The sequence below is a fragment of the Corynebacterium sp. MSK047 genome, from assembly GCF_030232285.1.
Classification (GTDB): Bacteria; Actinomycetota; Actinomycetes; order Mycobacteriales; family Mycobacteriaceae; genus Corynebacterium; species Corynebacterium jeikeium_D.
Genome location: NZ_JASPJI010000019.1, coordinates 1 through 57,671, shown reverse-complemented (window position 1 = coordinate 57,671; position 57,671 = coordinate 1). Strand labels below are relative to the sequence as shown.

52 protein-coding genes are annotated in these 57,671 nt (G+C 59.5%); 28 read left to right on the top strand and 24 right to left on the bottom strand.

Annotation, left to right across the window (positions count from 1 at the left end; all coding sequences use genetic code 11):
• Positions 1-48: 48 nt before the first annotated feature.
• Positions 49-1,056 carry an NAD(P)-binding domain-containing protein gene (locus QP981_RS08810; RefSeq protein ID WP_070642081.1) on the top strand — a complete coding sequence of 336 codons (1,008 nt, stop codon included), beginning with the start codon at positions 49-51 and terminating at the stop codon, positions 1,054-1,056.
• Positions 1,057-1,134: 78 nt separating this feature from the next.
• Here the strand turns inward: QP981_RS08810 and QP981_RS08805 are convergent, their stop codons facing one another.
• The 3 genes from QP981_RS08805 to QP981_RS08795 form a co-directional block, all read right to left on the bottom strand.
• The gene (locus QP981_RS08805) at positions 1,135-3,027 is read right to left on the bottom strand and encodes a heavy metal translocating P-type ATPase (RefSeq protein WP_284857869.1); all 1,893 of its coding nucleotides are present in this window, start codon (positions 3,025-3,027) and stop codon (positions 1,135-1,137) included.
• Positions 3,024-3,383, bottom strand: coding sequence for a Cd(II)/Pb(II)-sensing metalloregulatory transcriptional regulator CmtR (gene cmtR, locus QP981_RS08800; protein WP_284857868.1), 360 nt, complete (start codon positions 3,381-3,383; stop codon positions 3,024-3,026). The genes QP981_RS08805 and cmtR overlap by 4 nt, the downstream gene beginning before the upstream one ends.
• A 274-nt stretch (positions 3,384-3,657) precedes the next feature.
• A complete protein-coding gene (locus QP981_RS08795; RefSeq protein WP_284857867.1) occupies positions 3,658-4,332 on the bottom strand; it encodes a DUF998 domain-containing protein in 675 nt (224 codons plus the stop codon).
• Positions 4,333-4,358: 26 nt separating this feature from the next.
• Between QP981_RS08795 and QP981_RS08790 the strand changes: the two genes are divergently transcribed.
• Positions 4,359-4,679, top strand: a complete 321-nt coding sequence (locus QP981_RS08790) for a hypothetical protein (RefSeq protein ID WP_210384763.1) — start codon at positions 4,359-4,361, stop codon at positions 4,677-4,679.
• A gap of 126 nt (positions 4,680-4,805) precedes the next feature.
• On the opposite strand, the gene QP981_RS08785 is transcribed toward QP981_RS08790, so the two are convergent.
• The 3 genes from QP981_RS08785 to QP981_RS08775 all read right to left on the bottom strand — a co-directional run bounded on the left by QP981_RS08785 (position 4,806) and on the right by QP981_RS08775 (position 7,663).
• Positions 4,806-6,530, bottom strand: coding sequence for a SulP family inorganic anion transporter (locus QP981_RS08785; RefSeq protein WP_284857866.1), 1,725 nt, complete (start codon positions 6,528-6,530; stop codon positions 4,806-4,808).
• A gap of 288 nt (positions 6,531-6,818) precedes the next feature.
• Complete coding sequence (locus QP981_RS08780) at positions 6,819-7,127, bottom strand: hypothetical protein (RefSeq protein WP_070602909.1); 309 nt, start codon at positions 7,125-7,127, stop codon at positions 6,819-6,821.
• Positions 7,128-7,387: 260 nt separating this feature from the next.
• Entirely contained in the window at positions 7,388-7,663 is a 276-nt protein-coding gene (locus QP981_RS08775; RefSeq protein ID WP_049170663.1) for an amphi-Trp domain-containing protein, read from the bottom strand.
• 371 nt (positions 7,664-8,034) lie between these two features.
• Between QP981_RS08775 and QP981_RS08770 the strand changes: the two genes are divergently transcribed.
• Complete coding sequence (locus tag QP981_RS08770) at positions 8,035-8,529, top strand: 2'-5' RNA ligase family protein (protein WP_049170665.1); 495 nt, start codon at positions 8,035-8,037, stop codon at positions 8,527-8,529.
• A 47-nt stretch (positions 8,530-8,576) separates the two neighbouring features.
• Here the strand turns inward: QP981_RS08770 and QP981_RS08765 are convergent, their stop codons facing one another.
• The 5 genes from QP981_RS08765 to QP981_RS08745 all read right to left on the bottom strand — a co-directional run bounded on the left by QP981_RS08765 (position 8,577) and on the right by QP981_RS08745 (position 13,942).
• A complete protein-coding gene (locus QP981_RS08765) occupies positions 8,577-9,461 on the bottom strand; it encodes a hypothetical protein (protein WP_284857865.1) in 885 nt (294 codons plus the stop codon).
• A gap of 146 nt (positions 9,462-9,607) precedes the next feature.
• Complete coding sequence (locus QP981_RS08760) at positions 9,608-10,831, bottom strand: MFS transporter (RefSeq protein WP_502869565.1); 1,224 nt, start codon at positions 10,829-10,831, stop codon at positions 9,608-9,610.
• 69 nt (positions 10,832-10,900) lie between these two features.
• Positions 10,901-11,425, bottom strand: a complete 525-nt coding sequence (locus tag QP981_RS08755) for a CBS domain-containing protein (RefSeq protein WP_005510587.1) — start codon at positions 11,423-11,425, stop codon at positions 10,901-10,903.
• Between the two features lie 295 nt (positions 11,426-11,720).
• The gene (locus QP981_RS08750) at positions 11,721-12,593 is read right to left on the bottom strand and encodes a patatin-like phospholipase family protein (protein WP_284857863.1); all 873 of its coding nucleotides are present in this window, start codon (positions 12,591-12,593) and stop codon (positions 11,721-11,723) included.
• Between the two features lie 98 nt (positions 12,594-12,691).
• Positions 12,692-13,942, bottom strand: coding sequence for a glutaminase (locus QP981_RS08745; protein WP_070602919.1), 1,251 nt, complete (start codon positions 13,940-13,942; stop codon positions 12,692-12,694).
• 152 nt (positions 13,943-14,094) lie between these two features.
• On the opposite strand from QP981_RS08745, the gene QP981_RS08740 reads away from it, so the two are divergent.
• Together QP981_RS08740 and QP981_RS08735 are read left to right on the top strand one after the other, a co-directional pair.
• Positions 14,095-15,528 (top strand): GuaB1 family IMP dehydrogenase-related protein, encoded by a 1,434-nt coding sequence (locus QP981_RS08740; protein ID WP_070602922.1) that lies wholly within the window; start codon positions 14,095-14,097, stop codon positions 15,526-15,528.
• Positions 15,529-15,839: 311 nt separating this feature from the next.
• Entirely contained in the window at positions 15,840-16,145 is a 306-nt protein-coding gene (locus QP981_RS08735; RefSeq protein WP_323632413.1) for a YchJ family protein, read from the top strand.
• Here the strand turns inward: QP981_RS08735 and QP981_RS08730 are convergent.
• Positions 16,142-17,095, bottom strand: coding sequence for a DUF808 domain-containing protein (locus QP981_RS08730; RefSeq protein ID WP_005510714.1), 954 nt, complete (start codon positions 17,093-17,095; stop codon positions 16,142-16,144). The genes QP981_RS08735 and QP981_RS08730 overlap by 4 nt on opposite strands.
• A gap of 171 nt (positions 17,096-17,266) precedes the next feature.
• Between QP981_RS08730 and QP981_RS08725 the strand changes: the two genes are divergently transcribed.
• Positions 17,267-17,974, top strand: a complete 708-nt coding sequence (locus QP981_RS08725; protein WP_016423140.1) for an isochorismatase family protein — start codon at positions 17,267-17,269, stop codon at positions 17,972-17,974.
• A 62-nt stretch (positions 17,975-18,036) separates the two neighbouring features.
• Here the strand turns inward: QP981_RS08725 and QP981_RS08720 are convergent, their stop codons facing one another.
• A complete protein-coding gene (locus tag QP981_RS08720; protein WP_284857862.1) occupies positions 18,037-18,591 on the bottom strand; it encodes a gamma carbonic anhydrase family protein in 555 nt (184 codons plus the stop codon).
• A 106-nt stretch (positions 18,592-18,697) separates the two neighbouring features.
• Between QP981_RS08720 and QP981_RS08715 the strand changes: the two genes are divergently transcribed.
• The 4 genes from QP981_RS08715 to QP981_RS08700 all read left to right on the top strand — a co-directional run bounded on the left by QP981_RS08715 (position 18,698) and on the right by QP981_RS08700 (position 22,329).
• Positions 18,698-19,021: a putative quinol monooxygenase gene (locus QP981_RS08715; RefSeq protein ID WP_038629105.1), complete on the top strand. Its 324-nt coding sequence runs from the start codon at positions 18,698-18,700 to the stop codon at positions 19,019-19,021.
• Complete coding sequence (locus QP981_RS08710) at positions 19,021-19,638, top strand: hypothetical protein (protein ID WP_048732750.1); 618 nt, start codon at positions 19,021-19,023, stop codon at positions 19,636-19,638. The genes QP981_RS08715 and QP981_RS08710 overlap by 1 nt, the downstream gene beginning before the upstream one ends.
• A 185-nt stretch (positions 19,639-19,823) precedes the next feature.
• Positions 19,824-20,690: a 3-hydroxybutyryl-CoA dehydrogenase gene (locus tag QP981_RS08705; protein WP_070602923.1), complete on the top strand. Its 867-nt coding sequence runs from the start codon at positions 19,824-19,826 to the stop codon at positions 20,688-20,690.
• Positions 20,691-20,970: 280 nt separating this feature from the next.
• Positions 20,971-22,329 (top strand): acid phosphatase, encoded by a 1,359-nt coding sequence (locus tag QP981_RS08700; RefSeq protein WP_049170684.1) that lies wholly within the window; start codon positions 20,971-20,973, stop codon positions 22,327-22,329.
• Between the two features lie 8 nt (positions 22,330-22,337).
• Here QP981_RS08700 and QP981_RS08695 read toward each other — a convergent pair whose 3' ends face one another.
• The 3 genes from QP981_RS08695 to QP981_RS08685 form a co-directional block, all read right to left on the bottom strand.
• Positions 22,338-23,489 (bottom strand): MalY/PatB family protein, encoded by a 1,152-nt coding sequence (locus QP981_RS08695; protein WP_070438723.1) that lies wholly within the window; start codon positions 23,487-23,489, stop codon positions 22,338-22,340.
• A 97-nt stretch (positions 23,490-23,586) separates the two neighbouring features.
• Positions 23,587-25,170 carry a glycerol-3-phosphate dehydrogenase/oxidase gene (locus QP981_RS08690; RefSeq protein ID WP_284857861.1) on the bottom strand — a complete coding sequence of 528 codons (1,584 nt, stop codon included), beginning with the start codon at positions 25,168-25,170 and terminating at the stop codon, positions 23,587-23,589.
• A gap of 622 nt (positions 25,171-25,792) precedes the next feature.
• A complete protein-coding gene (locus tag QP981_RS08685) occupies positions 25,793-27,487 on the bottom strand; it encodes an FAD-binding oxidoreductase (protein WP_284857860.1) in 1,695 nt (564 codons plus the stop codon).
• Positions 27,488-27,711: 224 nt separating this feature from the next.
• On the opposite strand from QP981_RS08685, the gene QP981_RS08680 reads away from it, so the two are divergent.
• A complete protein-coding gene (locus tag QP981_RS08680; RefSeq protein ID WP_284857859.1) occupies positions 27,712-28,671 on the top strand; it encodes a diacylglycerol kinase in 960 nt (319 codons plus the stop codon).
• A 55-nt stretch (positions 28,672-28,726) separates the two neighbouring features.
• Here the strand turns inward: QP981_RS08680 and QP981_RS08675 are convergent, their stop codons facing one another.
• The 6 genes from QP981_RS08675 to QP981_RS08650 form a co-directional block, all read right to left on the bottom strand.
• A complete protein-coding gene (locus tag QP981_RS08675; protein ID WP_284857858.1) occupies positions 28,727-30,643 on the bottom strand; it encodes an ABC transporter ATP-binding protein in 1,917 nt (638 codons plus the stop codon).
• 59 nt (positions 30,644-30,702) lie between these two features.
• Positions 30,703-32,055 carry a maltokinase N-terminal cap-like domain-containing protein gene (locus tag QP981_RS08670; protein ID WP_284857857.1) on the bottom strand — a complete coding sequence of 451 codons (1,353 nt, stop codon included), beginning with the start codon at positions 32,053-32,055 and terminating at the stop codon, positions 30,703-30,705.
• Positions 32,056-32,087: 32 nt separating this feature from the next.
• On the bottom strand, positions 32,088-33,899 hold the full coding sequence (treS, locus tag QP981_RS08665) for a maltose alpha-D-glucosyltransferase (RefSeq protein WP_284857856.1): 1,812 nt from the start codon (positions 33,897-33,899) through the stop codon (positions 32,088-32,090).
• Between the two features lie 108 nt (positions 33,900-34,007).
• On the bottom strand, positions 34,008-35,327 hold the full coding sequence (locus QP981_RS08660) for a PH domain-containing protein (RefSeq protein ID WP_069359244.1): 1,320 nt from the start codon (positions 35,325-35,327) through the stop codon (positions 34,008-34,010).
• A gap of 60 nt (positions 35,328-35,387) precedes the next feature.
• Positions 35,388-35,876, bottom strand: a complete 489-nt coding sequence (locus QP981_RS08655) for a PH domain-containing protein (protein WP_049192868.1) — start codon at positions 35,874-35,876, stop codon at positions 35,388-35,390.
• A gap of 231 nt (positions 35,877-36,107) precedes the next feature.
• The gene (locus QP981_RS08650; RefSeq protein ID WP_049192869.1) at positions 36,108-37,382 is read right to left on the bottom strand and encodes a carboxylesterase family protein; all 1,275 of its coding nucleotides are present in this window, start codon (positions 37,380-37,382) and stop codon (positions 36,108-36,110) included.
• 108 nt (positions 37,383-37,490) lie between these two features.
• On the opposite strand from QP981_RS08650, the gene QP981_RS08645 reads away from it, so the two are divergent.
• Together QP981_RS08645 and QP981_RS08640 are read left to right on the top strand one after the other, a co-directional pair.
• Positions 37,491-39,545, top strand: coding sequence for a M3 family metallopeptidase (locus QP981_RS08645; protein WP_284857855.1), 2,055 nt, complete (start codon positions 37,491-37,493; stop codon positions 39,543-39,545).
• Positions 39,546-39,620: 75 nt separating this feature from the next.
• Complete coding sequence (locus tag QP981_RS08640) at positions 39,621-39,836, top strand: hypothetical protein (RefSeq protein ID WP_070866660.1); 216 nt, start codon at positions 39,621-39,623, stop codon at positions 39,834-39,836.
• Positions 39,837-40,197: 361 nt separating this feature from the next.
• Here QP981_RS08640 and malQ read toward each other — a convergent pair whose 3' ends face one another.
• The gene (gene malQ, locus QP981_RS08635; protein ID WP_284857854.1) at positions 40,198-42,417 is read right to left on the bottom strand and encodes a 4-alpha-glucanotransferase; all 2,220 of its coding nucleotides are present in this window, start codon (positions 42,415-42,417) and stop codon (positions 40,198-40,200) included.
• Positions 42,418-42,571: 154 nt separating this feature from the next.
• On the opposite strand from malQ, the gene QP981_RS08630 reads away from it, so the two are divergent.
• The 12 genes from QP981_RS08630 to QP981_RS08575 all read left to right on the top strand — a co-directional run bounded on the left by QP981_RS08630 (position 42,572) and on the right by QP981_RS08575 (position 54,826).
• Entirely contained in the window at positions 42,572-44,404 is a 1,833-nt protein-coding gene (locus tag QP981_RS08630) for an AMP-dependent synthetase/ligase (protein ID WP_016423122.1), read from the top strand.
• A gap of 205 nt (positions 44,405-44,609) precedes the next feature.
• Positions 44,610-45,296, top strand: coding sequence for a hypothetical protein (locus QP981_RS08625; protein WP_016423121.1), 687 nt, complete (start codon positions 44,610-44,612; stop codon positions 45,294-45,296).
• Positions 45,293-46,456, top strand: a complete 1,164-nt coding sequence (gene hemW / locus QP981_RS08620) for a radical SAM family heme chaperone HemW (RefSeq protein WP_284857853.1) — start codon at positions 45,293-45,295, stop codon at positions 46,454-46,456. The genes QP981_RS08625 and hemW overlap by 4 nt, the downstream gene beginning before the upstream one ends.
• 9 nt (positions 46,457-46,465) lie before the next feature.
• Entirely contained in the window at positions 46,466-47,503 is a 1,038-nt protein-coding gene (gene hrcA / locus QP981_RS08615; RefSeq protein ID WP_016423119.1) for a heat-inducible transcriptional repressor HrcA, read from the top strand.
• Between the two features lie 2 nt (positions 47,504-47,505).
• Positions 47,506-48,636, top strand: a complete 1,131-nt coding sequence (dnaJ, locus tag QP981_RS08610; protein WP_284857852.1) for a molecular chaperone DnaJ — start codon at positions 47,506-47,508, stop codon at positions 48,634-48,636.
• A gap of 43 nt (positions 48,637-48,679) precedes the next feature.
• A complete protein-coding gene (locus QP981_RS08605; RefSeq protein WP_284857851.1) occupies positions 48,680-49,459 on the top strand; it encodes a 16S rRNA (uracil(1498)-N(3))-methyltransferase in 780 nt (259 codons plus the stop codon).
• Positions 49,460-49,471: 12 nt separating this feature from the next.
• On the top strand, positions 49,472-50,500 hold the full coding sequence (locus tag QP981_RS08600) for a PhoH family protein (protein WP_005511086.1): 1,029 nt from the start codon (positions 49,472-49,474) through the stop codon (positions 50,498-50,500).
• Between the two features lie 16 nt (positions 50,501-50,516).
• Entirely contained in the window at positions 50,517-51,050 is a 534-nt protein-coding gene (ybeY, locus tag QP981_RS08595; RefSeq protein WP_005511056.1) for an rRNA maturation RNase YbeY, read from the top strand.
• A complete protein-coding gene (locus QP981_RS08590) occupies positions 51,047-52,375 on the top strand; it encodes a hemolysin family protein (protein ID WP_016423115.1) in 1,329 nt (442 codons plus the stop codon). The genes ybeY and QP981_RS08590 overlap by 4 nt, the downstream gene beginning before the upstream one ends.
• A 4-nt stretch (positions 52,376-52,379) precedes the next feature.
• Positions 52,380-53,321 carry a GTPase Era gene (gene era, locus QP981_RS08585; protein WP_042389423.1) on the top strand — a complete coding sequence of 314 codons (942 nt, stop codon included), beginning with the start codon at positions 52,380-52,382 and terminating at the stop codon, positions 53,319-53,321.
• Positions 53,322-53,325: 4 nt separating this feature from the next.
• Positions 53,326-54,075 carry a DNA repair protein RecO gene (recO, locus tag QP981_RS08580; protein WP_284857850.1) on the top strand — a complete coding sequence of 250 codons (750 nt, stop codon included), beginning with the start codon at positions 53,326-53,328 and terminating at the stop codon, positions 54,073-54,075.
• A gap of 28 nt (positions 54,076-54,103) precedes the next feature.
• Positions 54,104-54,826: an isoprenyl transferase gene (locus QP981_RS08575; RefSeq protein WP_502869563.1), complete on the top strand. Its 723-nt coding sequence runs from the start codon at positions 54,104-54,106 to the stop codon at positions 54,824-54,826.
• A 38-nt stretch (positions 54,827-54,864) separates the two neighbouring features.
• Here QP981_RS08575 and QP981_RS08570 read toward each other — a convergent pair whose 3' ends face one another.
• Positions 54,865-55,359: a Fur family transcriptional regulator gene (locus QP981_RS08570; RefSeq protein WP_284857849.1), complete on the bottom strand. Its 495-nt coding sequence runs from the start codon at positions 55,357-55,359 to the stop codon at positions 54,865-54,867.
• Between the two features lie 190 nt (positions 55,360-55,549).
• Between QP981_RS08570 and QP981_RS08565 the strand changes: the two genes are divergently transcribed.
• From QP981_RS08565 to QP981_RS08555, 3 genes are all read left to right on the top strand, one after another.
• A complete protein-coding gene (locus QP981_RS08565) occupies positions 55,550-56,935 on the top strand; it encodes a glycine--tRNA ligase (protein ID WP_049170727.1) in 1,386 nt (461 codons plus the stop codon).
• Positions 56,935-57,504, top strand: a complete 570-nt coding sequence (locus tag QP981_RS08560) for a hypothetical protein (RefSeq protein ID WP_049189625.1) — start codon at positions 56,935-56,937, stop codon at positions 57,502-57,504. Before QP981_RS08565 ends, QP981_RS08560 begins: the two co-directional genes overlap by 1 nt.
• On the top strand, positions 57,492-57,671 hold a 180-nt coding region (locus tag QP981_RS08555), incomplete at its 3' end, for a hypothetical protein (RefSeq protein WP_284870006.1). The genes QP981_RS08560 and QP981_RS08555, both read left to right, overlap by 13 nt.

The following is a 57,671-nucleotide window of genomic DNA, read 5'->3' as shown; positions in this document are numbered from 1 at the left end:
ATGAGGATAAACTCGCGGGCGGCATGCGCGTGAAGCTGACCAGTCTCGATGGGGAGTTTATGGAGGGATGATCGATTGGCTGAGCATCACACTGCCATCGTTGTTGGTGGTGGCCAGTCCGGTTTAGCCACGGCCTACTACCTGCGGCGCTTCAAGGTGGACTTTCTGGTCCTGGACAACCAGGAGGAACCTGGTGGAGCGTGGTTGCACGCGTGGCCTTCACTGACGCTTTTCTCCGCCGCGGGGTTCTCCAATCTGCCCGGCTGGCCGATGCCGCAGTACCCGGGGTACCCGCCGGCACGCCATGTCATCGACTACCTCGAACACTACGAACGGCGCTACGACCTTCCGGTTCGGCGCCCAGTGCACGTTCGCAGAGTGTCCCATGAGGGAGGGATGTTCTACCTAGATTCGACCGTCGGTCAATTCACAGCGGAACACGTTGTCGCGGCCACAGGCACGTGGTCCGCGCCCTTCGTGCCCCACTATCCCGGCACCTTCCGCGGCCGCCAGTGGCACTCGTCGACCTACCCCGGTCCCGAACCATTCCGCGGCGCGAAGGTCGCGGTGGTCGGTGGGGCGAACTCGGGTGCCCAGATCGCTGCCGACCTCATCGGGACGTCGGAGGTCACATGGTTCACGCTTGAGGAGCCTCGCTGGATGCCTGATGATGTCGATGGCCGTGATCTTTTTCTCCGCAGTCGCCGTCGGATTCTCGGCGGCGATTCCGGCCCGAATCTCGGGGACATTGTCGCGCTTCCTCATTTAAGTGAGCTCCGCGATTCCGGCCAGCTCACCGCTACCCCCATCTTCGATAGCTTGAGCGAGCTCGACCACGACCATCTGATCTGGTGCACTGGTTTCCGTCCGGCCCTCGGCCCATTCCGCGACCTCATGCGCGGCCGCGAAACCGCGGTGAAGAATCTGCATCTCGTCGGTTACGGCAACTGGACCGGCGACGGCTCAGCGACGCTGATGGGCGTGGGGCCCTTTTCCAAACACACTGCCCAGGTAGTCGCGGGCCGTGTCGATGAAGCTCGGCAGCAAAAGTTTTGAGATGACGCTTGGTCCCTGAGCAGCTCGATCCTTCCAAGATCCGCGTTGGAGAGCCAGCGCGCTGGGCGAAGGTGTGACTCAGCGCTTCGCTTGCGCTGCCCGCAGGCCGTTCAAAATCACGAGGACTTCGGCGACCTCGTGAACCAACACGACGGCAGCGAGGCCCAGCACGCCGCTGATCGCCAGCGGCATCAGCACGATGATGATGGCCAGAGACAGCACGATGTTCTGGTTAATAATCCTGCTGCCTCGGCGGGCGTGCTGCAGCGCCTGCGGGATTAGTCGGAGGTCGTGGCCGGTGAAGGCGACGTCAGCGGACTCGATCGCGGCGTCAGAACCGGTCGCTCCCATCGCGATGCCCACCGTCGCGCCCGCCAATGCCGGAGCGTCGTTGATGCCGTCGCCGATCATCGCCGTCGGCGTCTTGGAGGAGAATTCGGCGACGATGCTTGCCTTGTCCTCCGGGCGAAGCTCAGCGCGCACGTCGTCGATTCCGGCGATTGCAGCCAGCGCCCGGGCGGTGCGAGTGTTGTCGCCGGTGAGCATGCTCACTTCCACGCCGTTGGCGTGCAGGGTCTGCACGGCTTCGGGCACTTCGGGCCGTAGCTCGTCGCGGACCCCGATCGCCCCGGCAAGGGCGTCATCGACGGTGACCAAGACGCAGGTCTGGCCCTCGGACTCCATGCGCTCAACATCGGCCTTCAGTGGCCCGGCGTCGATCCACCGGGGGCTGCCCACCAGCACCCGTCGACCTTCGACGGTGCCGCTGATGCCATGCCCGGCTTCCTCGCTGATGTCCAGGGCAGCGGGCGCTTCGGGCCTCGCCGCCGCGATCGCCCCAGCGAGGGGGTGCGTCGATTGCTGCTCAACTGCCGCCGCGAAGGCAAGCACCTGCGCCCGATCGAATTCCACTGCCGGGACCACGCTGGTAACCTCGGGCTGGTTGCGGGTGAGGGTTCCGGTCTTGTCCACCGCCAGGTGACGGATGCCGCCGAGCCGTTCGAACGCTGCGCCGGACTTGATGATCACGCCAAACTGGCTGGCCGCGCCGATCGCGGCCACGACCGTCAGTGGCACGGAGATTGCCAGCGCGCACGGCGACGCTGCGACCAGGACCACCAGTGCACGGGTGATCCACGTCTCGGGGTCGCCCAGCAGCGAGCCGATCACACCGACCAGCACCGCCAAGATCATCACTCCGGGCACGAGGGGTCGGGCAATCCGGTCGGCGATCCGGGCGCGGTCGCCCTTTTCCGCCTGCGCCTGCTCGACCAGGTCCACGAGTGTGGTCAGTGAGTTGTCCGTTCCAGCTGCGGTCGTCTCTACTTCCAGCACACCGGCGGAGTTGATCGCTCCCGCGGGCACCTCGTCGCCGGGCGCGACCTCCTCCGGAATGGATTCTCCGGTGATCGCTGAGGTGTCAAGGTTGGAGCGCCCAGACCGAATGATGCCGTCCGTGGCGATCCGCTCCCCGGGGCGCACGAGCATCAGCTCGCCAGCCACGAGGTCCTTCGCTGCGATATCGACCGCCGTGCCGTCGCGTAGCACCGTCGCGGTCTGCGGTACCAACTTCAACAGTGCCCGCAGTCCGCCCTGGGCCCGGTCCATCGCCTTGTCTTCCAGTGCCTCGGCGATCGAGTACAGGAACGCTAGCGCCGCGGCCTCTCCGACGTAACCGAGGATTACCGCGCCGACCGCGCTGATCGTCATCAGCAAACCAATGCCGAGCTTGCGCTTCGTGACAAGGTTTCGGATCGCGCCGGGCGCGAAGGTATACGCCCCTAGCAGCAGGCCGACCCAGAACAGTACTGTCGCGGGTGTCTCTACCCCGGTCCAGTCCAGCGCCAGGCCTATGCCGAGGGTTACGCCGGAGAAGATTGGCAGTAGCAACTCGGGGTCCTTCCACCATGGCCGATCGAGTTCTTCGATCTCTTTGGCGGGTTCGTGTTCGCATCCACACGCCGAGCTCATGCGTCCGCTCCCTTCTCGCCGCAGCCGGGCACCGAGCATTCAGGGTCGATGCACGGGGCGTTTTCGTCGACAGCCAACGTCGCGTTCACCAGCGCGTTGAGCGCTGCCGCGAGGTGCGGATCGGCGATTTCGTAGCGTGTCTTGCGGCCCTCTGGCTCGGCGACGATGATGCCGCAGTCGCGCAGGCAGGTCAGGTGGTTCGAGACGTTCGAGCGGGTCAGGTCCAGGTCGCGCGCAAGCGCGGCTGGGTAGCTCGGGCCGTCGAGTAGTGTCATCAGGATTCTGGAGCGCGTCGGATCCGCCATGGCCCGGCCGAGCCGGTTCATGACGTCGAGGCGTGAAGCAATGGTCAGCATGTACTGAACAATACATCGTGTGCTGAACTATTCAAAATGCGCTGAACTGACAGTTACGCGAAGGTCCTGCGACCTGCAAGAATTAGTCGATGGATAGCAGATGACTGATCCTTTGTGGTTCGGCTGCCGCCCAACGCGGGAGCGACGTGGGCGGCGAGGTTCTCGAGAAAGTAACTTTGCAACTACATACCGTGGAGTTCAAGTTCAACGTGTAGCCGAAAGCTCATGTCCGGTTCTCAGCGCAGGGCTCACGCATCGAGACAGCAGTACTGTCTCATGGCCGTCGCAGAGAGGCCCGCTCCCGCACCTGAGCGGACGGCTTGTGAGCCCTCACGAGCGCAACGCCGGTCAGCGCGGGCCAGAGCGTCAGCGAGTCGAAGGAGAGCCGCTCGGCACCGCCGAGCCCGATCCAAGGCATCTCGTACCCATCCAGTGCTGCGACGAACATGATGAAGCTTGCGACGGAGAGGATCACGACCGCGGCCGTGACCTTCCGGAAACTGCCCGGCCCGGCGGCGACGGCGATGAGCGTCATGGCGATCCACTGCGCGGCGGCTTGAAGCAGGGCGAAGCCGTCGTGGGCTGCGGGCGACACGTCCCAAGGGAGAAGGCCGACGCCGATGACCGAGGCTCCGGCAATCGCCATCAGGATGGTTCCGCCTTTGCCGGCGAGCCGAGCCCAGTATCCATGCAGGGCAACCGCGCCGAGCAGGACTAGAGCCCCGGAAGCGACCATGCCGATGTTGAAGACCGCGTGTTCCGGCGAGCACACCTGACGTATCTGCTGACCGAGTTCGGAGTACTCCCCGCAGGTGGTCACACCGAGATCGCTGATGGTGTTGCGAGAGAGCGAGTAGCGATTTGGCCAGCCCAGCGCCACGAACAACTGAATCGGGAGCACCAGTGCGCTGAGCACCCAGGCCATCGCGCCGACGCGGTGCCGCTTCATACGGGCCTCCTTTAGCATACGATCGTATGATAAATGCTAGCGGCGATTGTCGACGTGTTCAACGTGCGCAGGCAGCCGACGCCGAGCTCGTGGTGGATGCGGCAGTGCGCGTCCTCGTGCGGGATGGCTTGGATGGGTTGTCGGTGCGCAAGGTGGCGTCGGAGTCCGGTGATCACTATCGACGACTTCTACCTCCTAATGGCCACCGCGCCCACGGACCCGAAGGCCGAGGTGTGTCGTCGCTGGTTGGAGCTTGTGCTGTCCGGCATCTCGACGAGTGCGTGACTATGGCAGAGTGGTTGACCCCCTCGACTCGGCGTGGTCAGAGGCTCGTGCGGCCTCGGTGATGGCGTTACGCGCCGGAACTCGGTGGAGTTCAAATTTAATGTTTAGCGTCATTGGCGCTTCACATTATGGCGGTAGCGTGAGTCGTCATCTTAGAACTTGGCTTCACGACCACAGGTTCGACAGCGCTACTCGTCGTGCTGATTGCGTTGCGAAGCTGCGTGTTCGCCACCAGCCTCTTCGTGCTGAATGCGTGAGGCATGCAGTCGGGCGTGGGCGATGGCGTCAGGGGTGTTGTCGAAGACGTGATTCCCGTGCGCAAGCTGGTCGAATACGCCGAGTTCGCGCAACACAGGAATATGTTCGGGTTTCGTGGCTGCGAGTAAGACCGTGGTGCCACGGCGTTCGAGGTGCCCGATTGTGTCGGCGAGCATCTGGGCGCCAGTGGCGTCGATCGTCGTGACGTAGCGCATGCGGAGTACGACAACCTTGACCGACGAGGCATCAGCGAGCTCGAGGAGGAAATCGTGCGCTGCGCCAAAGAAGAGGGGGCCTTCCATACGGAAGGCGGCGATGTGCTCGTCGAGGAGCTCGCGTTCCTTGTCGCGGTGGTCTCCCTCGTCTAGTGGGGCGGCTTCCAACACCGCAGTGCGGGCGGTCTCGCGCAGTGCGAAGAAGCCCGCCATTACAAGGCCGATGAGTACGGCGACGACAAGGTCGAACACGACGGTGGCGGCAGCTGTGATGGGCAGGGTCGCCCCGTCGCCCTTGGTGGCGCGTATCACCGAGCGGAGGTTCCGCGGGTGGATCATCTGAATCGCAGTGGCGATGAGCACGCCGGCGAGCGCGGCGAGAGGAATCTCGCCCACCCACCGGGCCGCGACGAGCACGGCCACGAGCAGGAGCAGCGAATGGAACACCGCTGCCAGGCGTGTGCCTGCGCCTGCACGCACGTTGACGGCAGTTCGGGCAATCGCGGCGGTTGCGGGAATCCCGCCGAACAGGGGCGCGACGACGTTGGCCACGCCCTGCCCGAAGAGTTCGCGGTCGGGATCGTGCCGGTCGCCGACAGTCATTGCGTCGGCAACCGTCGCAGACAGCAACGATTCCAGCGCACCGAGAGCTGCGACGGCGACCGCTGCAAACAGCAAGGAATCCAGGTGCTCCCACGGAATCTCTGGCCAGCGCGGAGCAGGCAATGTCGACGGGATGTAGCCGATTGTCTTCAGGCCGCTGTCTGCCAGCATGTTGATGGCTGTCGCTGCAGCTACCAACACTAGCGCCGCGGGGAAGCCACTACGGACGCGCGCAGCAAGCACGATTCCAGCCGCTACTGCAAGGGTCATCACGGGCGCCTGCCATGCCGGAGCATCTAACCAAGCATTGATTGAGACCCACGCCAACCCGAGGACTTTCTCGCCCTCCACGTCAACACCAAGTGCTGCAGGCAGCTGTTGTAAGCCGATGATTAACGCAATACCGGCGGTGAAACCTTCGACGACAGGTAGTGGCATGTACTTCATCGCGCGGCCAGCGCCGGTGAACGCCAGTACGAGCAGCATGAGCCCTGCCAGCACGCCGACGACGAGAACCCCATCGGCACCATGGTTGGCCACGATGGGGATTAACACGACGGTCATTGCGCCGGTCGGGCCGCTTACTTGGACGTTACTACCGCCGAAGATCGCGGCCAGGATACCCGCAACGATGGCCGTCGTAATTCCGGCCGCCGCGCCGACACCGGACGCAACGCCGAAGCCGAGCGCGAGGGGGAGTGCGACGAGGGCCACCATGAGGCCTGCCGAGAGGTCGCGCCCAATCGTCGCGCGGGACCAGTCCGAGCGGCGCGGTGCGAAACGCAGGGCACGAGATTGGAAGCCCACCGTAGAGGCGGCGGAGGAGGGGCGGGTCATGCTACTTTCTTGCTCCTTCAGGGCTCAATGACACTCAAAGGATACACAAGGTGTCATCCTCCGACGGCCGCATTCTCGGTTCTGGCCGAGGCCTCATGTCGACGGAATAAAACTTCCTGACCTGGCGGGAGTTCGCTGGAGCGTTGTCGCGGTGCTTGGAGTGACGCGTGTGAGCCGGTGTCCGAAGAGCAGACAGCCCGGGAGAATCGGTACCAGTGCCATACAGTGCGCGACACCACTGCTCATAGGACGGGCCCGACGGCGGGCTGGGGGGGGGGCGAGGGCCGGCTACCGGATCCGGGCTTTCGCGGCGACGAGCAGCAGGGCGGCGTGGTCGACTTCGCCGTTTTTGATCTCGCGATTGAGCTTGTGTAGCACCACGGGGCAGCGCAGGCAGCGGATGCCGGATTTGCAGCACTTCTTCTTCGGCGTCATTGCGGCCAGTTTGAAGGGGTCCTTGCCAGCGAGCTTTTTCGCGGCCTTGGCCTCGGCCTTCGAGTATTCGGGCAGGCGTAGCGAGGTCGTTGCCGCAGCCTTTTTCTTGGTTTTGGCGGCGTGCTTCTTCTTGCCCTTGTCGCCTTTCTTGCCCTTGGCCATGCGCGTTCCCTTCATCGCGGGTTTTCCTGAATTAGGTTAGCGTCACCTCATGCGATGTGGGTAGGCGTGGGTGTATGGCGGGTGTATTCGGCGTGGTGCACGACGACCGACCAGGTTGTAGAGATTCTGCGTTACGTGCTTAAGGCGTAAAGCCTGCAGGATTAGAAGCCAAGACAAAAGGCGACTCCGGAAGACACTTCCGAAGTCGCCTTTTGCTCAGTCAATACTGCGCGGAACAAAACCGGGCAGCAACAAGCCTGCTAGGAGATTGCGAAGCCAGATGCTGGTCCAGGTTTTTCAACGGGCTCGCCAGCCTCGTCGACCATCCAGTCGATTTCCAGCTCCAGCTCGCGCTCGATGCCAGCACGCTTTCGGGAATCGACGACTTCCATCGTGGTATTAAACGATGTCGGCATGGTCATCGTCACCGTGGACTCACCAGTGCCGAGAGTCATTTCCCCGGCGCGGATGCGAGCTGCCAGCGTCTCCAGCAAATCCGCGAGCTCATCGCGGCTGAAGCTTGCCTTGCTCTTCACCAGCTTTTGATTCTTCGGGGGTGTAATTTTTTTAGGTTTCGGTGCCATGTCTTTACTTACCTTTCCAGCCGTGTAGGTATTTGTGCAGTGTGGAGAATCGGCCGTCACTCCACACTGTCTTTGAAGATGGTCTAGAAAGCTTTCAGGAAGCCTGTCTATCCCCATTATCCCAATAAAAAGTGGTTTTTACCGGGCTAAATAACAAGAGGCTAGAAATTTCTATAGGTAGGTTATAAATTGTGGAAAATCCCTACGCTATGCTCTGGGGTGCAAGGTCCTAAGTGCCTTAGGTTAGGAGCTCTAGTAACGGCGCCCTTGGGTAGCGCCTCAAACGTGTCGACCGACAGCAATAGGGGAGGAGTAAACGTCACATGGTGTCACCCGACAACATCCTGATGTACCTTCTGCCTGAGCAAGAGGCGCAGGTTAAAGAGATATTTGTGCAACTGGCAGAGCGTGGATTCCCGCAGCAGAATCAAAAGCCCCACATCACTGTCACCTTCGCACCGACCATGAGCCCGGAGGTAATCCAACGAGCAGCCGAAATTCTCCCACCGCTGATGCCTGCGGAATTCCGCAGGGTAGGAACGGTAGTGTTCGGCACAAAGAGTAAACAGACTGTCGCATGGTTATTAGAAACAAGCGATGAGCTGGAAGAAGCCGCTCGTGAGATCAGTCGTCTTAACCCTGAAGGTCGCGGCTCCCGCTGGATTCCGCACCTGACTATGGGGCTGCGAATCCCGCGGGATATGGTTCCCGGTTACGTCCGGGCTCTTGATGAACTAACAAGCCCGCACTTCAAAACTCTTAGTGCACCACGCGCTGCGTTCTGGAGCCCCAAAGTGCAGGAATTAACGGAGTTTTAGCGCGCCGCACGCCGCAACTTTTCAAAAGCAGCGCAGCCAAGCGGCCACTAAGCGGCGTCCATAATCTTCTTTGCCTGGGCATCGAAGACCTCCAAGGCGCGCTTCTTTGCCGCTTCCTTGGACTCTGGGGTCGCCTGTGCAAGTTCCATCGGTTGTGTCGCATTTTCCGCGCCGGTTGATGGAACGTCTGGAATCGGGGCAGCGGACACCATCACCATCACGCCATTGACAACGCCGACAATGTCGTAGCTGGTGGCATCAGTATTAGTGCCACCGGAGCTAATGTCCACAACTGTCGCGTGTGCAGTGATCTCATCTGGCTTGACGGAAAGATCCGGCTCCCACTTTTCCCGGTGCATTTTCATGGTGGTTGTCATATCCATGTCATTGAGCATCTCCTGCGCCTCAGGAGGAAGTTCCTGGCCTTCCATGGATTCGTTTACGAGGTCGGAAGCATCCATCGAAGCGGTCACCTCAGAGCACTTGTTAAGAACATCTGTGTACTCCTGGTAGGTCTGAGGGTTCTTCAATACTGAGACAGCGATGGTGACCTTTTCCGCGTCCAAATTAGCGAAAGAACTGACAGCTCGCTCCAATTCTTCCGTTGGCTTGATGAAAGTGGCACATTCGGCCGGCTCTATATCTAAAGAATCCTCCGAAAACATCTCCATTGCGTCCTTGTACCCATTAATCCTGTTGTTGGAGAAGTCCGCCCCTTGAACTTCATTTGTGAGCAGGAGCTGATCTTCGGCTGCAGCAGGAGCTGACCCATCTGCTTTCGTCATCTTGCTGGTCGACTCTTTGCCTGCCTCACCACCGGCATTGCTGCTTTCTTCCCCCGAGCCACATGCGGTGAGCAGGGCGGCGCTTGTACAACCTGCGACAACGGTTGCCGCAACTTTCTTCCACATTCCAGAGCTGCGCTGCTTCATGATTCCTCATTTCATCGAGCTGAATTTCAACAACCTATGCAACCCGCCCAGGAGCCTTGGGCCGGAGCCAAGCTTTTGTGAAAGAAAGAATACAAGAGCTCGTCTCAGCACGCTTCCCAAAAACAAGAATTTCAGTCGCGTCTGCTTTACGACGCTCCGTCGGGCCTCACCGCAGACTGCGCAACCTTTGCCACGGGATACATGGATACCAATGCAATAATCGCACCGAAGACGAAAACGGGCACAAACCCGAATTTCGGCGCTGCGAAAGAAATAACAAAAGGAGCGAAGAAACCAACATAGGTCAGCGAATAGTAGATAGCGGTGGCAGCACCCAACTCGGCTGGCGGTGCGATAATTTGCACTTCGCGGAGGCCGGAAACCATCATTACGCCGTACGCGGCACCGAGGGTCAGAGCGGCTGGGAAAACGCTCCACACGTTCTGGGTGAGTGCGACGATGAGGCTGAGCAGCATTCCGACCGTCGTTAAGCCAAGACCGAAAATAGCTGGCGGGATAAAGCTGCTGGAACTGATTCGAGTGACCAGTGGTTGTACCAGAACGCCGGTGCCCATCGTGATGCAGGCGATGAGTCCGGCAAAGGCAATGGGGTAGCTGGATTCGGCGATTGTCGGAAGGACGACGAACGATGTGCACGCGGCACCGAAGACCCACGGTGCCCAAGCGGCGACTGCCCACAGGAATCTCGGGCTTAGGGTGGCAGAGGAGAAGAACCGTTGCGGGGTGTCGCTGTGCGCTGAGGTTGGCAGTCCGCCGGAAGCGTTCCATGTCAGTGGTGTGATGCCAAGCAGCAGTGCGAGATGAACAAGGTAGGGGATGACGTCGGGACGGGGAGCAAACTCCGCGACCAACCCGGAAGCCAGGGGACCGAGGGAGAACCCGGCGGAGAGCGCAACGGTTGCGCGCCGGGCGGAAATTTGAGGTGCGACGGGCGCAATCTCTTTGATCCACGAGGCGCCGGCGGCCATTACCATGCCCATCGAAATGCCGACGATAAGGCGTCCTATCAGCAGTGATGGGAAGTGGAACCAGACGCCGGTGAGTAGGACGACGGAGCCGGCGGCAGAGGTTATGAGTGCGGGCCGGATGATGGCGCGACGGCCGAGTCGGTCGGAAAGTGGGCCGCAGATGAGTAGCGCGGGGATGAGTCCTGCGACGTAGATGGCGAAGAGAAAGGTGACCTGGGACTGGTTGAGAGCATCGGTTATTCGATACGCGGGCAAGAGTGGTGCGAAGAGGTTGGCTCCAAACGCAACCGCGAACATGCCCAGGGCTACCCGAATCCAGTCTCGTATCACGGTTGCCTCCTGAGGGCTCTCATCTGTGGGGATAGAACAGTGTGGTAACAACAATAGGCCAGCTAACAAACGCTAGCTGGCCTATTGAGTCGCTCGGGTCGTCTACCCAAGTTAGTCACCCTAGTTATTGGCGGCGCCGAAGAACGCGGTAATCGGCGAGAAGAATCCCTTGGACTTCTTTGACTTCTTAGCTGCCTTTGTCCTGCCAAGAATGCGCTCAGAGATGCGGTCGGTGAGGACACCTACCAGCTTGCCGCTGCGGACGACGGGCAGCTCGCTGAGCGGCCCGTCAATAAGCTGGCGAGCCCTGATTGCAGCTGGATCCTCGGGCTTGACAAAGACCTTCACCGGGGCGCCGACGGTGTTCATGTAGGCATCGCGGTCGGCGTACTCACGGAGTTCCTTCAGCGTAATATCGCTGGTCAGGTAGCCTTCATCGTCGACGAGGAAGACACAGGTATCGTCATCGAGACCAGCAAATTCGGCTGCGTAGGTGCTCAGTGCCTCACCGACCGTGATGTCCTCCGGCAGTGCAACGTAAGAATCCGTCATGTGCATGCTTACGGTGTCAGGCAGGAGGCTGTACGGGCTGATTGAAGACTTCGGCTTGAAGAAGTTGGCGATGGTGTTCTGTGTCTGTGTCATTGTGGATCCTTTTCCAGGTATCCCAGCTCCTTTGCTAGGAGGGAATTTCTGTTGATTGAAAAATTATGGCTCCCCGCCTAAGAGTGTTGGCAATGTAATGCCGTAACTAAAGGTGGCCACTTGAGATGGACCCTTGCTTCGAGAGTCTTTCGAAACTCTCGATAAAGTGCAGGGCAGCGGCCTATGTGGATATAGGAGCCTTACCTAACGAGGTTGTTCGCTACGCAAAGGTTAACACAAGGTTACGTACACAGTAAAGAGGAATGAACGAAAAGCTTCCTAAAGGTGGCGGAAGCTATAAGCCCATGAACTCTCGAATTGCTGGCCATTCGGCATCAGTTTGCGCCCGGCCGAGCTCGTAGTTGTGCAGCAGCTTCGACCGCCTCCGCTCCGCCTTTGTGATGCTCATGTTATTGGCGTAGAAAACATATGCTTGGCCTTTTCGTTCAAGCTCAGCAGCCCAATCGAGAGAAGCGTTGTAGCGCTCGTGTCTAGTGATAAGCAGCTCAGCCACCACCGGGTTACTGCGGAAAATCTGGCGCAGTAGCTGTGGGCGCTTAGGGGCGGTGCGACGGAATCCTTTCGGGCGAGTCAGGACGATGAGGAACTTCTTGAAACCATCTGCTTCGGCGGCATTAATGGGAATGCCACCTGATGATCCCAGTGCACCGTCGACGAACGGAACGCCATCAATATAGGGCATACGCATGACACCCGGAATCGTCGAACTGGCGCGAGTGTACTTCATCAGCGTAGGTAGATCTGGGATATCGTCTGGCCCCCAGTTGATGGTCTCGCCCGTATCCGCTCGGACAGCAGAAATCCGGTAGGGAGTTGGATTGTTCTTAAAAGTCTCGTAATCCAGGGGCATGGCGCCGTCGGGAAGTCCCGCGTCTTCGTAGATGTACTCGGCATCGAAATAGCCCCGCCCGCGCAACATTGGGCGCCAGCCACTGCTGTTCGGCTGTGCGATGAAGTCAGTGAAGCTATTTATAGAGCGCTGGATATCCCGGGAAAGGTAATTGACGACGTGAGAGGCGCCGGCGCTTACGCCACCGACCCAGCCGACATCGATGCCCTCGCGAAGTAACCGTTCGACGAAAGGTGCCGTGTAACTATTGCGAGTCCCTCCACCCTCGAAGACTAATGCTACATCGCTGACCTGCATTTACATCCCTCCGGTTGTTCTCGCGCTGCTGCTTTTCGGGCGTTACGATCGTTCAAGACTACCCGAACGTCACCATATTGGATTTCGGTTAGCGTAGTTTACGGCGCATCCTGGAGGATGACCGGCAGCAGCCCCTCGCCCATATCTGGGTTCGGCAGTACGCCCTCCGGGTCGTAGAACAAGATCTCCTTGCCCTCGTGGCTCAGACGTCGCATCGCTTCCAGAATCAACGTGCGTCCCACCGGGTTGACAACGCCAACGCGGCTGACGTCGAAGACAACTTCGCTTTCCGACGGTGTGGAAGTCGCCAACCTGTTGAGAATGATCTCGGCCGCAGTGAAGTTGACTGGGCCCTGAATCTCGATGATCGAGCGGCCATTGCTGACGCGTGTACCGCGCAGCGCACGCGAACCAATCGCATCGGCATCCATGAGATGAAGACCCAAATCTTCGGAGAGCTTCCGGAAGATGGCAATGCTGCGGACGCTGTTGCCGTGGTCGTTCAATCGCGGCGAAAAGGCTGCGAGACCCGCCTGTCCAGGCAGCGCTCCCAGCAAGCCGCCGGCGACACCGCTCTTGGCGGGAATCCCGACCTCGGTAAACCATTCACCGGCCTCGTCATACATGCCGGCAATAGCCATCACGGACAAGACTCTGCGAACAACCGAGCGGCCGAGCACAGTCTGATTGGTGACCGGGTTAACGCCACCGTTGGCCAACACTGCGGTCATCATGGCGACATCGCGAGTGTTGACCAGCACGGAGCACTGTGCGGTGTAGCCGCGGACAGCATCGTGGGGCGTGGTTTCGATGAAACCGTAAGCTGCCAGCATATGTGCGATGGACATGTTTCGATGGGCAGTGTCCATTTCGCTTTCATAGGCATCGTAGTCAACGCGGAGCTTACGGCCAGCCAAAGTCGAGAGAAGCTCCACCATGTGCTTGGTGCGAGTCTTCCAGTTGGCACCTGGCTGGCATATGAACTGGTTGATGGCCAGTGCGCCGACATTAATCATCGGATTCTTTGGTCGGTGCGTGCCCTGCTCCAGCGACAGCTCGTTGAATGCCTCACCGGAAGGTTCGGTGCCCACAATGCTGTCGATTTTGTCTGTGCCGTGCTCGGTGATGGCTGCGGCATAAGCGAAGGGCTTGGACATCGATTGAATGGTGAATTCAGCATCGGTGTCGCCAGCGGTATAGGTGCGCCCTGACACGGTGGTCATAGCAAGGGCCAGGCGGTCGGGATTAGCTTGGGCAAGGGTGGGAATATAGTCCGCTACCTCGCCAGACTCATCGGGGCGGACGGATTCGACGATTTCGGACAGATAATCTTTGATCGGCGTTTTCATCAGATTTTGCTAAGCATCTTTCCTGGGCTGAAAAATCCCGGTTGAGTCAATGGAGTCCCGTTCGAACCTACACCAGGCGAGGTCAGCCACTGATGCTCACCTCTGCGCACTCTCACCGTGCGTGCGGGAAAAATCGGCATATCCTGGGGTGTGTGAAATTCCTCAACAATCAGTCCGCGCCCTACGAGTTGACCTACAGCGATGTCTTCATGGTGCCGTCAAAGTCATCCGTCGGCTCTCGCATGGGTGTCGATTTGGCCACCAATGATGGCACCGGCACAACCATTCCGATTGTCGTCTCCAATATGACGGCCATCTCCGGTCGCCGGATGGCCGAAACCACCGCTCGCCGAGGCGGAATTGCCATCCTGCCGCAGGACGTCCCAGCTGACATTGCTGCTGAGACCATCCGCAAGGTCAAGTCCGCTGGGCTGGTTTTTGACACTCCGATCGTCGTCAAGCCTCACCACACCGCGGGGTATGCGCGCCATCTTCTGCCGAAGCGCGCGCACGGTGCGGCAGTGGTGGTGGAAGACAACAAACCGGTTGGTCTGATTACCGGCCGTGACCTGGCGGGCGTTGACAACTTTGCGCAGGTGGGGACGCTCATGTCCACTTCGCTATTTACGCTTCCGGCCGATATTGAGCCCCGTGACGCTTTCGACCAGCTCACCGCATCCGGGCGCAAACTCGCTCCAGTGGTGGACGCCGATGGCGCGCTGGTGGGCATTCTCACCCGCAAGGGCGCGCTGCGTGCGACGCTTTACAAGCCAGCTGTCGACGCGGAGGGCAAGCTCCGCGTCGGTGCGGCGCTCGGCATCAACGGTGATGTTGAAGGGCGCGCGAAGACACTGCTCGACGCAGGTGCCGACGTGCTCGTTGTCGATACCGCCCACGGTCATCAGGAATCGATGCTCCATGCTTTACGACGAGTCCGCGCGCTCAACCCACCTGTGCCAATTGCCGCTGGCAATGTCGTGACCGCCGATGGTGTTCGCGACCTAGCGGAGGCGGGAGCCGACATTATTAAGGTCGGCGTCGGTCCGGGTGCGATGTGCACAACCCGAATGCAGACCGGTGTTGGGCGTCCACAGTTCTCCGCCGTGCTCGAATGTGCTGCAGCTGCCCGTGAATGCGGCGTGCATGTCTGGGCTGACGGTGGGGTGAAGGATCCTCGCGATGTTGCGCTCGCGCTGGCTGCGGGGGCGTCCAACGTGATGATTGGCTCGTGGTTTGCCGGTACTTTCGAATCCCCAGGGGATGTCCAGAAGGACGTCGACGGGCGCATGTTCAAGGAGTCCTTCGGTATGGCTTCACACCGCGCAGTGGAGAGCCGAAATGCGCAGGTAGAGGCCTTTGAGAAGGCTCGGCGCGAGATGTTCGAAGAGGGCATCTCGACTGCGAAAATCTACCTGGAGCCAGGCCGCGAAGGTGTGGAGGACCAGATCGATCGCATTATCTCGGGTGTACGTTCTTCGTTCACATACGCGGGTTCGGCCACCATCGAGCAGTTCGCTGAGCGGGCAGTGGTGGGAATTCAATCCGCTGCGGGCTTTGCGGAAGGAATGCCGAGGGCGACGCGGTAGCCGTCGTCAAGCCTCTCGGGGCTAAGCCGACTAGCGGTGCTGCGGGCCAATTGGTAGGTATGTAAAGACGTTGTTAGGACGTGTTTAGTACCACGTGCGAGATTGGGGAGGGGCTGGCGATTATGGGTCGGCAGATAAGAGAAAATAGTGCTGTAACGGAGTCTGGATTGGTAGCAGGAAACGGTGCTAGAGCAGGAAGCGGGAACGCATTTTTCGCTCGCGCCCGCGTTACTGATTCCGATTTGTGCCCGTGTGGTGGGGGACTCTACGGGCAGTGCTGTGGCCCGCTACACCGCGGTGAGCGGGAGGCGGTGACCGCAGCTGAGCTGATGGCCGCGAGGTACAGCGCTTACGCTGCCCACGAGGCGGATTACATCTGGCGGACGTGGCATCCGCGCTACCGCCCGGAAGTTATCAATGTCGATGACGGTGTGGAATGGGAAGGACTCACCATCATCAACGCTGTCGATGGTGGCGAGGATGACCGCGAAGGCACCGTGGAATTTGAAGCGGCTTTTCATGACCATGAAGGTGTCGGCACGATGCACGAGCGTTCCCGTTTTGTTCGGCGTGCGCGACGTTGGGTCTACGTCGACGGCGAGGTCACGTACTCCTAAGCGTCAGACTTGTTGTGCTTGCCGTGGCCGAATGGCAGCACGGCGACAATCGCCACAATGATTGCTCCCCAGATGGCGCCGAAAATCAGTGAGCCGGTGGTGTTGGCCAACCAGCCGAGGAAGCCGCCGGTAAACAGCTGCTCAAGGTTGTGGACCAGCTGGTAGGGGAGATGCCAGCCCAGCTCGTCGAGGCCGACCACCATGATGTGTCCACCGACCCACAACATGGCAAACGTGCCGATAATGCCGATCGTGTTCAGAACGATTGGCATGGTTTTGACCAGTGCCGTACCAAGCTTACTGATACCGGCTGACTTCTTGGACTGCAGGTGCAGGCCAATGTCATCAATCTTGACCAAGAAGCCCACCACGCCGTAGACCGCAAGCGTGATGATGAGTGCTACCACAATAAGAATCAGCGCGCGATTGAGTAGTGGCTGATCAGCGACCTCATTGAGAGAAATCACCATGATTTCCGCAGAGAGAATCAAGTCTGTGAAAATTGCAGACTTCACCAGCGAATCTTCATTTTGTGGTGTGCGATTGGTCGCCGCCTCTATCCGCTCCTGCTCAGTCTGCTCGGGAGAGATTCGGTGCTTAATCTTCTCCCAGACCTTTTCCATGCCCTCAAAGCACAGGTATGAGCCACCGAGCATCAAAATCGGTGTCAGTGCCCAGGGGAGAAACTGGCTGAGCAGCAGCGCAATCGGAAGAATAATGACAATTTTATTGACCAAGGAGCCCTTGGTGATACGCCAAATAATCGGCAGCTCGCGTTTCGGCGAGACACCCTCGACGAATTTAGGCGTCACCGCAGCGTCGTCAACCACAACACCGGCGGCTTTAGCGCTAGCTTTGCCGGCCGCAGCCGCAATATCGTCTGTTGTTGCCGCTGCAGCGCGTGCAATCGTGGCAACGTCGTCAAGCAGCGCGACAAGTCCGCCTGCCATAAAAACCTCCCGTATTGGAGGACGCGACCAGGAGCCGTCGTCGTATCAAAGAATTACCGGAGCAATTTTAACCGCTTTCCCGGATTGACTCTGTGTTGTCGGTAGGGCGTCGATGTCCGGCCGATAGTTCACGTGCTTCTCTGAATGTGAGCACGTGGCAAGATATAGGCCATGAACGCTTCCTTCTCCGAAATCTACCGACAGGTCAATGCGGACAACTCGGACAACGCTGGCACCGAGGCAGACACCAGCAATGACGCCCACTCCGAGGAACAGCAGCGCCCGGCGCGTCCCCGCATGGCACTGGTAGTCGTCGACGCTCAGAATGATTTTTCCGCGGGTGGCGCACTTGCCGTCGACGGTGCTGAGGCAGCGTACACCGCTACATATCTGCATGTTGCGGGCACAGCTAACAAGTACTCGGTTCTTGCGACCACCCGTGACAATCACATCGACCCAGGCACGCACTTCTCTGAAACCCCGGATTTCGTCGATACCTGGCCGAAACACTGTGTTGCAGGTACCCCGGGCGCAGAGATTCACCCCGGCATGCAGCGCGCCATCGCGTTTTTTGAGCAGCTCAACCCCGCTGCTGTGCGTATCGATGTCACAAAAGGGGAGTACGCCGCCGCCTACTCCGGTTTCGAGGGAACAACGGAGGCTGGCGTTTCGCTTGCCGACGCTCTCCGCGCCTCTGACATTGAAGAAATCGATGTGGTGGGAGTTGCGACTGACCACTGCGTCCGCGCCACAGTGCTCGATGGCCTCAAGGAGGGCTTTTCCGTTCGTGTTCTGAGCAATCAGGTCGCGGCGGTGGACCCGGAGCGCGGCAAGGCTGCACTAGCGGAATTGGCCGCGGCGGGCGCGACAGTGGTGTAGTGCTGCGACGTTGACCGTCAAACAATCCGCCTAGCCGCTTAGCTAGGCGCCTCGGCAGCCGCCTAGTTAAAAGTCACCATATCCAGGTCGACCTCGCGGAGGTGGCGGTGGTTGGACGCTGTTTCCACATAACGCCCTGCATGGGCGATGAAGCCCTCTGCTTCCTTGGCGGAGAGTTCACGACGCACCTTGGCGGGAACGCCTGCAGCCAGCGACCTGGGGTCGATAATCTGATCTTCCAACACCACGGCACCTGCAGCAATGAGGCTGCCAGCGCCGATACGGGAACGCGAAAGCAGGGTGGACTTCATGCCGATGAGGCAACCATTTTCAACCGTGGTGCCGTGGACCAAGGCCATGTGTCCGACGGTGACATCATCGCCGAGAATTGTGGGCACACCTCGGTCGACATGGACTGTGGAGTTGTCCTGAATATTGGTGCGCTGGCCGATGCGGATCGGTGCGACGTCTCCTCGGAGAACAGAACCGTAGAACACGGAGCTATCCGCACCGATTTCGACATCACCGATAATGACCGCGCCGGGCGCAATCCAGGCGCTGGAATGAATGCGTGGGGTCTTATCTTGGTAGGTGAGAATGAGCGGAGTGTTCATCATACAAACCAATATAACTGTCACCTGAGGTCAGCGTAAGAAAAATTCTCAGCGAAACTCTATTCGTCGAAGGGTGCAATTCTGCTTGGACGCGCCTACAGTGGGCGACATGATTTTTATCGTTGTGAATTACCAAGTTAAGCCGGAATTTGCCGACGAATGGATGGACCACGTCGCTGAGTTCACCGCTGCCACCCGCGCAGAGGCTGGCAACAAGTGGTTTGAATGGTCCCGCAGCGTAGAAGACCCCAACCAGTACATCCTCGTCGAGGCATTCGATGATGACGCTGGTGAAGCCCACGTCAATTCCGAGCACTTCGCCAAGGGCCTGGAAGCGATGAAGCCGCTGCTCGCTGAGACCCCGAAGATTGTCTCGCAGGTACTGCCAGATAAGCAGGACTGGGATCGCATGGGCGAGCTGCAGGTCGACTAATGTCCTCAGACACCATTCGCGATAGCGCAGCCGCTTCCAGCAGTGACACCTATTCTCTGATTGGGCGTGGCCTGCGTATTGGCTCCGCTGTGCTGGCCTCTGCTCTCGTCGTTGGTCTCAGTGCTTGTGGGGATAGCGATGAGGCAGCCCTGGAGGGTAGCCAAAATCAGTCAAGCCAGGAGCAGAGTGCTGTTGCCTCCACTGCCGCCATTCGGGATAACTTGGCTCAGCTGGCGGCAGATACTGCGGCGCTGAAGAAAGCATCGCAGACACTAATTGCAAAGGAATCGGTCTCGGAAGAGACTCGAAAGATTGCGCAGCAGGCGGAGCCAATCTTTGCTGAAGAGGAAGCGCAGCTAGTCAAGACTCTCGGCGTCGATGTTGATCCGTCGGAGACCAAGCTCGACACCGCCACCATGACTCGCCTCGAGAACGAGGAGGGGCCACACGCAGATATGGCTTATCTGACGTTGATGGAAGGCAGCCTGGATAAGATGCTCGGACAGTGGGAAGAGCTGGAAAAGCATGGCGGAAACGACCTGCAAGAGTTGGCACGCTCTTCTCAGCAGCAGCTGGAAGATATTCAGCAGGCGCTGGAAAAACGTATGCAGTACTAGCCGCTGCCCAAAGCTCGTGGGGGGAAATTCAAGTAAAAAGTCCTGCAAAGCGTGCCCGGGGAACCGGGGAAGTGAGTAGCGTGTAAATAAAGCCAGTGCGCTGTGATCGTCGTCAAGCGAATGCGCACTCGGATGAAGCACAATGCTGGCTAATAACCCAGAGTAGAAGGTAGGAAAACACGCCAATGGCAAATAGTATCTCGCGAGTAGGTATCGTCGGCGCCGGTCAGATGGGCTCCGGAATTATTGAGGTCTGTGCGAAGGCCGGTAGCGATGTCAAGGTCTGGGAGGCCAAGGAGGAGTTCCTTGAGTCCGGTCGCGCCCGTATTGAAAAGTCGCTGGATAAGGCCGTTTCCCGTGGCAAGCTAGAGCAGTCTGCACGTGATGAGATTCTGGGACGTATTAGCTTCACCACCAAGCTGGAAGGCTTCGCTGACCGTGAGCTGGTCATCGAGGCCATCGTGGAGAACCCGGAAGTAAAGGCCAGCGTATTCTCGCAGCTCGATGAGATTGTTGAGTCGGAAGATGCCATCCTGGCTTCCAACACCTCCTCGCTGCCGATTCAGTCCATTGCTGCAGCTACCAAGCGCCCGGAGCGCGTCATGGGTCTGCACTTCTTCAACCCGGTTCCGGTTCTGCCTCTGGTAGAGCATGTCGTTACTCTGACGACCGGTGATGTTCAGTCGGAGCGTGCGTACGAGTACGCTTCCGAGGCGCTGGGCAAGACCGTCATTCGCGCTAAGGATCGCTCGGGCTTCATTGTTAACGCCCTGCTGGTTCCGTACATCCTCGGCGCTATTCGCATGCTGCAGGACGGCATTGCTACTGCAGAAGACATCGATGCCGGAATGGTCAATGGCTGTGCGCACCCGATGGGTCCGCTGACTCTGGCCGACATGGTTGGTCTGGACACCATCAAGTTCATTGCCGATGCCATGTTCGATGAGTACAAGGAGCCGACTTACGCGGCACCTCCGCTGCTCAAGCGCATGGTTGAGGCGGGTCACTTCGGCCGCAAGTCCGGCCGTGGCTTCTACGACTACTCCAAGTAGTCCACGCTTTTAGCCCCGTTTGGGGCGAGTATTGAGTTCTTACCGGTTGACGGGCGTTTATCCCGCCAACCGGTTTCTTTTATGCATTTATCAGTGAAAACCCGGAGTCTGATGGGGAAAGCTCCCACGATCGGCGCTAGCATTTTGAAAACTTGTTTCTTTTCAACGCGCCGAAACCTCACAGTGCGCTTAACATAAGTGAAGATTTTGTCAGACCTTGGCTTATAGAGCACTTCACAACTGGTGCCTCCCACGCAGCAATCTGGAAAGGAATGCTTCAGTGTCTTCTTTGAAGCCGCACAAGCGCACTGCAACACGTACTCGCGTCGGCGCTGCTACCGCAGCAATGGCAGTTGTAATGGGGCTTACACCGGCAACGGCCGTGGCAGCTCCGGTCAACCCGTTGGCCGAGCTCGGCAACCGCCTGGACTCTGTTTCTGATCTTCCAGCTAATGTGGCAGCTCCAGAGGGAATCAAGCTCCCCGGCGGTGGCTTCGAGGTCCCGGATTCCATCTCGCTGCCGTCATCTTCCGGTGAAAACACCGACCCGAATGCGCCGAAGCCAACCTCGTATCGCCCGGACCAGATTGCACGCGCGTACCCGTCGGATGCCGCCACCGATAACTGGTTCTACTTCTACGTTGTGCATCCTTTCGTGGAGCTGGAGAAGAACCACCCAGAGGTTATGGACCAGAACCTCGAAACGGTCGTCCGCATTAACAACGCTGCCAAGAATGACCCGCAGGCACAGGAACTCGCTCTTGATGACGACTACCTGGACCCACTGGCCAATATTTCCACTGCTTTCGGTGCAAACCTGGGCCAGCACTTCCGTGATGCCTATGACGAGGATCGCCTGCCGAAGGTAAAGGCCCTGCTGTCCGGCAACCTTGCTCGCGGCGGCGGTCTGGTCAGCTCGACCTTCTTCGAGAAGTACGTCTACGGCTACGATCGCCCGTTTGTGGTGGCACCGGAGCGCATCGAGCGCTACTACCGCGAAGGTCAGGACGACCCGTACTCGACCACCCCGTCCTACCCGTCGGGCCACACCAACAAGGCTGCATGGACTTCAACCATGCTGGCCATGATGCTGCCGGAGGTTGCACCGCAGATTCAGGCGCGTGCGTCCGAGGCTGGTCATTCTCGCCTTGTCATGGGCGTCCACTACCCGCTGGACGTTATGGGCGGCCGCATGATGGGCAACCAGGCCGCAGCTGATCGTTGGGCAGACCCAGAGTTCCGCCCACTCATCGAAGAAGCCATGGATGAGCTGCGTACGGAGCTCGAGTACCGCTGTGGCGACACCATCGCCAACTGCGTTGCCAAGGACACTCCGTACATGAGCACCGCAGCTGCCGTTCAGCAGTACACCGAACGCATGACCTACGACTTCAAGCAGGTTGGCCCGGCTAACGAGCCAGTTGTTGTTCCGAAGCGGTACGCAGGTTTGCTGGAGACCCGCTTCCCGCAGCTGACTGAGGAACAGCGCAGCTCCGTCCTCGCTCAGACCGCAATCCCATCCGGCTACCCGCTCGATCGCACTGACGGCGAGGGCCAGCACGTTCGCATGAACCTGGCTCGCGCTCTGGCCGCCAACGTTGTTGTCAACGCCGACGGCAGCGTCACTGTCACCAACTAAAACGTCAACTACAAGCGCAGGGCCGCGTCAAGACGGTCCAGGGCCTCACCGAGGATTTCCGGGGAGGTCGCAAAGTTAAGCCGCACATGCCCAGCCCCGCCTTCGCCGAATGCGAAGCCGGGGTTGAGTGCTATTTTGGCGTTTTCAACCAGCCACGCAGCTGGGTCCTCACTGGCAACACCAGGCACGTCACCCAAGTCCAACCACGCCAAAAATGATGCTTGCGGTGGGGTAAAGCGAGCCTGCGGCGCAATAGTGGACAAACGTGTTCGCAGAGTCTCACGGTTGGTGCGCAGGACATCGACAAAATTGTCCAGCCAGGGCACGCCATCGCGGTAGGCGGCGGTGGCCGCGGCGACACCAAGAATAGAAGCGCCTTCGCGAACAATGAAGGGCAGCTCCAGCCAGGTTTTGGCATCTTCGTCGTTAAAGATGATCTGCGCACACTTGAGGCCGGCGGTATTCCAGCCCTTCGAGGTAGCAGTCACCGTGATAGTCACGGCCGCCGCGGTATCCGACACCGACGCGGTTGGAGTGTGAGTGCCATCTAGAACAACTGGGCCGTGAATCTCGTCTGAGATAACGCGCGCACCAAAGCGAGCGGCTAAATCAGTAATCTCACGAAGTTTTTCGGGGGAGTAGGTAAAGCCGAGAGGATTATTCGGGTTACACAAGATCAGGCAACCGGCACCGTCGGCGAAGGCGCGTTCGAGGGCGCCGAGATCCGGGCCGTCGGCAAGCGTGGGAATGCACACTGTCTCGCGTCCCAGCGCGGGACCTACCTGGAAAAACGGCATGTAGGCGGGAGTGGGGACGACAATTGCGGAATCGGGGCGGGTGAAGCGTTCAACCGCGAGTGTGACACCGCGGACGACGTCAGCGACGGCAAAGATATTGTCGGGGTTCGGGCGCCATCCGTAGCGTTGTGCAGAAAAGTCCGCGGTTGCGGTCGTAAGCGCGGTGATGTCCTGCGAGAGGTATCCGAATTGTTCGCGCTGACACGCCTCGTCGATTGCGGCACTGACGGCAGGACAGGTTGTGGCATCGGATTCGGCGACCCACAGTGGCAGCACGTCCGGTGAATATGCGGTCCATTTGACTGTCCTGCGGGAGCGGAGTTCATCGAGGGAGGGGAAGGTGACAGCGTTATTTACACTCATAGTTTCCGTGTATACAGAAAAAGCGGGAAGTCCGAAGACTCCCCGCTTTATCCAGTAGCTACGGCCACATCAGAAGCAGCCGCGGCAATGGCCAGCGCTAGGCTAGCCTCAGTGCCTCCTCAGCAGCTGGCAGGGCAGCTTCGCGATCAGCTTTGACCAGCCCCAACCGTGTGCGGCGATCGAGAATATCGTCGACGCTGAGAGCTCCCTCGTGCGTCACATGCCAGGCGAACTCGGCGCGGGTGACATCGAGACCCTCCGCTACCGGGTCAAGCGCTCGGTCGAGCGGGCAGGATTCGATGACCTCGAAGGATTCGGCACCGTAGCGATTAAACAGCGGCATCGGGATACGGCCAGCAGCGGCGGCGGTGCGAGCGCGGTCGAGCTCCTCTGGCTCGGAGCCCAGCACAGGGATGGTGCGGGTGGAGCACGGAGCAAGCGAAACACCGAGCTTTTCCGCAACCTTGTCCACGGTTTGCTCAGCCATAAGACGGTACTCGGTGAGCTTGCCACCAGTAATGGAAATCAGGCCGTTCGGGGCCTCCAACAAGGCGTGCTCGCGGGAGAGGTCAGCGGTGTGTGCCTCGCCGGCGTCGATGAGCGGACGCAGGCCGGCGAAAGCACCGATGACATCGTCACGAGTGAGCGGAACCTCGAGTGCCTGGTTGATGACATCGAGCAGAAAAACGATGTCATCCTCCGGCACTTCCGGCTCGTCCGGAATCGGGCCCGGTGCATCCTCATCGGTCAGGCCAATGTAGACGCGGTTGTGCTCTGCGGGAAGGACAAAACAGAAACGGTTGGTGTGACCAGGAACCGGTACCGTGAGAGAGCCGGTAGGGTTGCCTAGCTTCGCGGCGTCAAGAACCAGGTGCGTGCCGCGAGATGGGCGAATCTTGATGTTCGTCGCTAGGTCTGCGGCCCACACACCAGTGGCATTGACCACAGCGTGAGCCGGCAGCTCGAAGGAATCGCCAGTGAGCTCGTCGATTAGTGTGGCGCTCGTTCCAGAGGCGTTCTCGCAGCGCACCCGGGTCAGAATAGTTGCACCGTAGCTAGCGGCGGTTCGAGCGATAGTGGTGACCAAGCGTGCGTCGTCACGCAGCTGACCGTCGTAGTTGACGTAGCCGAATTTCACGTCGCGCTTACGGACGGTCGGCGAAAGCTGGCTGACTCGGCGGGAACTGACAGTGCGGGACAACGGCAGGGTAGTGGCGGAGGTACCAGCGATAATGCGTAGAAAGTCACCGGCCAAGAAGCCTAAACGCGGCAAAACCCGGGTCAACGGTGCGAATTTGTCCATCACCGGTACAACCTGTGGCAGGTTATGCACCAGGTGCGGAGCGGTGACGTCGAGCAGCGCACCACGTTCAATAGCTGAGCGGCGAGCGATACCGACATTGCCACTGGCAAGGTAGCGCAAGCCCCCGTGGGCGAGCTTCGATGACCAACGAGAGGTGCCGAAAGCGAGGTCTTTCGATTCGACGAGAACGGTTTTCAAACCCCTCGACGCCGCATCTAAAGCGATGCCGACACCAGTGATACCGGCGCCGATGACCAGCAGATCAGGGATGTCGCCCTTAGCGGTTTCTTCGCGTAGACGATTCAAGTCCGCTTGCCGACGAGCCTTGTTCAAAGCCGCAGCTGAGCGATCGCGCTGAGGAGCGTGCGTGGCAGTCATAGTCTTTCTTCCTCGACTTTCCCGAAGACGGTAATAATGATGAAACTATCTGGCGTAAGTGATGAAGTTGTGGAGTGCGTAGTGAGTGTGAACTATTTCGGGCGTACCCCATTGCAAGGCGCTTAGAAATAGACTAAGTTGTTCATTATCAACGACCGGCACGGATATTGATTCAAGAAATCTTTCTTAGTTGCGAATCATTTCCCGGGATTACAAGGAAGGAGACACCTCGATGGCTATGCACCCAGCGTCCAACCGCTCTGAGTCCATGAACCGAGCTTTCGCTGCTATTGCACCATCGCTGCAGATGTGTTGCTGCTGTCTCCAGTCCGTGCCACCTCAGACAGGTCGTCACTAGAAAAGCGCGCTTAGGCATGTAAAACGCCACGCTGTTTGCGGTCGCACGGACGAAATCGCACCGATTGAGCCGACCATCCCACCATCCGAGCATTCTCGCTTGGAATCCCAGGAAGAAGCGACAGCGACAATGACCGCAGCACTTGAATCTTTTACCCTTGACGATTACGTTTCACTGTTTATTTATGACGGCCCAACGTCACCGGAAATCTACGCTAGCGAACTGGTTAGTCTAGCTCGCTAGCCGAAGCCGACAGCAACAGGGTTAAATCATGTTGCCGTCGTAACGCTCTTCCAAGGAGCGCGGACCGGTAGCCAACTTGCCCGGGTTGAGGATGCCAGCAGGGTCGAGTTCGTCCTTAATTGCACGCATGACCTTGGCGAACAACTCGGTGTTCTCCTCGTAGTACTGCGGGCTGTGATCCTGGCCAATGCCATGGTGGTGCGTGATGGTGCCGCCAAAGTTCATCATGGCCTCCGACGCCGCGGTCTTGATGTCCATCCACTGCTGGAGAATCTCGCCCTCGGTCTCGCGGAAGAAGTACGTGAAGTACAGCGAGCAGCCGGATTCGTACATGTGCGAGATGTGGCAAAAGACGTACACCGGGGTGCCGTGCTTCTCGCCAGCGGCTTCCATTGCAGAGGCGATTTCGCGGCGCAGTGTCGCGGCGTTATCCCAGGTGGTGGCGGTCTCCAGGGTGTCAACGCCGACGCGGCGAGTCATCATGACATCGCGCAGGTACGGCGAGGAGAAGCGGTGGTTAACCCAAGCCATGCCCGGGATGGAGCCCATGCGGACGCACTTCTTGGTCAGCAGGCGAGCGGCCAGGCGCTCACGGGTGACGCGGGCGCCGACCGGATCCGTCTGCGCAAAGCCAAAAATCACCATGCACGGAGTGTCGATGCCACGTAGCTTCAGGTACTTTGTGACCTTCTCAGACATGCTGGCAGAGCCAAGCTGAGTGAGGCCGAACAGCGTCTCCTTCTCGTCGGAGATGCGCGCTAGGTGCGGGATATTGCCGCTCTGCTCCAGTTTGCGCAGCTCCTCGGCGGCTTCCTCAAAGGAGTTGAAGAAGTAGGTGTCGAAGAGCATCTCCTTTTGTGGACGCTGATTCAGGGCAATCGTCACATGCGTGATGATGCCCAGGGTGCCCTCCGAACCCAGGAAAAGCTCACGCGGGTTCGGGCCGGATGCCGACGACGGCATGTCGCGGAATTCCATGGTGCCGGCTGGCGTGACGACGCGCATGCCAATCACGTTGCGGTCGATACGACCGTAACCAGAGGATTCCTGGCCTGCCGAGCGGCAGGAAACCCAACCGCCGACAGTGGAGTACTCGAAGGACTGCGGGAAGTGACCAGCGGTGAAGCCGGCCTTGGACAGCTCCTTTTCCAGGTCGGGGCCGAAAACGCCGGTCTCGACGGTGACAGTGCCAGCGACTTTGTCGATGTCGATGATCTTGTTAAAGGCGGTCATGGACACTGCGATGGCCTTACCCATGCCTCCGTCAACTGCCTCCACACCGCCGACGACCGAGGTGCCACCGCCAAAGGGGACGACTGCAATCTTGCGCTCAGCGCATACCTTGAACAGGTCCTCGATATGCTTTTCAGTTTTCGGTAGCACTACAGCATCTGGGGCGACATCGAGCTTGGCTGCGCGAAGGCGAACCAGGTCGGGGTAGGAGCGTCCGACCGCGTGCTTGACGCGGGTGTCGTGGTCGGTGGCGACGGCATCCGCGCCGACAACAGCGCCCAGGGCTTCGATGTCGTCGGTGCTGAGGCGACTATTGGGGATGGTGACGTCGGCGATGTTGCGCGGCGGGTTGTTTGCGTCCAGCGACATGCCGATTTCGCGCTGCAGTAGCTTCTCGCTGGCCGTGGTGATTGGCTTGTCGTTGCCGTCAACACCCCAGCCCCACCAGCGCATGCGGTACGGAATCGTGAGCTTGTTAGGCATCCTGAGCTTCTCCTTGGGCATCGGTGCTGCGAGTCTGAACTGCGGAATTATATGTAACTTGCGCGGAAGCACATCTTTACATCTTTTATTATAGCGGTATTACGTTACGTTTTCTCAAAAAGTGTCAATCAATCTTGGTAAGCTTTAGTTAGATGCATTAACGCACTCCCATAAAGGCCAGTATTGACCGGTCAAAAGCCCACGTAAAAGTAGGTATTTCTTCGATGAACGCTAACGACAAGGATCTCAACTACCCGCTGGGAACAACTGAGATTCGAACCCTTGCTCTGGTCACTAACCCCCACGCGGGTCATGGCGCCTCGCAGATTGCGTCCGCCCGGGCGAGCCGGGTGTTCGCGGATCGCGGCATCGATGTCATCGCTCTCCAAGGTGCTAACCCCGACGACGCCCGCAAGCTCATTCGTGAGGTCATCGCCGACGGCCGAATTGATGCCCTGGCAGTCTGTGGTGGCGACGGCATGATTAACCTCGCACTGCAGGAGCAGGCACAGACCGGCATCCCCCTCGGTATTATCCCGGCCGGCACCGGAAACGACCACGGTCGCGAATACAATCTGCCGCGTGGCAATGCTCGCGATGCCGCTCACGTTATCGCCGATGGCTTCTGGACGACCACTGACCTCGGCCGCATCACCAATGAGGCAGGGGAGCAGCGCTGGTTCGGCACTATCATGTGTGCCGGCTTCGACTCGATTGTCTCCGACCGCGTCAATCAGATGACCTGGCCGCATGGCCGTAACCGCTACAACCTGGCCATCGTCCGCGAGTTCTTGGCTTTCCACTCGCTGCCATTCCGCATCACGCTCGATGACAATCGGGTTCTCGAAGGTCCAATCACGCTGGCCGCCTTCGGTAACACCCGTTCTTATGGCGGTGGTATGAAGATTTGCCCGTCCGCAGACCACTCCGACGGACTGATGGATATCACTGTCATCGGCAAGGCCGGGCGCATCAAGGCCGCCCTGGCCTTCAAGTCCGTGTTCGACGGCACCGTTGAAAAAATCGGGGAGGTCAGCACCTACCGCGCCAAGAAGGCTTACGTGGAATACATCGGCCCGCCACGCCAGATGAACGCCTACGCTGACGGCGACCTCATGTTCCCGATGCCGGTCACCGTCGAAATTGTTCCGGGCGCTGGCCGCTACATCGTTCCCCGTCCGTAAAAGGGCGCAGGAGTGCCCGTCGTCAAGCGTTTCCTGCATGCTTGACGACGGCGCGTTACCCCTTGATGCCGTATTTCTTCAGGCGCAGACGATCCGCCGCCGAGGCCGAAGCCGTCAGGCGTAGCAACTCGGCGTAGATACCGTCAGTCTGCGCCAATTCTGCGGGTGCGCCCACCTCGTCGACGTGACCGTCACGCAGCGTCACGATGGTGTCCACATCGGAAATTGTGGACAGGCGGTGGGCGATGATAACCGTTGTGCGTCCCTCCATCAGCTTGTCCAAGCCTCGCTGAACTTCGCGTTCGGCCTTGGTGTCTAGCGCCGAAGTGGCTTCGTCCAGGATGAGCAGGGGAGCGTCCTTCAAAATAGCGCGCGCGATGGCGATGCGCTGCTTCTGGCCACCCGAGAGCTTCAGACCTCGCTCGCCGATAGTGGTGTCGTAGCCTTCGGCGAAGCTGCGGATGAAGTCGTCGGCGTTGGCCTTCTTCGCGGCGGCAATGATTTCTTCGTCGGTGGCGTTGGGTTTGCCGTAGGCGATGTTTTCCCGAATCGTGCCGGAGAATAGTGACGAGTCCTGGAACACGACGGCAGAGCCAGCACGCAGAGTGGAACCGGAAACCTCGGAGACATCCGACCCCAGCACGCTCAAGCGGCCTGCGGTCGGGGCGTAGAAGCCGAGCAGCAAGTTGACGATGGTGGACTTGCCGCCACCCGACTCGCCGACCAGGGCGATTTTCTGGCCCGAGTACGCCTGGAAGCTGACATTGGAGAGCACCGTCTTGTCCTCTTCGTAGGCAAAATCCACTGCGTCGAAGTCGACAATGGGAGCGCCAATTGCCTCCTGTTCGGCTGCGCGTTCCAGGGAGGAACGGTGGGCGCTGTCGACGGACTCTGCGTCTGCGGTGGAACCAACGGACGCGGAGTCGAAGTCGCCGTTATTCGCGGTCGCTGCACTGAGCAGCTCCGGCTGCGTGCGGGTCTCTGGAGTAAGCTCCATGACCTTGAAGTAATCGCGCGAACCGGCGACTGCGCGCTGGGCAGCGTCGACCAGGAAGCTCATCATGGTCACTGGTTGGCGCGCCATGTTAATCAGCTGAATGAGCATGACCATGGTGCCGATGGAGAATTCTCCCGACAGCGTACGCAGGAAAAGCAGCAGGTAGATGCCTGCGAAGATGATGTTCAAAATGCCCCCGCGAAGGGCATCCATGCGGTGCCACCACGTTGACTGATCGCGGGTCAGGGAGATGGTGCGGCGGAAGCGGGAACCAAAGAAAGCGATTTCGCGCAGTTCCGCAGTGAAGGAGCGGACAACCTTGACTTGGCCGATGACCTCAGCAAAACGGCCACCGGCGATATCGATTTGTTCGTTCTTTTTCGCTTCAATCTTCTGCCAGCGCTTCGAGGTCAGCGCGGTCAGCAGGGTGTAGACCGGGAAAACGATAATCAACAGCACTGCCAGTGGCCAGTAGTGCCAGGCGGTGATGCCCAGTACCGCGCCGACGGTCAACAGCATCGGGAAGAAGTTGTTGGAAAACGCCTGGAGGAACTGCGTGATATTGGTAATCGAGCGTTCCAGGCGGGCGATAATTATGCCGGTGACCTGACTGTCGAAGTACCGCTGCGGTAGCGACAGCAGCTTGGCGTAGTAGCGGGTCGACAGAATCTCGCGCATGCGCGCAGTCATCACATCGCCCAGGTAACCACCGATGTTATGCACGATGGTCTGCGTCAAATCAGCGATCAACAGCCCTATGACCAGCCAGATTACGGTGCGAGTGGTGTCGGACATCGCCGCTTGGCTCAGGCCTTCATCGCTGGATACCGCGCCGACGATGGCGTCGGTGGCATCGCGGATGAGGAAGGGGCTAATCAACGACGCGGCGGCGGTGGCCAGCGAACAGATGATGACCCCGATATAGAAAGGCCAGAGCACTCGTGTAGTGGACAGGATTCTGCTGAGCAGACGCACGAAAGACCTCTATCTTGCGGGAGGATCACTCCCGCTATGAAATTACTGCGACAAAAGCCCTATCCTAACAGCGAACGCACAGCACCAAGCGGCAGCGGCAGCCAGTTGGGGCGGTTCTGCGCTTCGTAAAGGCACTCGTAGATGGCCTTATCCAGTACAAAAGCCTCCAGTAGTGCCGGGTCGCTGGCGTCGCCATAGCCTTCCAGGAAGGCATCGATATTGCGGCGAGCCCACTGCTCAACACGCTCGGTAGCCGCCTCGGTGTCTTCACGTCCGGTCAGCAGCGGGTAGTGAGCGGCGTAATCGAAGGAGCGAATCATGCCGGCGATATCGCGTAGGCGGTGATCCGGCAGCCGGCGCTCCTCCCACGGGCGCGACGGCTCGCCTTCGAAGTCAATCAAGCGCCAAGAGCTCGGCGTGCGCAATACCTGCCCCAAGTGCAGATCACCGTGGATTCGCTGGACGACGGCGCCACCTTCCGGAACCGCAGCCTCCGCGCGATCGAAGATAGCCTGAGCCTTATCCTTGACCTCAGCAATTTGTGGCACCACACCAGCAACGAAGTCCAGTCGAGCTCGCAGTGGGGCTACCAGCTCCGCACCGGTCAGACGCTCCTTTACCGCGACAGCGGCAGCGAGGCTGCTGTGTACCGAGGCCACTGCTGCGCCGAGCGCACGCGCTTCGGATGTAAAGTCGGTGCCCAAATCTTCCAGCGGGGTCTGACTGTCGCGGATGGCATCGCGCACTGCGCCAAGAGCCAACTCCCAGCCATCGACCGAGTTCGGTGCGAATTCCTGCAGCATGGCGGTGGTGTAGGTGTCTTCGCCAATGGTGGTCTCCACCCAGGAGTAGAGCTCAGGGACGAACTTGCAATCCGCCTGGGCCAGTGCGGCCAGCAGCTCCACATCGGCATTAGTACCGGGGTAGAGGCGACGGAAGAACTTGCACATCACGCGGTCGTCGAAAATGACCGAGGTGTTCGACTGCTCGACTCCCATGGGGCGGCCGGATTCCGGTCGGAGCTGCTCAGAGCCCGGCACACGCCGCAGTTCCATGCGGCCGAGCTTGCCTTCGTCGGAAAGCTTCTGGCCGAGTGCTGTGATGGCATCCGAATCAATCAGAGCGTCGTAGCCGACGATGCCCTCCGCGCGAACCAGCAGGGACTGCTCGTGGCCATCGGGGACGTCCTCCGCCCAAGCGATGGGCAGCTGATAGGTCGGTGCAGAATGTGCGGTGTGCACCCTCACCAATGCGATATCGACATCGGGACTGTCGGGATTGTCGCGCAGTACGGGGTCAAGCGCGAGGATCTCGACGTGGTCGATGTCAGAGACCTTGTCAGCAAAAAAGCGCATCTTGACCAGCGTGTCTGCCAGCTCTTCGGCAATGAATTCGGCGGTGGGAATAGTCATTTCAGTTCGTTCGCCTTTCGGGACTTAAAAGATCACTCTTTATTATCGGCGTTTGTGACGGCATCGGCGGCGGCATCGGCGGCGGTGCCGGAGTGCTCGCGTGATGACGTCACCGGCGCGTCCGATATCGCCTGCGCAACCGGGATTGTCGGTGCCGACATCGAGGCGCTCGATTCGAGGTTTGTCTCAGGTGGAAGCTGGATTTCGAACCAGTAGAAACCGTGGCCAGGAAGCGTGATCTGGTAGGAATCGGTGCCAATTGTGGGGAAGGGAACCGAACCCGTGAGCTCTACCGGGGTGGCACCGGCGAACTCGGACAGATCCAGTGAGACGGCCGCGGGGTAAGAGGACAGGTTGTTGACGCACAGCAGCACTTCGTCGCCGTATGTGCGCAGATAGGTCAGAACAGAGGCGGTATCGCTATTCAGCTCGCGGAAATCACCGAGGCCAAAAGCCTCATAGCGCTTGCGGACCTGGATCAGTCGACGCACCCAATTCAACAGCGAATTGGAGTAGCTCGCTTGGTTCTCGACATTGACCGCCTGGTAACCGTAGGTCGCATCCTGAATGGTCGGCAGATAGAGCCGACCGGGGTCGGCCTTGGAGAACCCAGCGTTGCGGTCGGGCGACCACTGCATCGGTGTGCGCACGCCATCGCGGTCGCCGAGCCAAATGTTGTCGCCCATACCAATTTCGTCCCCGTAGTAGAGCACCGGCGAACCCGGCAGGGAGAGTAGCAGGGCATTGAAAAGCTCGAGCTGTGTGCGGTCATTTTGCAGCAGTGGCGCTAGGCGACGGCGAATGCCGATGTTGGCCTTCATCCGCGGATCATGCGCATACTCGGCGTACATGTAGTCGCGCTCGGCATCGGTGACCATTTCCAGCGTCAGCTCATCGTGGTTGCGCAGGAAGATTCCCCACTGAGCCGAAGACGGAATCTCTGGCGTGGACTCCAGGATCTCCGAGATGGGGAAGCGGGACTGCTTGCGCACCGCCATGAAAATGCGTGGCATGAGCGGGAAGTGGAAAGCCATGTGGCATTCGTCGCCGCCGACCTCCGGGTCGCCGAAGTATTCCACCACATCGGAGGGCCACTGGTTGGCCTCCGCCAGCAGGACGCGACCCGGGTATTCCTCATCCATGACCTTGCGGCAGCGCTTCAGAAAAGCGTGGGTCTCGGGCAGGTTCTCGCAGTTAGTGCCTTCGCGCTCGAAGAGGTAGGGCACAGCGTCGAGGCGGAAGCCATCGATGCCGAGATCGGACCAGAAGCGCAGCACATCGAGCATCGCTTCCTGCACCGCCGGATTGTCATAGTTCAAATCCGGCTGGTGGGAGAAGAAACGGTGCCAGTAGTACTGGCCACGCACCGGGTCATAGGTCCAGTTGGAATCCTCGGTATCGACAAAGATAATGCGTGCGCCCGAGTAAGTGTCCGGGTCATCAGTCCAGACATAAAAGTCGCCGTAGGGGCCATCCGGATCAGTGCGCGACTGCTGAAACCACTCATGGGTATCGGAGGTGTGGTTCATCACCAGGTCAGTAATAACGCGGATACCGCGCGCATGGGCCTCGTCGAGAAGCACCTTAAAATCCTCGACCGTGCCAAACTCGTCGAGCACGGCGCGGAAGTCGCGGATATCGTAACCGCCGTCGCGCAGCGGGGAGTCGTAGAAAGGCGGCAGCCAGAGGCAGTCAACGCCCAGCCATTGCAGATAATCGAGCTTCTCCGTCAGCCCTTTGAGGTCGCCGGAACCGTTGTTGTCGGAGTCAAAGAAGGCTCGGACGAGCACTTCATAGAACACCGCGCTGCGGTACCACTCGTAATCTTCCTTGGCGATAGTCATGCATCCCAGCGTAATGACTATGCCACTAGCCTGCAGAGAGAGTTTTCCTGCGAGATCCCACAAGACCGTGCGAGATGGCCGTCCTGGGAGACCTCATTAAACAGCATTCTAAACAGCCTTGTGTTCCTGAATTAACGCAGCGAGCTGGTACGCATCATCCAACTTCAACTCCGTTGCCACCGGAGTGACCGCTCCCGGCACCATGTCGATCCGCACGTTCGCCACTCCCGCCGCTTTCTTCAGCGGAGAAATGGTTAGTGTATGCCCCTGGATGCGCTGCCAGGGGACCATGAACCGCGTATGCCAGAACCGACCCTTGGTCACTAACAGCCCCCGCTTCGTGGCCTGCACCTTTTGAAATTTCCAGTCAATTGGGCTGAGCCACCATGCCGTGCGTGGAGTCTGCCAGGAGCCCAGCAGGTCATCGGTAGAGGCCGGTCCCGCAATCTCAGTCATCAGGTAATCGACAATCGTGTCCGTCTCCGGTGTCGGCGCCACTGGCACCAGTGTGTTGTTCGACTGTGCACTGTCCAGGCCATAGCCCGCCACGGAGACATCCGCACGGGACCACCTCCACGGACGCCACCAGAGCGGTTGCACCACTTTAAAGCCATGAATGCGATCAATGGGAATGGTCTGAGCGCGCGTCGACAACAGCCCGGCGGTAATCGCCAGACGCCTGCTTTCCGACGATACCTTCAGCGTGAAATCCCACGACTGATTTAGTACTCCGAAAAGGCCGAGCGCGAAACTGCCAATCACAATCAAAGTAGTGATGGTTACTCCGCTGAGGATTTCCACGATGAAGTCGGTGAACAGCGCAGAGACAACGGCGAGGAGGATAAGAGCTATGCCGACGAAAAGACCGGGTCCAATGGCCACGGATGCAATCAGCCGTCCGACATTGACCGGGCCAAAGATGGTCTTCGCGTCGGACATGCGGGAGGACATGTGGGCGCTGGAGTCTTGAGCAGCGGCGGGGCTGTCGCCGTCGTAAAGCGAATGTGCCAGTTCGGTGTCCAGCTTTTCTACCTCACCCAACACGTCGGCGCGGAACTGTTCGCACTGCGGGGGAGTGAGGTATTTGATTGTGAAGTGCGAATCGGAGCCGCCGGCTGTTTCAATGACAATTTCGGCGAGCCCGAAAATGCGCGCCAACAATGGTTGGTTGATATCCACCGCCTGCACGCGGTCGAGCCGTGCCGCGCGTCGAGAACGCAGTAGCCATCCGGAGCCGTAGCGAACCTCATCGTCGGTGAGTTCGTAGAACGTATACCGCCAGGATAGCCACGAGAAAAATGCAATCAGACCAATAATTATGGCGACCGCACCGGTACCGACAAGGAGACCGAGCCATGCCCAGTCGTAGAGCTGAGTCACGACCGCAACGGCCAACTGCCACTGATTCGCGACTGCGAATGCAGTCACCGCAGCGATTGTGGCAAAGCTTTTGAGCAGCGGAGATAGGGGATGAACTCTATGCCTCATTTAGAGACCCGCCATCCGGTCGTGGGCGCGCTGAGATAGACGAGCGCGCAGGGCGAGCGCTTCTTCACGTGGCAAACCGTGGACAGCTGCATCCGAGCTCGCCGATGCTGTGTTGAGCTTCAACGTTGCAAGTCCGAATAGTCGAAGGAGAGGTCCTTCATCGATGTCGATGAACTGGATTCGTCCGTAAGGGACGACAGTGACCGAGCGCCACCAGCGTCCGGACGCAACAATGAAGTCGTTGTCCTCTTCGAGGTATCGGTGGGCACGAACTCGTCGACCGATGAGCCAGTAGATATATGCGAAGTAGAGCACGCAGGCGAGGACGCCCAACCACATCCACGGAGTCCACATCACAGCGGCGACGACGGCTGCAATCGTGATAACTAGCAGGGGAGCGGCGTGCGCGATTCGCTTCACCTTAGCCAGCGCGGGGTCGACCGGTTGTAGCGCGGAATTCTCGGGGACTAATAAATCAAGCGGCTCCATAGTTGATAGTTAAACACAGACGGTAAAGCTTGCGTCTGGCCTGGTGCTTCGGTAAGAACGGTGGCTATGGATCGCAGGAAACTCATAGCAGTACTTATCACGCTGATCACCATTTTGGTCTGCGTCGAGATTTATCGGTACATGCAGACTTTGCCAGCTTAAGTTGCTGGGCTCAGTTGTTGAGCGCAACAGCACAGCGCTAACCAGCGCAAGCTTCACCCGCCTTATTCCCTATGCACCAAAGAGCTGGCGCGGAGCCGCCCACGCATCGATGGCAATGCCCTCGACTGCCTGGGCGTCAGCGCCGGTAAAGGTAGTCACCTTGCGGTCGTCGTTGTAGCGGGGCATGTGTGAGGTGCCTTCGCGGATGAACTCGACCGCCACTTGGTGGAATGGATGGTTGGGTTCTTTCATACCGAAGAAGCGTGCAATGTCGATGCAGTGCGGAGCACCACTGGTGCGGCCAGCAGGTGCATAGCCCAACCCTTCTCCCGGTTCGAACTGTGCCGCCCACACATCCAGCTCAGCCGCCACGGACCGTTCGGCGACTTTAACAGCGTATGAGCGAATCGCTGAGTCAGAAATGACATTCCCCATCGGACGCTCGGCATAGGCGGTGGCCGGAAATTCGCCGTGGCCGCGATGCCCCTTGGCGTAGCGCCGAGCCATCCACTCTCGCATGGGCAACTTGTCCATCGCCACAACCGGCGGTTCTGAGAAGAACTCTTCGCTGGTGGCGGTCACCATCGTCGGCAGTGTGGGAGCAAAGCTGTCGAAGCGAGGCCCAATTGCCGGATCCGAAGGCGAGGATGCCGACACCAATTTCTGGGCCCGAGCGACCCTGCGTTCGTCGGCACGCGAAAAGACGTCGGTGGACGGCACACGTCCCACGCCGATGCCGGCCAACGTGCGGCGGAGGCGCGAGCCCGACAGCAGCGAGAAGGCCGGCGACATGGCAATGGTGCGTTGGATCTGGCCGCGCGTGCGATCGTCGGCAGCCAGAGTGAGCGCCAGCGCCGCACCCGCCGATTGCCCCGAGATAGTGATGTTGTCGATATCGCCGCCGAAGGCAGGCGCGTTACGACGAGCCCACTGCAGCCCCAGATACAGGTCATCAATGGCCCGGTAGGTCTCTGTTTCACTGTCACGCCAGAAGCCCTCGAGGCCCTTGCGGTATCCAAGCGAAACGGTGACGATGCCCGCCTGTGCGAAGGCCGTCGCGTCCGTCCAGGGTTCGGAGGGATGCCCAAACTCGTAGCTACCACCGTGAATCCACAGCAATACCGGATAGGAGGCGTCCGCGGGCTCAGCCGGTGCGGTGACGGTGAGAACTAATTCGCGCTCGGGTTCACAGCGCCGAGTGCCCGACTGTGGGCCGTCTGCCACCGGTGCCGACGCGGCGAACGGAGCAGCATCTGCGTAATCGATATTGAAAACTTGTATTGCGCCATCGTGAATACGGCCGGTTAGCCTCCCGCAGGGAGCGGAAATAGTCGTCTCTGTCATGGCGGAAAACGCCTCCTCGTCACGGTTGGTCCTGCCAGAAGGGCGGGGAGTCTGTTTCAGACGGTAGGCGCACTCTGGTTTTTCGAGCACGCTACAGTTGAATTCACTATGACCAATGATGCACGAAATCCACTGTTGACACCGTCGGAATTGTTCTGCGAATTGCCAGATTTTGCGGCAATCGATGACAGCCACGTCCGCGAGGCTTTTAGCGAAGCAATGCGCAGCCATGCGCGCGAGATTGACGCCATCGCCACGTCGTCGGAGGCTCCGACCTTCGTTAACACCATCGAGGCAATGGAGAAGGCGGGCCAGGATCTGGACCGCGTCGCTGCTTATTTCTTCAACGTTGCCGGGACGGACGCCACCGACGTCCGCATGGAAATTGAAGCCGAGATCGCCCCGCAGCTCACAGCACACCTGGATCAGATTCGCATGCGCAGTGACCTGTGGCAGCGCATCAATGCCATCGACAGCGTTGAGGACGCCGCCAATCCGGAAGAGGCGAAGCTGCTGCTGAAGAAAGTCCGCGAAGACTTCCAGCGCGCCGGTGCGGACCTCAGCGACGAGGACAAAGCCGAGCTCAGCCGCATCAATTCCCGTCTCTCTGAGCTCTCCACGGCTTTCGGTGAAAACCTGCTGAAGGACACCGTCGCGCGCGCCGTGGAGATCTACGACCGCGAGGAACTCGCCGGGCTTTCCGACGACGCCATTGCGTCCTTCGCCGCCTACGCGAAAAAGGCCGACACCGATGCGCCGTGGCTGATTCCACTGGACCTACCGTCAACTCCGGCACAGCTGGCTGACCTGGATAATCCGGCTACTCGCGCCAAGCTCTACGAAGCCTCACTGGGGCGTGCGGGTGCTGCCTCCGGCACGTTCGACAACTCCGACATTGTGCTGGAAATGGCGCGCCTGCGTGCCCGCCGTGCCAAGCTGCTCGGCTACGACACGCATGCGGATTACGTCATTGCCAAGGAGACGGCAACCACCGCAGAAGCTGCTCGGAAACTCATTGCAGACCTGGCGCCAGCTGCCATTGCCAATGCTGAAGGCGAGTACAAGCGGGTCGCTGATCTGGCTGGCGATGAGACGGTCGCGGGCGCTGATTGGCCGTATTGGGAGCGCCGTCGTAAAGCGGAAGAATTCGCAGTCGACACGGAGGAACTCAAGAATTACTTCGAGCTGCACCGTGTCATCGAAGACGGCGTGTTCTACGCTGCCCGCAAGCTCTACGGCATCGAGGTAGTCAAGCGCGAGGACCTGCAGGGATACGCGCCGGGCACGACCGTGTGGGAGGTACGCCAGGGCGGAGGCGAGACCATCGGCCTGATTATTACGGACTACTTCTCGCGCCCGACCAAGCGGGGCGGTGCGTGGATGAGCTCGTTTAGGGATCAGTCCCGTCTGCTGGGGCGCCTGCCAGTCGTGGTCAACGTGATGAACATCGCCGAAACCGAACCGGGAACCCCGGTGCTGCTGACGCTCGACGAGGTCACTACTGCTTTCCACGAGTTCGGGCACGCCCTCCACGGTCTGCTTTCCGACGTCACGTACCCGACCTTCTCGGGCACTAACGTCCCGCGCGACTTCGTGGAATTCCCCTCCCAGATCAACGAGAACTGGGCGCTTGAACCGTCCATTCTGGCCAATTACGCCGTCCACGTTCGTACCGGTGAGCCGATCCCGGCCGAGCTAGTCGAGTCGGTGAAGAAGGCCCGCACCGCTGGTGAGGGATTCGCCACGGTTGAGTACCTCGCCGCGTGCGCCATCGATCTGGCCTGGCACAGCCTCACCGAGGAGGAAGCAGCTCAGGTCACTGATGTTGATGCCTTCGAAGCGGAAGCACTTGCCGAACTCGGCCTCGACGTTCCCCACCTGGCTCCGCGTTACCGCTCCCGCTACTTCAACCACATCTTCGCCGGTGGTTACTCGGCGGGCTATTACTCCTACCTGTGGGCAGAGGTTCTCGACGCGGACGGTTTCGGTTGGTTCACCGACAACGGCGGTGCCACAATCAGCGGCGGCAGCCACTTCCGCGAGGAGATTCTCTCCCGTGGTGGCGCCATCGATTTTATGGCCGCCTACCGCGCTTTCCGAGGCCGCGACAAGGACATCCAGCCGCTCCTCGAACGCCGCGGGCTGTCGGGCACTGATGCCTAGCTTCACGCTTTACGACGAGCGCCGCGACCGCCGCCCACTGGTTATTCCGGTCACCGGCAGGGTAGGTTGACACTCATGGCAGAAGTATTCGACAGAGTAGGGCAGTGGCTTATCCAATTGCCACTGCTTGCGCAGGTCAGCGTGCTATGCGTGGTTCTGCTGGTAGTCGGAGGGTTTGTTGCTTTCGTTCTCGTTGGCGCAATCGATGTTGTCAGCGGTCGCCTGTGGCAGAGGTCAGTGCGCTGGCGGGAGCGTTCGCAGGAGCGTCGAGGAGCGGGCAGCGAGAGCTAGTAGCCGATGAGGTAGTGGCCTGTAGATAGCTCACCGGGAGTCCCGATGAATTGAGCTGGGAGAAGCCCCCTTTAAGTGTTGGGTCGCTATCGCTGCCCTAAGGTATGTCTTAAAGTATTAGGAAATTTGCCCAACAGGCTAGAGTTGGGTAGTTCGCAAATATTTCGCAGTAGGGAGCTGAGTTAGCATGCATCGGTCGAGGCACTCGAAGGTCCTACTTGCCCTAATCGTTTTGCTTCTTCTCATCCTCATCGCTGGTGCAGTCACCGATTTCCAGTTTTAGCCTCGGTTTTAGTGCCGGGCACATAACTTGAAAGATCGGTGAACAGCAAAAATGAGGGACTAAGCGTTCTCGAACCAATTAACGCTTAAATCCGGGGAAGCGAGGCAGGTCCTCGACAAGCACGGCCTTGCCCTCGGCATCGGTTAGCGGAATGCACCAGTTCGGGTATTGGTCGTGGCTCGTGCCCGGCTGGTTCTGAGTACGACGGTCGCCGACCATGTCCACCAGGGCCTCACACTTCAGCGCGGATGGCGTCTGGTCGAGGAAGCGGTGCAGGCCCGTGACCAGTGCGTCAATTGGTGGCAGATTATCGCGAGTAAGGGACTGAACATCCATGTCCGCAGCGGCCGTGTCACCAAAGCAGCCAGCTTCCTTGGCAGAGCCCAGAACCTTACGAATCCACTCGAAGTCCCGACGGTCTTCCTCCGCGACGTCGGAAAGCAAAAGCCCCAGGCGTTCCCGCAGCTTGATGTGCTCGCCTGCGAGGTAGCCTGCCGTCGGCGGCAAATCGTGCGTGGTGACGGAGGACAGGCATAGGCTGCGGTATGCGCTCGGTGGTTTCGGATGGTCGCCCTCGGATTCAAACCACACAATCGAGGTGCCCATGATGCCCCGCGAGGCCAGGTAGTCCTGCACCCACGGCTCGAAAGTGCCCAGGTCTTCACCTACGACGAGGGCCCCAGCGAGCTCGGCCTCAAGTGCGAGAATGCCGACCATTGCCTCGTGGTCGAAGTACAGGTAGGTGCCATTGACGGGGGACTCCATTCGCGGCATGACCCAGAGGCGGAACATACCCAGCACGTGGTCAACACGAATGCCACCTGCGTGGCGAAGGATTGTGCGCAGCATGTCGCGCCAGGGACGGTAGCTGGCCTCGGCTAGCTTGTGCGGGTTCCACGGCGGCTGCGACCAGTCTTGGCCGCGCTGGTTAAAACCGTCTGGCGGTGCGCCAACAGAGATAGCAGGAGCGAGCCAATCCGCAAGGTTCTCGGCATCCGCGCCGCCAGGGTGCACGCCGACGGCAAGGTCGGCCATGATGCCGATGCGCATACCCGCATCCAGGGCTGCCTCTTGTGCCTGGCCGAGTTGCTGATCGAGAATCCACTGCACCCAGAGGTGGAAGTGGAAGATTTCCTCCCGCAGAGATTCGACACTGGCGTGGTTACCCAACGGTGGAACCAACTCGATATCGTTCTCGGCTACGGCACCAGAATCGGAAGTGGCAGCGCGTGCAGCATCGCGGGCAGCAGCGCGATCCGCGAGCTCGCGCTCGGTGCACCACGACGCGTAGTCGTAAATGCCACGGCCCTCGGCCTCCAGCCAACGGTCAAATTCCGCCTGGCGTGCGCTGGACAGGGGGATCTTGTGAATTGCCCGCAATACCTTGAGCTTTGCAGCGTAGATGGGGTTGCGGTCAATCTCATCAGGGCTGTGATTGAGCTGGTGGAAAGAGTTCGCTAGCGCACGGGCTTCATCGGCCTCGTCCTTGTCCAGGTACCCGAACTCGTCGATAAGCTCTGGGCGCGCGTACAGCGGATTGACATAGCGGCGCGTGGTGGGCAGGTACGGCGAGTCTTCTACCGGAGGCAGTGGCTCTGCGGCGTGCAACGGATTGATGAGGACGAAATCAGAGCCCGCGTGCTCTGCACTGACCTGTGCCAAGTCGCCGAGGGTAGCGAAATCGCCGATACCCCAGCTGCGGCTGGAGCGTACCGAGTACAGCTGTGCCATGACGCCATGCGCAGGATTCTGCACGTACTTGTCGGCAGTGGCGAGACGGTTGGGGGTTACGGCCACATCGCACTCAGCGACGTTGTCGTCGTTGACTGCGCGCAAGCGATGCCAACCAAGTGGCAGATCCTCTGGAATTGCGAAGGCGGCTTCTCCCATCAACACATCGCCGACTTGGCGTGGCGGAACCAAGTGGTGCACCTGAGCGCAGGGCCATTCTGCGCCGTCCTCCAGTTTCACAGTCACGCTGACATTGCTGCCGTGCGGTACGTGAACCAGAACTCGGTGGAAGATGCCCTGGCGGGTAACTACCACGGGCGGGAGAAGGCGAGACCACTGCGTATCTGCCCACTCGCGACGGGCGTCGTTGATTTCGGCATCGCTGGGATCTGGGCCCAGATCGATGTCGAGAGCAGCGAGAGTTTTTAGCACTGTCTCACGAGAGACGTGCACGAGTTGGCCCTCGGTGGAGTAGTAGGAAACCCCAACTCCGACATCTTTAGCGAGGTCGGCGAGTGGAGAGGAAAGGGGAGGATTGGAAGCTGCCTGTGTCACCCTTTCCATCATGCCAGTTTAGAAAAACTTTGCCAGTAGTAAGGTAAATCACTTCGTTATCGAAATATTTACTGAAATCACAACGGCGCAGGGTTTGATGTTCTAAGTTGATTCCTAACGAAACCAACGACGGACAGAACTACCGAAAGTAGGGGTTTGTAACTCGATGCGTGAATATACTACCGAGGCGAAATACGTCATCGGCGAGGACGAAACGATTATTACCTCGCTGCAGGAGCTGGTGCAGAAGCGCCCGAAGCTGGTGCTTTTCACCCGCCCCAAGAACTTTGAGTGGGTAAATGTCACTGCTCAGGAGTTCTATGACGAGGCAAAGGGCGTCGCTAAGGGGCTAATTGCCAACGGTGTTCAGCCGGGCGACCGCGTAGCGCTGCTCAGTGAGACTCGCTACGAGTGGAACCTGATCAATACCGCTATCTGGATGGCAGGCGCTGCTGTTGTCCCGATTTACGGCTCTTCTTCGTCTGGCCAGATTCGTTGGATTATTGAAAACTCCGGTGCTGTTTTCGCATTTACCGAGTCGCGTGAGCACACCGACCGCATGAAGCCTCTGCTGGTCGAAAAGGGCACCGAGAACCCGGAGGGCGAGTCCCAGCTGCGTCGTGTACTGGAGATTAACGCTTCCGCTACTGACACCATTAGCTACGAAGGCCGTGACATTGACGGCGACGAGGTCGAGCGCCGCATCAAGGACACCAAGGCCGACGACCTGGCAACCGTGATCTATACCTCCGGTACCACTGGTCGTCCGAAGGGCTGCGTGCTCCTGCACAGCAACTGGCTGGCGGAGGCCCGCGCCATCCTCACCAACGAGATTGGCCTGATTGCCCGGCCGGGTAACCGCATTCTGACCTTCCTGCCGTTGGCGCACGTGTTGGCTCACGCAGTGTCCCTGGCTTCGATGATTTCCGGTGCTACCCAGTCTCACTGGGCTGATACCAAGACCGTCACCCTGGAGTTCCAGCGTTCCCGTCCGCACATGATTCTCGGTGTGCCGCGCGTGTTCGAGAAGGTTCGTGACTCCGCCTACGCCTCCGCTAAGGAGAAGGGCGCATTCGGTCTGGCCATGTTCGAGCGTGCTGAGGCCACCGCCATCGAGTACTCCAAGGCTCTGGATACTCCGGCAGGTCCGTCGCGTGTCTTGAAGCTGCGTCGCCAGCTCTACGATCGCCTGCTGTTCTCGAAAATTCGCGCAGCTATGGGTGAGGCCGTGCAGTACACCATTTCCGGTGGTTCGGCTCTGTCCTCTGACCTCGGGCACTTCTTCCGTGGTCTCGGTGTGCCTGTCTACGAAGGCTACGGTCTGACTGAGTCCACGGCTGCCGTCACCGTGAACAACCCGAGCGAGCAAATCATTGGTACCGTTGGTCGTCCGGTCGGTGGTTGCTCGGCCGCTATCGCTGATGATGGCGAAGTTCTGCTCCGTGGTCCGGTTGTGTTCGACCGCTACTGGAAGAACGAAGAGGCTACCAAGGAAGCCTTCATCGACGGCGAATGGTTTAAGACTGGTGACCTCGGTGAGCTGACCGAAGAAGGCCACCTGAAGATCACCGGCCGCAAGAAGGACCTCATTGTCACCGCTGGTGGTAAGAATGTCGCGCCGGGCCCGATGGAAGACCGCATGCGTGCGCACCCGCTGGTGTCCCAGGCAGTCGTCATCGGCGATGGTCGTCCGTTCGTCTCCGTGTTGGTCACTCTCGATGAGGAGGCACTGGAGAAGTGGAAGATTGAGCACTCCGTCCCCGAGCACACCTCGATCCGTGAACTCGCTGCCTCCAGCGCAGTTTTGCGCGCCGAGATTCAGGACGCCGTCAACTCCGCTAACGAGCTGGTTTCTCACGCAGAGGCCATTAAGAAGTTCCATATTCTGGACAGTGACTTCACCGAGGAAAGCGGCGAGCTGACCCCGACCATGAAGGTCAAGCGCAACATTGTCATGGACAACTACTCGCGTGACATTGAGGCTCTCTACCAGCGTTAATTCACGGTCTACCCGCTGCCGATAGAAAACGGCAGCGTGTTGTTACCGCGCTAGCGCCCCTCACCCCATTAAGGTGAGGGGCGCTAGAAATTTTTAAGGAGTTTTCAGTTTTCGAAAGTCGGCATTCGTCAATGTTCGTCGATATTCGAAAGCGGAAGACTGCAATGATGTCACCGGCGCCGAAGATGTCGTGGGAGGGCGGGCAATGATTAACCACTTCGATGCTCGGCTACGCCTGCGCGAAGTGACCCAAGAGCTCTACGACATTGGTGACGAAGTTGCCGAACACATCGAGCACCTTGCTCAGGCGGTTGCTGATGTAGATCGTGAGCTGGTGGACGAATGTGTCCTCGAGCTCGCTGACATCGTCGACGAGGCCGTTGAGGACTGCCGCCCTCTGATTGGTGAGCTTGATGGTCTACGCCAAGCGTTTACCTCCGGCATTCGCTCGGGGCGCATCGGTACTCTTTCCTCCGCTTCGACACCGCGGCGACACCCACATCCGGCACCGAAGTCGCCGGATGTGCAGTCACTGTCGCTCATTCCGGCTCCTTTGAAGCATCCGGTTGCAGTCCCTACGGTCACGCAGGCAATGATTGCTCGCTCCGATGCCGTGGCTTCTTACCTGGAGGAACTCGCCGACTGGGTTTCCGCCGAAAACATCCGAGGCGTGGAAAAGCTCGGTAGTGTGGTGCTTCCGCAGCTTTACGCACAGTCTGGCCGCCGTGCACTGTCCGCTGCCGCCGCTTGGTGTGTTGCTGTTCCCGAGACTCATCCGGCAGTTGCCAATGCGCTGCGCGGCCGTAGGCCTCCGGAGTTCCTGATGGAACGTGCCCGCATCGATGAAATTGTCCGCCGCGTCAAGCAACGTCGAGCCAAGGAGCATGCGTGAGCGAAGCCTCCGCACACACCGATTCCTTCGGTGTCTACTTACACGTCCCATTCTGTGCCACCCGTTGTGGCTACTGTGATTTCAACACGTACACGCCAGGTCAGCTGGGCAGTGGCGCAACGCAGGGAGACTACCTCGATGCCATCGTGGCTGAGCTCGAGATGGCCGTCGTAAAGCACCCCGAACTAGCGCGTGGCGCCGATACCGTATTCGTCGGCGGTGGTACGCCGTCGATGTTGGGGGCGAGTGGTCTTCGTCGCCTGCTCGACGGTGTGCGCAACAGCTTTGGGCTTGCCGACGACGCCGAGGTCACCACCGAGTCGAATCCCGAGTCGACCTCCCCGGAGTTTTTCGAAGGCTTGGCCGAGGCAGGGTTTACCCGGGTGAGTCTGGGCATGCAGTCGGCTGTGCCGCATGTGCTGGCCACTCTGGATCGTACGCACACGCCGGGGCGTCCTGCGGCGGCAGTGGCGGAGGCACGCGCGGCCGGCTTTGAGCACATCAACCTCGACGTTATCTATGGCACGCCAGGGGAGTCGATGGCGAACCTCGATACGACGTTGGAGGCAGTCCTGGCCACGGACGTCGATCATGTTTCGGCGTACTCACTGATCGTCGAGCCGGGTACCGCGATGGCGCGTAAGGTCCGTCGTGGTGAGCTGCCGATGCCTGACGACGACGATCTCGCCGACCGCTACGAGCGCATCGATGCCGCACTGAGTCAAGCCGGTTTTTCCTGGTACGAGGTGTCCAACTGGGCAAAACCGGGCGGCCAATGTCGTCACAATATGCTCTACTGGCGCGATGGAAATTGGTGGGGTGCGGGCCCCGGTGCACATTCGCACCTGGATGGCACGAGGTTTTACAACGTCAAGCATCCGGCTCGCTACGCGGCGACCATTTCCGGCGGAGAATTGCCGATTAAGGATTCAGAAAGGCTTACGGCCGAGGATCGGCACACTGAGAAGATTATGCTGGGCCTCCGCTTGGCCGAGGGTATCGATGCCAATCTGCTCGGTGAGGATGAGCTGGGCAAGGCACGTCGGCAAGCGGAAGCGGGCATGGTGGAGTTTGTTTCCGTCGATGGCGGCCAGCGGATTCAGCTGACCAATCGCGGTCGTTTGCTGGCCGACGCCATAATTGTTGACATCCTTAGTTAAACTATCCGCATGTCATCTCAGACGGATAAGCGCAGGCAGGAAGTTCTTCGGGCAATTGTCTCGGATTACGTAGCTTCCCAGGAGCCAGTCGGCTCGAAGGCTCTGGTGGAGCGCCACAATCTGGGTGTGTCCTCGGCGACCATTAGAAATGACATGGCGGTGCTGGAGGCCGAGGGGTATATCCAGCAGGAACATGCATCGTCCGGACGTATCCCGACTGAGAAGGGCTACCGCCTTTTTGTGGACAATCTTTCGCAGATTAAGCCGCTGTCCCGGGCTGAGCGCCGAGCTATCCTCGAGTTCCTCGAAGGCGGCGTCGATCTGGAGGACGTGCTGCGCCGCAGTGTGCAGCTGCTGGCCCAGCTAACTCGTCAGGTCGCAGTGGTGCAGGTGCCGACGCTGGAGGTCTCCCGCGTCCGGCACTGCGAGGTCGTACAGCTCGCCGACGCGCGATTGTTGCTGGTAGTCATCACTGACACCGGGCGCGTGGAGCAGCGCAATGTTGAGCTGCCAGCACCGATGGATCCCGATCTCGTGCCGCTCTTGCGTGAGCATTTCAACCGCGCAATGTCGGGGCACACGCTTGCCGACGCGTCGATTGCGATCTCCGATCTTGCGGCTAACGCCCCGCGTGATTTGCGGGATGTGCTTATTCGCTGCTCGACGGTGCTGGTGGAGTCGCTGATTGAAAAGCCGAATGACAGACTCATCCTGGCCGGAGCGTCGAATTTGACCCGTGGTAATATGGCCGGTCGCTTACCTTCTACGTTGCCCATGGTTCTTGAAGCTCTCGAAGAACAGGTGGTCGTACTGAAACTGCTGTCGGCCGCGCAGGATTTGCACCACGTTCGCGTTTCCATCGGTGAGGAAAACGAGGACGAGGAGCTGCGCGCTACCTCAGTTGTTTCAACTGGCTATGGCACCGGCACCGAAATTTTGGGTGGCATGGGCGTAGTTGGCCCCACATTTATGGATTATCCGGGAACAATTTCCTCGGTTGCTGCTGTTGCACAGTACGTTGGCCGGGTATTGAAAGGAAGTAGCTAAAGTTGGCACGCGACTATTACGGCATCCTCGGAGTGGAGAAGGACGCTACGGACGCTGAGATTAAGAAGGCGTACCGAAAGCTGGCGCTCAAGTACCACCCAGACCGTAATCCGGGTGATGAAGAAGCTGCGGAGAAGTTCCGTGAGGCCTCTGAGGCGAACGAGGTCCTGCTGGATCCTGAAAAGCGCCGGATTGTGGATATGGGAGGAGATCCTCTCAATCCGCAGGCCGGTATGCCAGGCGGTGGCTTCGGCGGTTTCGGCGGCGGCGGAGTCGGCGATATCTTCGAAGCATTTTTCGGCGGTGCCGGCGGGACCCGCCAGCGCCGCTCGCGTGTGCAGCCAGGTGCAGATGCGCTGCTGCGTATTTCGCTGGGCCTCGATGAGGCATTCACCGGTGTCCGCAAGCCCATCACGGTGGACACCGCGGTGCTGTGTGAGCAGTGCGAGGGAACTGGCTCGAAGTCCAAGTCCAAGCCGAAGATGTGTACCAGCTGTGATGGTACTGGCGAGATTCAGCAGGTCCAGCGTTCCTTCCTGGGCAATGTGATGACCTCGCGGCCGTGCCCGACTTGTGAGGGCACCGGCGAAATTATCCCCGATCCGTGTAACAACTGCGGTGGCGACGGCCGCGTGCGCGCTCGCCGTGATCTGACGGTAAACGTTCCGGCAGGTATCTCTGATGGCATGCGTATTCGCATGGCAGGTCAGGGCGAGGTCGGTCCGGGCGGTGGCCCGGCGGGTGACCTCTACGTGGAAGTTGCCATGGACCCGCACCCGGTATTCGAGCGTGAGGGCGATGACCTGCACTTTAACGTCCAGGTGCCCATGGCTGATGCCGCACTTGGTACCGAGTTTGAGGTCGACGACCTACTCGGCGAGCCAATGACCATCAAGGTTGATTCAGGCACCCAGCCGGCAGAGCAGATTCGCCTGTCGGGCAAGGGTATGCCACATCTGCGCGGCGAGGGCAACGGCGACGTGGTCGCACACGTCGATGTCACGGTGCCGACGAAGCTGGACCGTAAGTCCCGCGAGCTGCTGGAGAAGCTGCGCGAGCACCGCGATGATGATGCCAAGGTGGCTAATTCCAGCGAGCGACACGGATTCTTCTCCCGTTTCCGTCGCCGTTGAACACGCCATCCCCCCATAGCCCCACAGTGAGTGTGAAGCACGCATGAGTTTGCCCGTATTCCTCGGTGATTTCGCCGAGCTGCCGCACCCGGAGGAAATCATTCGGATCCTCGGGCCTGAGGCAAAGCACATCAGCGTTCGCAGGCTGAAGGAGGGCTCGGAGATCCTTCTTGCCAATGGTGCGGACAAGGTGGTGCGAGCACAGCTCATGCACGTAGACCCTCGTGAGGTTCACGTTCGTGTGGTCGCCGCAGAGGAACGTCCACGTCCGCGCCCGCACGTCACTGTGGTGCAGGCGCTGCCGAAGTCGGATCGTGCTGAGCTTGCGGTCGATTTGATGACCGAGGCCGGGGTCGATGAGATTATCCCCTGGGCGGCCGTGAATTGTGTGGCCCGATGGCAGGGTACCGCGAAGGTCACTAAGGCCCGCGCCAAGTGGCAGTCGGCTGCGCGCGAGGCAGCCAAGCAGGCTCGTCGTGCATGGATTCCGCCGGTCGCTGACCTGCATAGCTCCGCTGATATTGAGCAACTCATCCGGGAAACCACGTCAGCAGGTGGTGTGGCAGCAGTTTTGCACGAGGAGGAAACAGCTCCGTTCGTGGACTTCGCCGCGCAGGCAGCAAACGCTGACAAGGTTCTTTTCATCGTCGGCCCAGAAGGGGGAGTCAGCCCTGGGGAACTCGAGGCCTTCCGCGCCGCAGGTGCTAGCTCGGTAGTACTCGGCCCGACAGTTCTCCGCAGCGCCCTCGCGGGAGCTGCTGCTCTTTGCGCACTGGGCCCGTTGACAAAGCGCTGGGGCGGCGCACCCACGCCTGGTCAGTAGGATAGACGCATAATGACAAAGTATTCAGTAACTGCTCGTACCACTGCCGTCGTCGAGCTCGATGACAATCTCGCGCCGATTGTGGTCGGTCATGCGGATCAGAACCTACGTCTGCTGGAATCTCTGCTGGCAGCGGATATTCATGTCCGCGGCGGAGTTGTGACAATCAAGGGTGCTCCGGCGGATGTTTCGTTGGCTGTCCGCGCTTTCAAGGAGCTAGAGGCGATGGCCCGTCGTGGGCACGAGCTCTCCCCGGAGTCGGTGCGGCACGCGGTGGGCATTGTGGATCGCGGGGAGAAGTCCGCCAGCGAGGTGCTCGGTGGCGGCATCGTGACACATCGTGGCAAGACCGTGCGCCCCAAGACTGAGGGACAAAAGAACTACGTCGATGCCATCGACCGCTATAACGTTGTTTTCGGTATCGGCCCCGCCGGTACGGGCAAGACCTTCCTGGCCATGGCCAAGGCTGTTGCTGCGCTGAAGAATAAGCAGGTCGAACGCATTATTCTGACTCGCCCCGCAGTGGAGGCCGGTGAAAACCTGGGCTTCCTGCCGGGTACTCTGCACGAGAAGATTGACCCCTACCTGCGCCCATTGCACGATGCGATGCGCGAAATGCTTGAGCCAGAGCTGATTCCAAAGCTGATGGAAACTGGGGTAGTGGAGGTCGCACCGCTGGCGTACATGCGCGGTCGTACCTTGAACAATGCGTTCATCATTCTCGACGAAGCACAGAACACTACTCCGGCGCAGATGAAAATGTTCCTCACCCGCCTGGGCTTCGGTTCGAAGATGGTCATCACCGGTGACGCCAGCCAGGTCGACCTGCCTCGAGGGCAGAAGTCCGGTCTAGCTGTCGCCCGTGAGGTGCTGCGCGGCGTGCCGGGAATCGCTTTTCCGGCGCTGGCGGCTGCGGATGTGGTGCGCAACCCGCTGGTAACCGCAATTGTCGAGGCCTACGATGACTACGATGCCTATAACGAAGGTATTGAACAGGGCGCCGAGTCCCCACAAAAGCGACAGTCCGCCACAAAGCGATAAAGGACGCTGAAATTACATGAGCATTGAAGTTTTCAACGAGTCCGGTCAGGGCGTCAATGAAGAGTCGCTTATCGACGTTGCCCGTTATGCGCTGGGCCGCCTGGACGTGCATCCGGCAGCCGAGCTGAGCATTCACATTGTCGACTTGAAGACAATCGAAGACCTCCATGTGCGCTGGCTGGATCTGCCGGGTCCGACGGATGTGATGAGCTTCCCGATGGATGAGCTTACTCCTGGCTCTGGCCGACCAGATGCAGCTAGCCCAGGGCCGGCGATGCTGGGCGACATTGTGTTGTGCCCGGAGTTTGCCGCAGGGCAGGCGGAGCGTGCAGGCCATCCGCTAAGCCACGAGTTGGTTCTGCTCACCGTGCACGGCGTTCTGCACCTGTTGGGTTATGACCATGTCACGGCGGAGGAAGAGCGCCAGATGTTCTCCCTGCAGAATGGCCTATTGGCGGATTGGTACGACGACATCGATCGTCGTGGCGTGAGCTTTTCCGAAAAACCAATTAACCCCAATGCGTTCCCGGAGCGTTCTAACGAGCGATGATCACTTTGATAATTGTCGCCGTTGTGGCGATGATCTGCGCTGGCGGACTTAACACAGTCGAAACTGCGGTCGCAGGCATTTCCCGTGCGCGCGTGGCAGAGCTGCAGCGTGACGAGGTCGCAGGTGCTAATGCGCTTCTCAAGGTCGTAGAAAATCGCGCTCGGCACGTCAATGTGCTGGTGATTTTGCGTACGCTGTGCGAGTCAATCGGTGCAGTGACGCTTGCGGCAGTTTGTCTTAAGCTTTTCGAGCCGGAGCGCTGGGCCATTGTGGCTGCAGTGGTGTTGTTGGCTCTGTTCACCTTCCTGGTCCTCGGGGTGTTTTCCCGCACGATGGGTCGGAAGAATCCGTACTCGATTTCCCTCGCCACCGCGGTCGTTCTGAGTTTTATGGCCAAGGTGTTGGGGCCACTGGAAAAGTTGCTGATTTGGTTCGGCAACATCATCACCCCTGGTGGTGGCTTCCGCGATGGCCCGTTCGCCACTGAAGTCGAGTTGCGCGAGATGGTCGATATCGCCCAGGAGCGCGGCATTGTGGAGCACGATGAGCGCCGCATGATTCAGTCTGTGTTCGATCTCGCGGAAACGTCGGCACGCGTTGTTATGGTTCCGCGCCCAGAGATGGTGTGGATTGAGGCGGATAAGCACTGTGGTCAGGCAGTGGCCCTATGCGTGAAGTCGGGTCACTCGCGACTGCCGGTGATTGGCGAGAGCGTTGAGGACATCGTCGGCGTCATTTACTTGAAGGACATTGTCCAGCAGACGTACTCGCGTACTGATGGCGGCCGCGGTGTTCGCGTCTCCGAGGTCATGCGTGACTGCGTTTTTGTGCCCGATTCCAAGCCACTGGATGACCTGCTCGATGAAATGCAGCGCACCCGCAATCACATCGCCATCCTCATCGATGAATACGGATCGGTCGCCGGCCTTATCTCTATTGAGGACATCCTCGAGGAGATTGTCGGTGAGATTGCCGACGAATACGACGAGGCCGAGCAGGCCCCCATCGAACCACTGGGGGATGCCTCCTACCGCGTGCAGGCGCGCCTCAGCTTGGGCGAGCTCATAGAGCTTTACGACGAAGCCCACGGGCGCCAACTCGTCTTCGATGACGAGGTCACCGATGAGGTGGATACGGTCTCCGGTCTGTTGGCATATGAGCTTGGACGTGTGCCACTGCCCGGTTCGTACGTAGAATATGCAGGACTGAAGTTTACCGCCGAGGGCTCGCGTGACCGTCGTGGTCGTATGCGGGTACGCACTGTGGTGGTGGAGCCGACTGCGGAGTTTTACTCCGAGGAAGAAGATACTGATGGGCAATCTTGATGACATGCTGGCCAATGCTGGACTTGGCGGAGATGCTGATGATTACAGTGCGCCGGAGGGCTTTCGCTCTGGGTTCGTTTCCATTGTGGGGCGTCCGAATACCGGTAAGTCCACGCTGACCAATTCCCTGGTGGGCGAGAAGATCGCTATTACCGCTAACCAGCCGGAAACCACGCGTCATCCAGTCCGAGGTGTAGTCCACCGCGAGAACTGTCAGATCGTTGTCGTGGATACGCCAGGTCTGCACAAGCCACGCACGCTGCTCGGTGAGCGCCTGAATGACATGGTTCAGGAGACTTACTCCGATGTGGACTTGGTCGCGATGGTCGTGCCTGCCGACGAGAAAATTGGCCCCGGTGACCGCTGGATTTACGAGAACGTCTCCAAAGGTTGCAAGAACATCATGGGCATTGTGTCCAAGGTGGATAAGGTCTCGCGCGACACCATTATTGAGCGCCTGATTGAGCTGCAGGAGTTGCTCGGTCCGGATGCCGAGCTTGTGCCACTGTCGTCGAAGTCCGGCGAGAACATCAATACGCTGATTGATGTCATGGCTTCGCAGTTGCCGGAGGGCCCACGCTTGTACCCAAAGGGGCACATCACCGATGAGGATTTGCACACCCGGATGGCGGAGCTCATTCGCGAGGCGGCCCTCGGCGGTCTGCGCGATGAGTTGCCGCACTCCGTGGCAGTCCAGATTGATGAGGTGCTGCCGAACCAGGATCGCGAAGGCGTCCTGGATGTCCACGCCGTTATCTATGTCGAGCGTTCGGGGCAGAAGTCCATCCTCATGGGGCGCGACGGTCGACGCATGGGCACCACCATTCACAAGGCTCGTAAGGAACTCATTGCACTGCTCGGTCAGAATGTTTACCTCGACCTGCGCGTGAAGGTGCTGAAGGACTGGCAGTCGGACCCGAAGCAGCTGGGCAAGTTGGGATTCTAAAAAGTTGGTCGAGCCGTATCGCGACCGTGCGCTGGTCGTACGCCGCTACGACCTCGGCGAAGCCGACCGCATCATCGTCCTTTTCACCCGTGACCACGGCCTAGTCCGCGGTGTCGCCAAAGGCGTGCGGCGCGCGAAGAGCCGCTTCGGCTCCCGCCTCTCACCATTCGTCGACGTGGATGTCAACATCTACCCACGCCGAGGACTGTCCACTATCGCAGGCGCCGATACCGTGCGCACGTGGGCAGCACCGCTTGTCGACGACTATGCGCGCTACACCTGTGCGTGTGCAGTCCTGGACGTCGCCGAACGCATTGTCGGCGAGGAGCAAGTGCCGGCTCCCGAATTGTGGGATCTCACCACTCAATCGCTCGACGAGGTTGCGGCCGGTCGCCATCGCCCCGATTTGTTGCTGACCTCCTACATTCTGCGAGCAATGGCGCAGGCCGGTTGGCAGCCAAGCCTCTTTGAATGCGCAGGCTGCGGCAAAGCCGGGCCTCATCATGCGTTTTCTCCCGCATTAGGTGGAGCAGTGTGCACTAACTGCCGGCCACCGGGTGCAGATACTCCGCCGACCGAGGTTCTGCATCTGATGTGGCAGCTTGCTCATGAGCAATGGGCGGGCATCGATACGTCGTCAAGCGATTTTGAGGGGCGGATTGCGACGGCGCGTACCCTAACGGCGAAGTACCTGCAGTACTACCTGGGCCGCCGGGTGCCGGCGCTGGAACATGTGGATGCTTTTTGGCAGTAAACAGTAGCGGTGGGGCACAATAGGAAGCGTGTTGAATCCTCCTGTACCGCAGCAATTCGTGCCCAATCACATCGCGCTCGTGATGGACGGCAATGGTAGATGGGCCGAACAGCGTGGGCTCAAACGCACCGAGGGGCACAAGCGTGGTGAGGCCGTGCTGATGGAGTGCGTCGATGCTTGTTTGGAGATGGGTGTCAAGCACCTGTCGGCCTACGCATTTTCCACTGAGAATTGGCGTCGTTCGGTCGATGAGGTCCGATTCCTAATGGGCTTTAATCGCGATGTGCTGCGCCGACGTCGTGATGAGCTGGATTCGAAGAACGTTCGCGTGCGTTGGGCAGGGCGTCGCCCGCGACTGTGGCGCTCGGTGATTAAGGAACTTGAGGTTGCCGAAGAGCAGACGAAGGACAATGACGCGCTAACTCTGTATATGTGCGTCAACTACGGTGGTCGCGCTGAAATTGTTGATGCTGCTAGAGAGATTGCTCGTCAGGCAGCAGCGGGGGAGCTCAGCGAATATGACTTGACTGAGAAGTCTTTCGCACAGTTCCTGGATGAGCCGACTATGCCGGATGTTGATCTGTTCCTGCGTCCGTCGGGTGAGCAGCGCACGTCCAACTTCTTGATCTGGCAGTCCGCCTATGCGGAGATGGTCTATCAGGACAAGCTTTTCCCGGATTTCGGTCGGGATGACATGCGCGCCGCAGTGGTGGAGTACGCCAAGCGCGACCGTAGGTTCGGCAAGGCCTAGAGCCGGTATTTTTTTTGGGGGGGGGGAGGGAGCCCGGGCTACTTCTTCTGGCAGTCCCCACACAGGCCGAAGACCTCAGCAGTGTGCCCGGTCAGATTAAAACCGTGCTCCTCCGCAAGGCTGTGAGCCCACTGCTCGACAGGGCCGCCGGCGACTTCAACGGTGCTGCCGCAATCGGTGCAGACCAGGTGATGATGGTGGTGGTCACCGCACAGCCGGTAGAGAGCCTCTCCGGAGGCATTGTGCAGAACATCGACAATGTCCATTTCTGCAAGGGACTGGAGCGTCCGATAGACCGTCGTCAAGCCGACCTTGTCCCCACGTTCCGTCAGCGACTTATGAATGTCAGCAGCGGAGCGAAAATTAGGGGCCTCACTCATAATCGACACGACGGCGCGGCGTTGGCGAGTACTGCGCTGGCCGATGCGGGTTGCGGCCGGCCGCGCGGAGACGTGTGCCCCGGTGCTAGCGGGGGAGCCCGTACCACGTGGGTTTTCGCCAGAACTAACTTCGTGCATATCTTCGCCAGCCATGTAACCGACACTACCCGGTATCGGTTGGACAAGATGCGCTAGAGTATAGGGGAACTTTTAACTGGCCTGTTGGGGTCAGTACATTTTGCTTTTCATTATGTCGTTCGCCGCACGGAACGGGCTGAATTGTGTGCCCGGAAAAGGCGTGTGGTGTGCGATGCGAAGCCATTTATAAGGAGTGGTCTAGACCGTGGCACCTAAGTCAGTTGTCGATACCGTCGCCAACCTGTGTAAGCGCAGGGGGTTCGTTTACCCGTGTGGTGAAATTTACGGCGGTACCCGCTCGGCATGGGATTACGGTCCCCTGGGTGTGGAGCTGAAGGAAAACATCAAGCGCCAGTGGTGGAAGACCTTCGTCACCGGCCGTAAGGATGTCGTCGGCCTGGATTCCTCCATTATCCTGCCGCGCCAGGTCTGGGAAGCTTCCGGCCACGTCGCTACCTTCACCGACCCGCTGGTGGAGTCCCTGCACACCCACAAGCGCTACCGCGCTGACCACCTGCTGGAGGCCTACGAGGCCAAGCACGGTCACCCGCCGGCCAATGGTCTGGCAGACGTTCCGGACCCGGAGACCGGTCAGCCGGGCAACTGGACCGAGCCGCAGATGTTCTCCGGTCTGATGAAGACCTTCCTCGGCCCGGTCGACAATGAGCAGGGCCTGCACTACATGCGCCCGGAGACCGCTCAGGGTATCTTCGTCAACTTCAAGAACGTTATGACCACGGCTCGCCTGAAGCCACCGTTCGGTATCGGCCAGACCGGTAAGGCATTCCGCAACGAGATCACCCCGGGTAACTTCATCTTCCGTACCCGCGAGTTCGAACAGATGGAGATCGAGTACTTCGTCGCACCGGACCAGGCGGAAGAGAAGTTCGATGAGTGGGTCGACGCCTGCTGGAACTGGTTCATTGACCTGGGCGTTAACCCGGAGAACATGCGTCAGTTCGACGTTCCGAAGGACGAGCGCGCTCACTACTCTGCACGCACAATCGACTTCGAGTACCGTTTCCACTTCCAGGGAAACGAGTGGGGCGAGCTGATGGGTGTCGCCAACCGTACGGACTACGACCTCGGCTGCCACATCGAGCACTCCAAGGAAGACCTGCGTTACCACGACCAGGTTACCGGCGAAAAGTACGTTCCGTACGTCATTGAGCCGTCCTTCGGTCTGACCCGCGCCCTGATGGCCTTCCTGTGTGATGCCTACACCGAGGAAGAGGTGCCGAACGCAAAGGGCGGCACCGACACCCGTACTGTGCTGAAGCTGGACCCGCGTCTGTCGCCGGTTAAGGTTGCTGTTTTGCCGCTGTCGAAGAAGGACACCCTGACTCCGACTGCTGAGGCTGTCGCCGACAAGCTGCGCCAGTACTGGGCCGTCGATTACGACACCTCCGGTGCTATCGGCCGTCGTTACCGTCGCCAGGATGAGATCGGTACTCCGTTCTGTGTCACCGTTGACTTCGATACTCTCGAGGACAACGCTGTGACCGTCCGTGACCGCGACACCATGGAGCAGGAGCGCGTCAAGATTGACGAGCTGGAAGGCTACCTCGCAGCTCGCCTGGTGGGCTGCTAATGGCCGAAGAAGTTTTTTGGGAATCCTATAGTCTCGGCGACGGCTCTCGGGAAAAATCCGAGCAAACCTGGCCGATTCTGAAGGAAAGCACCGAAGTCGGCACGTACATCCGTGATGAGCAGGGCGATCGCCTCAACACCCCGGAAGGGGAGTGGGTCATTGACGCCTCTGCTAATCACCGTGTTTCCGCCACGCTTCCCGACGGCCGCGTGTTCTCGACCGTTGCTGCTGACCGTGACAAGATTTCGCGAGCCAAGCAGCTTTCAGTGACCTTTGGGCCGGTTCGTCCTGAAGGCAAGCTGGTGTGCGAGGGATCGACGAACTACGTCATCGAGAATGCGAAGACCGGCGAGAAGTGGGGCCAGTTTACCGGTGCGTCCCGTGGCGTGCGCCACGCAGAGGTGCAGTTCGACACCGATGAGGGCCGTGCGCTGCCGGAAGAGGAGAAGATCTTCCTGGTCTACAGTGCTCGTCGAGTGCTGGAGTCCCGCATGGTTTCCTCTACCTGGATTCTCACTGTCTGCTTGCTCTTGCTGATTGCCTATATGATTTGGGTGTGGATCGTGTAGCAACTATTGCAGACAGCGTCGTTTACGACGAGAACCAAAAGACCCTGTCCGACGGCTGGAGCTGTCAGGACGGGGTCTTTAGTGCTTTCTGGGTTAAGGGTCAAAATGTGTGTCTGGCTCGGCGTGTCGCGGGGGTTAGATTTGGCCTTTTTGAATGCCGATTGAGT

Coding starts and splice junctions, on each gene's coding strand:
- QP981_RS08790 (WP_210384763.1), top strand. CDS start 4,359: ATGATAAATGCTAGCGGCGATTGTCGACGTGTTCAACGTGCGCAGGCA.
- QP981_RS08560 (WP_049189625.1), top strand. CDS start 56,935: ATGGCCGAAGAAGTTTTTTGGGAATCCTATAGTCTCGGCGACGGCTCT.
- QP981_RS08570 (WP_284857849.1), bottom strand. CDS start 55,359: ATGGCTGGCGAAGATATGCACGAAGTTAGTTCTGGCGAAAACCCACGT.
- QP981_RS08670 (WP_284857857.1), bottom strand. CDS start 32,055: ATGACTATTCCCACCGCCGAATTCATTGCCGAAGAGCTGGCAGACACG.
- QP981_RS08625 (WP_016423121.1), top strand. CDS start 44,610: ATGATTAACCACTTCGATGCTCGGCTACGCCTGCGCGAAGTGACCCAA.
- QP981_RS08730 (WP_005510714.1), bottom strand. CDS start 17,095: ATGGCAGGCGGACTTGTCGCGCTGCTTGACGACGTTGCCACGATTGCA.
- QP981_RS08630 (WP_016423122.1), top strand. CDS start 42,572: ATGCGTGAATATACTACCGAGGCGAAATACGTCATCGGCGAGGACGAA.
- QP981_RS08785 (WP_284857866.1), bottom strand. CDS start 6,530: ATGACCCGCCCCTCCTCCGCCGCCTCTACGGTGGGCTTCCAATCTCGT.
- QP981_RS08720 (WP_284857862.1), bottom strand. CDS start 18,591: ATGATGAACACTCCGCTCATTCTCACCTACCAAGATAAGACCCCACGC.
- QP981_RS08640 (WP_070866660.1), top strand. CDS start 39,621: ATGGCAGAAGTATTCGACAGAGTAGGGCAGTGGCTTATCCAATTGCCA.
- QP981_RS08715 (WP_038629105.1), top strand. CDS start 18,698: ATGATTTTTATCGTTGTGAATTACCAAGTTAAGCCGGAATTTGCCGAC.
- QP981_RS08780 (WP_070602909.1), bottom strand. CDS start 7,127: ATGGCCAAGGGCAAGAAAGGCGACAAGGGCAAGAAGAAGCACGCCGCC.
- treS (WP_284857856.1), bottom strand. CDS start 33,899: ATGACTATCGCCAAGGAAGATTACGAGTGGTACCGCAGCGCGGTGTTC.
- QP981_RS08710 (WP_048732750.1), top strand. CDS start 19,021: ATGTCCTCAGACACCATTCGCGATAGCGCAGCCGCTTCCAGCAGTGAC.
- QP981_RS08680 (WP_284857859.1), top strand. CDS start 27,712: ATGAACGCTAACGACAAGGATCTCAACTACCCGCTGGGAACAACTGAG.
- era (WP_042389423.1), top strand. CDS start 52,380: ATGCTGGCCAATGCTGGACTTGGCGGAGATGCTGATGATTACAGTGCG.
- hrcA (WP_016423119.1), top strand. CDS start 46,466: ATGTCATCTCAGACGGATAAGCGCAGGCAGGAAGTTCTTCGGGCAATT.
- QP981_RS08750 (WP_284857863.1), bottom strand. CDS start 12,593: ATGCAGGTCAGCGATGTAGCATTAGTCTTCGAGGGTGGAGGGACTCGC.
- QP981_RS08650 (WP_049192869.1), bottom strand. CDS start 37,382: ATGACAGAGACGACTATTTCCGCTCCCTGCGGGAGGCTAACCGGCCGT.
- QP981_RS08705 (WP_070602923.1), top strand. CDS start 19,824: ATGGCAAATAGTATCTCGCGAGTAGGTATCGTCGGCGCCGGTCAGATG.
- QP981_RS08655 (WP_049192868.1), bottom strand. CDS start 35,876: ATGGAGCCGCTTGATTTATTAGTCCCCGAGAATTCCGCGCTACAACCG.
- malQ (WP_284857854.1), bottom strand. CDS start 42,417: ATGATGGAAAGGGTGACACAGGCAGCTTCCAATCCTCCCCTTTCCTCT.
- QP981_RS08755 (WP_005510587.1), bottom strand. CDS start 11,425: ATGACACAGACACAGAACACCATCGCCAACTTCTTCAAGCCGAAGTCT.
- QP981_RS08645 (WP_284857855.1), top strand. CDS start 37,491: ATGACCAATGATGCACGAAATCCACTGTTGACACCGTCGGAATTGTTC.
- QP981_RS08765 (WP_284857865.1), bottom strand. CDS start 9,461: ATGAAGCAGCGCAGCTCTGGAATGTGGAAGAAAGTTGCGGCAACCGTT.
- QP981_RS08685 (WP_284857860.1), bottom strand. CDS start 27,487: ATGCCTAACAAGCTCACGATTCCGTACCGCATGCGCTGGTGGGGCTGG.
- QP981_RS08725 (WP_016423140.1), top strand. CDS start 17,267: ATGAACGCTTCCTTCTCCGAAATCTACCGACAGGTCAATGCGGACAAC.
- QP981_RS08805 (WP_284857869.1), bottom strand. CDS start 3,027: ATGAGCTCGGCGTGTGGATGCGAACACGAACCCGCCAAAGAGATCGAA.
- QP981_RS08600 (WP_005511086.1), top strand. CDS start 49,472: ATGACAAAGTATTCAGTAACTGCTCGTACCACTGCCGTCGTCGAGCTC.
- ybeY (WP_005511056.1), top strand. CDS start 50,517: ATGAGCATTGAAGTTTTCAACGAGTCCGGTCAGGGCGTCAATGAAGAG.
- QP981_RS08810 (WP_070642081.1), top strand. CDS start 49: ATGGGGAGTTTATGGAGGGATGATCGATTGGCTGAGCATCACACTGCC.
- QP981_RS08590 (WP_016423115.1), top strand. CDS start 51,047: ATGATCACTTTGATAATTGTCGCCGTTGTGGCGATGATCTGCGCTGGC.
- QP981_RS08690 (WP_284857861.1), bottom strand. CDS start 25,170: ATGACTGCCACGCACGCTCCTCAGCGCGATCGCTCAGCTGCGGCTTTG.
- QP981_RS08745 (WP_070602919.1), bottom strand. CDS start 13,942: ATGAAAACGCCGATCAAAGATTATCTGTCCGAAATCGTCGAATCCGTC.
- QP981_RS08605 (WP_284857851.1), top strand. CDS start 48,680: ATGAGTTTGCCCGTATTCCTCGGTGATTTCGCCGAGCTGCCGCACCCG.
- QP981_RS08795 (WP_284857867.1), bottom strand. CDS start 4,332: ATGAAGCGGCACCGCGTCGGCGCGATGGCCTGGGTGCTCAGCGCACTG.
- QP981_RS08695 (WP_070438723.1), bottom strand. CDS start 23,489: ATGAGTGTAAATAACGCTGTCACCTTCCCCTCCCTCGATGAACTCCGC.
- cmtR (WP_284857868.1), bottom strand. CDS start 3,383: ATGCTGACCATTGCTTCACGCCTCGACGTCATGAACCGGCTCGGCCGG.
- QP981_RS08770 (WP_049170665.1), top strand. CDS start 8,035: ATGGTGTCACCCGACAACATCCTGATGTACCTTCTGCCTGAGCAAGAG.